The sequence below is a fragment of the Microcoleus sp. T2B6 genome, assembly GCF_036700475.1.
Taxonomy (GTDB): Bacteria; Cyanobacteriota; Cyanobacteriia; order Cyanobacteriales; family Microcoleaceae; genus Microcoleus.
The window spans coordinates 1-57,671 of record NZ_JAUBOZ010000049.1; the positions used below are offsets into that span (position 1 = coordinate 1).

Here is a 57,671-nt window from a genome sequence, read left to right on the forward strand (position 1 = left end):
GAGCGTCCCCGCTCGCGTATTGTACAATACGCGAGCGGGGACGCTCGCACTGTAAATGCAAAACTGAGATGCTCCCTCAACTGCCTCTCACTACGTTGTCTAATTATATGAGTTCGCCATCATCTAGACGATAAACATGAACACAGTTGCGACCTTTGCCTTTGGCTACATAACAAGCTGCATCAGCCGCCCCCATAACCTCCATCAAATCTTGGCTGGTTTGGTTAATTGCAACAACTCCAATACTGACTCCTATGATAAAGGTTTTGCTATCCCAAATAAACCGAAACTGATGCACTATGTCTTTGAGCTTTTCCGCAATCTGAGTTGCTTTAGAGAGGGGACATTTAGTAAGCAAAAGACCAAATTCATCACCTCCCAAGCGAGCCAGTGTGTCATTAGCGCGGACTCCCTTTTGTAAAAGTCTAGTGATTTGGCGCAGTAGCTCATCGCCAGCAATATGACCTGCGGTATCGTTAACGACTTTGAACTTATCTAAATCTAAATAACAGAGAACGTGCTGCTGATTGCTATCTTGAACAGAGGCGATCGCCTCAATTAGTCGCTGCTCAAATCCTCGACGGTTGATTAAACCCGTCAGAGCATCGTGATTGGCTTCCCAAGAGAGTTGACGAGCAATATTGCGCGATTCGGTAACATCATGAAAGACGATGACTGCCCCGATAATTTGACCTTGGCAGTCTCGAATGGGTGCTGCTGAGTGTTCAATGGCATACTCAGTCCCATCGCGCGCAATGAGTATAGTATGGTTAGCTAACCCCACAATTCGCTTCTCCAATAGAGCCTTGTCGATCGGATTCTCTAATGGCTTTCGCGTTACTTCATTGACAATTTCAAAGACTGTAGACAGGGGGAGTCCCTTAGCCTCATGAGCCTTCCAGCCTGTCAGTTGCTCAGCGATAGGATTGAAAAATCGCACATTACCTTGAGCATTGGTAGTAATAACTGCATCACCAATCGATTGGAGAGTCACTTGAGCGAGTTCTTTTTCGGCAAAGAGGGATGCTTCGAGACGTTGGCGTTCTTCCATTTCTCTCAAGAGACGTAAATTCTGCTCTTGGAGGCTTTGTTGCAACCGTCGAATGGTTAGGTGAGTTTCGACACGAGCTAATACTTCTTCGACATGAAACGGCTTAGCAATATAATCTACGCCACCAACAGCCAGCCCCTGAACCTTATTGAAAGTTTCATTGAGAACACTCAAAAAAATTATCGGAATGCCTGCGGTTTGCTCGTCAGATTTTAATTTTTTACAAACTTCATAGCCATCAAAATCGGGCAATTTAATGTCGAGTAAAATTAGTTCCGTCCCTGGCGATTGGGCGGCTCGGATCGCCATTGCGCCTGTTGTGGCACAGCGAACTTTATAACCCTGTGCGATCAAAGTACGGCTCAGAAGACGCAAGTTATCAGGCAGATCGTCAACAATTAAAATATTGCCGCGGTAGTTGGTATGTGGCTCGCTAACTCTATCGCTAGTTCTATCGAGAATCCTACTCCTTTCCATAGTTTGTTGCCAGAGGACTATAAGCCTATGAATAAGAGTATAGTTGAATTATTAGGTTATAAACTCACTTTACGCAGCCAGAAGTCCTGCGATCGCAGAGTTCGAGGAGTGGCACGCTGGCACAGCCCATACAAAATCTGACTTGTGGAGGTAGGGAGAATCCCCCCGTGGTTGCCCTTCTTTGTTTTGGCTAACATTAAAAGGACATTTTTTTAACGCAATCTGCTGTATGAACAAGCACATTTCTGAAAGGGCAAGTCTACTCGTCATTGCGATCGGAGGTCTCGTGCTGCTAGATTGGCAATTTGACATCTCCCTACTCAAAAGTGGTTTTCCCGGTAAGACTTCGATGATGAAGCGGGCAATGGCAGAACTCAATCGCTAAGCACTTCAGCACTCATGAATAATGCAGGTTAGGTATGATTACACAATTTTTTGAAAGTGGAGGATTCATTCCTCATGGTCACTGCTATCTCTGGCAAACAAACTTAGTAGGATTACATATTTTATCCGATGGTTTAATTGCTTTAGCTTACTACTCCATCCCAATCATGCTAATCTACTTTGTTCGACAGCGCCCCGATACTCCTTTTCCGAAAGTATTATTTCTGTTTAGCGCCTTCATAATTGCCTGTGGTACAACTCATATCATGGAAATTTGGACGCTTTGGTTTCCTACTTATTGGGTTTATGGAGGACTTAAAGCTATTACTGCTCTGATTTCTGTATATACTGCATCTGAGCTAGTATTTTTAATTCCATCAGCCTTAGCTTTACCTAGTCCAGCTCAACTTATTGTGGCGATTCAAGCCTTAGAGAAGGAGATCGATGAGCGCAAGTGGGCTGAAAACGAACGCAAACAAATTGAGGTGGCTTTACGAAACAGTGAAGAGCAGTTTCGCAATGCCTTTGAAAATGCGTCCATTGGAAAGGCGATCGTTGCACTTGATGGGTACTGGGTTAAAGTAAATCCTGCCTTATGTCAGATTCTGGGCTACTCCTCAGAAGAGTTGTTAGCGTTAACTTTCCAAGACATTACCCATCCTGACGATTTAGACCTGGATCTTAGCTATGTACATCAGCTATTAGCAGGGATCATTTCAACTTACCAAATGGAAAAACGCTATTTCCATAAACAAGGACATATAATTTGGATTCTTCTTAATGGCTCGCTAGTACAAGATGAACAGGGAAATCCACTGCATTTTATTGCTCAGATCCAAGAAATTACCGCTAAAAAAGAAGCTCAAAAGGCGCTTGAGCTTCAGAGTCTTATTATCCATAACATGGCAGGTGGAGTGTGTTTAGTTAAAGCCTCAGACCTCACGATCGTCTACACCAATCCTAAATTTGACGCTATGTTTGGCTATGCAGAGGGTGAACTCGCCGGTCAACCCGTTGGTGTAATAAATTACGTCGATACAGAGGTTACACCCGACGAAACCGTTGAAGATGTTGTTGTTAAACTCGCTCGGGACGGAGAAGCACAATATGAAGTCCACAATAAGAAAAAAGATGGAACTCTCTTTTGGTGCAGGGTTCATACGTCTAGGTTTGAGCATCCTGAATATGGAACTGTATATGTTGCCGTTCAGGAGGATGTGACAGAGCTAAAACAAGCTGAGCAAGCCTTGCAATCTACCACAAATCGCCTCAACTTTCTCCTGAACTACAGCCCCGTCGTTATTTTTGGCTGTCAACCTTATGGCAATTATGCAGCAACGTTCATGAGCGAAAATATCAAAGATGTATTGGGCTATGAAAGGATTGATTTTTTAGAAGATTCTGACTTTTGGGTGCATAACTTACACCCAGATGATTTAGAACGAGTGGTTAATGGCTTAGACAATCTATTCGTCAATGATTTTTATTTCCATGAATACCGTCTTCGTCGCTCAGATGGGGTTTATCGCTGGATACTCTGTCAACTCAGACTAATTCGAGATCCTGCAGGTAGACCAGTGGAAATGTTGGGATATTTAATTGACATTAACGATCGCAAACAAGCCGAGTTGGAACTTCAGCAAGCTAAGGAAGGAGCAGAAACAGCAAACCGAGCCAAAAGTATGTTCCTGTCCAATATGAGCCACGAACTCCGTACTCCTCTCAATGCTATTTTGGGATTTACGCAATTGATGAGTTACGATCCTGTTCTGACTCCCGAACTCCAAGAAGATCTGGCGATCGTCAATCGTAGCGGCACACATTTATTGGCATTGATTAACGACATTTTAGATTTATCTAAAATAGAGACCGGAAAGATGACACTCTCTCTTTCTGACTTTGACCTAAAATCTTTGCTGATTTCTCTTGAAGAAATGTTGCAAATTAAAGCCAAATCGAAAGGATTGAAACTAATTTTCGATATCGACCCCAATCTTCCCCAATTTGTGCATACCGATGAGCACAAACTGTATCAAGTCTTAGTCAATCTGCTCGGTAATGGGATTAAGTTTACTAATAAAGGAAGCGTCACCTTACGAGTAAGATCGGAACAGAGCGACCAAACGTCCTGTCACCTATATTTTGAAATTGAGGATACTGGAGTGGGAATTGCTCCAACAGAAATTGAGAGTTTATTTAAGGCGTTCGTGCAAGCTGAAGCGGGGAATAAATTGAATCAAGGTACTGGTCTAGGTTTAGCTATCAGCCAAAGATTTGTCCAACTCATGGGTAGTCAGATTCGGGTTCAAAGCACATTGAATCAGGGCAGCATTTTTTACTTTGAACTTGGGGTAAAGTTACCTCAAGCAGTCTGCCTTGCCTCAGAATTGCTTAAACAAAGAGTAATTGGTATAGTTCCAGGACAACCAACTTACCGCATCCTTGTGGTTGAAGATATAGACGAAAATCGCCGCTTATTGGTCAAACTTCTTACCTCAGTCGGTTTTGAGGTGCGCGAAGCAACACAGGGAGTTGAAGCACTATTCCTGTGGGAAAGTTGGTCCCCACACCTGATTTGGATGGATCTACGAATGCCGATCATGGATGGCTACACAGCTACCAAACGCATTAGAGAACACTCTCAGGGACAAGAGACTGTCATTATTGCTTTAACTGCCAGTGCTTTTGAAGAAGATCGAGAGAAAGCTCTTATGGCTGGTTGTGACGACTTTATGAGCAAGCCATTTCAGGAATGCCTCGTCTTTGACAAACTCGCTCAATACTTGGGAGTAGAGTACATCTACACAGTTGTAGGAAAAGATCCCCAAAAACTATCTGTTGATTCTTTATCTCCAGAAGATCTAGCCGTGATGTCCTCTCAGTGGTTAGAAGAAATGTATCAAGCTGCCTACTATGTTGATCCTGAAGCCATGAACGAGCTAATCCAACAAATTCCCGCATCTAAATCAACCCTTTCCAGTTCGCTAATTGATTCTGTCAATAACTTTAACTATGACCAAATTGTGGAGTTAATTCGACCTCTGCTCCCGAATCCAGTTTAGCGATATAGTTTAAGGACAAAGAAGCTATAGCCTTTCTCAGTAACATGAGGTGTACGCTTGATAAGCGGGCATTGGGCATTGGGCATTGGGCATTGGGCATTGGGCATATCTCACTTTATTGAGAACTGTTGTATAGCGATCTAAGAACTGGCTAGGGAGTATCTCAATGAAAGCAGCCAAGCTAGAAATTGGATTTTTGAGGCTCTATTGCTGCGAGGAAAGAGTCAGAAGGAAGGAGCCAGAAGAAGTGTTTTTACAGATATGAGATGCTCCCCTCCCGATCCAAGTCGCTCAGACTTGCATTCCTCACGAAGAAATGGTAACGGTTATTTTATTTATTGAAGATGATATAATAAGTCAAAATTGAATTCTGCTAATTCCAAATTTTTTGCAAATTGAGAACAAATCCCGGTAAAACATTTTCCCCAGAAAGGGTGAGAGGAGATTGTAAAACTTCCACATCTTGACCGGGGCGATAAATTTCAACTTCGCGTTTTTTGCGGTTAATCAGCCAACCCAAACGGCAGCCATTTTCCATATACTCTTGCATTTTTTCCTGAGTCTTTTTTAAGCTGTCCGTTGGGGAGAGAATTTCCACAGCAAAATCGGGACAAAGCGGGATAAATTTTTCTCTTTGTTGAGGTGTCAAAGCTTCCCAGCGAGATTTCTCTACCCAAGACGCATCGGGAGAGCGATCGGCTTTATTGGGAAGGGTAAATCCTGTGGAGGAATCAAAGGCTTCACCGAGTTGGGTTTGTTCGTTCCAAAGTCCAATCTGTAAGTTGAATTTTGAGTTGCTTCTTCCCGTTTCTCCTCCGGTTGGCGGCATGACAATTAATTCTCCGTTGGCGTTGCGTTCGAGTTTCAAGTCTGGGTTTTCTTCGCACAGTTGATAAAACTGTTCTGAAGTTAGTTTAATCAGGGAGTTGAGGTTTAAGGTGATAGCAGTCATTGTTATTTACCTGCTGTTTTTATGAACTTGATTAAGAATTAAAAATGGGATTAGTCATTTTTAATTCTTAATTCTTAACTTCTAATTTTACTGCAATTGCTTGATTCTGTTGAGCGCGTCTTGATAGGCGCTGGTTCTGCCGCCTTGCTTGTAAAGTTCTGCTGCTTTTTGAAAGTCGGCAATTGCCTTCGGTTGGTTTTTTTGATCTAGGTAGGCTAGAGCCCTGTTGTAGTAGGCGTCAGCAAAGCCGGGATTGGCTTCGATCGCCCGCGTGTAAGCCAGAATCGGGTTAGTGCGTGTATCGGGAGTGCTGGCGATGGTGATGGCATTACCAATATTGAAATGCAATTCCGGTGTGTTGTTAGGTTTGAAAGAGAGTGCTTTGTTGAAAGCCTCGATCGCCTCGAAAGTAGATCCCTCATCTAAGTACACCAGTCCTCGAAAATAAAAGGCCTCAGCGTCTTTTGGGTTGAGGGTGGATAGGGGAACTGCGGTGGGGGGAGAATTGTCTACTTTCAAATCGGATTTGTTCATTCCCGCCGCCGCCAGTTTCGCCATAAAAGTATTGATCGGAACTGCTGCATTAAATCCCGTTTTAATCGGGGCGACTTCGCCGGAGCTCGTTTGGGCGAAACCGAATTCGCCTTGTCCGTGCAAGCCGATGACTCGGCCTTCGGAGTCAAAAACTGGGCCGCCACTCATGCCACTCCAGGTTACGGCCTGATACCGCAAAGTGTAACCTTCCGGGCGGTTGCTGGGGCGGCTGGTAACGAGTCCGGGAGAGAGTTCTGGTTCTCGTTGGGCGCCAAAAAGTCCGCCCGTAGCGGGGTAGCCGTAAACGAAGATTTGAGTGCCGATGACGGCTGTGTCGGAATCTGCGATCGTCGCCACTGGATATTCTTCGGGGCTTTCAAATTTGACTACGGCTAAATCCGCCTCTGTTTCGGCTGTTTGCAGCCCGGTGACAGAGGTTGCTTGATAGTTTTTGCCTGTGGAGGTGCGGACTGTGTATTTGAGATCGGGTTTTTCGACGACGTGGTTGACTGTTAAAACTGTGTAAGTTTTGCCGTTTTTGGCAATAATTACGCCAGAACCGTCTCCTAGGGAACTGTTAATTTGTACTGTCAGCGGCCCGGCAATGTTGGCGACTTGTTGGGGAGTTTTGGCGATCGCACTTTGGCTGATGATTATGGTTAGGGCAGCCGTAGTTCCTGCTAGCAAGGTGGTTAAGGTGTCGAAACGGGAAAAATTTACGTTCATGGTAGTTGCTGATTATATTAATTAGCCTAGTTGGAAATTCAAACATCAAAATGAATAGCTTCATTTTGATGTTTGAACTCTTAAAGGCTAAGTTTATTGCAACTGTTTGATTCTGTTAATTGCGTCTTGATAGGCGCTGGTTCTTCCGCCTTGCTTGTAAAGTTCTGCTGCTTTTTGAAAGTCGGCAATTGCTTTCGGTTGGTCTTGGTTGTCCAGGTAAGCTAAAGCTCGGTTGTAGTAAGCGTCGGCAAAACCGGGATTGGCTTCGATCGCCCGCGTGTATGCTTGAATAGCAGTGGAACCGCGTGTGGGACCGAGTTGGGGCACGCTGGCGGTCATGAAAGTGCGGGCATTACCGATATTAAAATACAATTCAGGGGTATATTTGGGCTTGAAAGCGAGTGCTCTGTTGAAATCGGCGATCGCCTCCCAAGCATCTCCTTGATCTAACAGCGAAAGTCCTCGAAAATAATAGGCTTGGGCATCTTGCGGATTGGCGGTGGATACCGGGCCACTGGTTGGGGGAGTATTGTCTACTTTCAACTCGGATTTGTTGATTCCCGCCGCCACTAGCTTGGCGATAAATGTATTGATGGGAACTGCTGCATTAAATCCGGTTTTAATCGGGGCGACTTCGCCGGAACTCGTTTGGGCGAAACCAAATTCGCCTTGTCCGTGTAAACCGATAACTCGGCCTTCGGAGTCAAAAACTGGGCCGCCACTCATGCCGCTCCAGGTTACGGCCTGATACCGCAAAGTGTAACCTTCCGGGCGGTTGCTGGGGCGGCTGGTAACGAGTCCCGGAGAGAGTTCTGGTTCTCGTTCGGCGCCAAAAAGTCCGCCCGTAGCGGGATAGCCGTAAACGAAGATTTGACTGCCGATGACGGCTTGATCGGAATCTGCGATCGTCGCGACTGGATATTCTTCGGGGCTTTCAAATTTGACTACGGCTAAATCCGGGTCAGTTTCGGCGGTTTGCAAACGGGTGACGGAGGTTGCTTGATAGTTTTTGCCTTGAGACGTGCGAACGGTGTATTTCACATCTGCTTTTTCTACGACGTGGTTGACTGTTAAAACTGTGTAAGTTTTGCCGTTTTTGGCAATAATTACGCCAGAACCGTCTCCGAGGGAACTGTTAATTTGTACTGTCAGCGGCCCGGCAATGCTGGCGACTTCTTGGGGGGTTTTGGCGATCGCGGGCTGACTGATGACTATGGTTAAGGCTGCGGTAGTTCCTGCTAGCAGGGTGGTTAAGGTGTCGTAACGAGAAAAATTTATATTCATGGCTATTGCTAATTAGTAGCTGGGTAGCGGGATTTGGTGGAGGAAGGGCGATCGGCGGTTTGTGCTTTTTTTCTGTGTAGTTTTATTACTGATTTGACGCAAAGGATCTCGGCTTTGTTCTTTAGTGATAATTTTACTCGCTTTTTTGTTCCTCGATTCCCTTTTTCACTCTAGGGTGCTTATGGGCGCACCTTACTTAATCTCGATGAAGGCTGCCCAACTTACTTATTAAAACTAAACAATACATGACTCTAACTCGGTGCTTAATTCTTCCTTAGTCATCGTTCCCCGCGCGACTCGCATGACTAAATCATATACTCCATCGTCCGTCAAATTCAGAGTGCAACCATTTAAACGCAAAAAGGTATCTGTCACTGCAAAAGCCGTTCGTTTATTGCCGTCAATAAAGGGATGATTCATCGCTATGTGATAGAGATAGGCGGCCGCTTGTTCGCTAATTGTTGGATGCAAAAAATACCCGCCAAAAGTTGCTGGCGGTTGAGCCAAAGCCGACTCTAACAAACCTTCGTCTCTGACGCCTGGAGTGCCGCCAAATCTCTCTATCTGTCTGGCGTGGATACTTAAAACCATACTTTTGCTGACAAAATTAGGAGTTGGCAAGGCGACGGTAAACCTCCTTTCTTTCGCGTTCTGAATCTAGATATGCCTGCCATGCTTTGGCTTCTAGTTTTTGTTGTTCTTCTTCACTCTTTAAGGAACGGACAAATTCAAGCACTTTCAGCAGCAAGGGTTCTGATACTTGGTCGAGTTCTTGAAGAAGTTGGTCTTTTGCGGTCATGTTTCTTTCCTCCTAATGATCGTACAACTATTTTACAACCTCGCTTGTGTCCATTCAACGATCGCCTCAGTCAATCCATCTAAGGTATATTCTTTGGCTTCAACGTCTAACTTACCCAATAAATTTTGGCAGCTTTTGGAAGTTTCCGGCCCGATGGATGCGATACAAACGCTTTCTAACCAATCGTTAGACAGGGACAATCCTGGGCTTTTTTCTAGGAGGTGACAAAAGTTATGCACAGTTTTGGAACTGGCAAATGTTATGATATTTACGGCTTGATTTTGGAGTGCGGATAGGGCGATCGGATCGATTGTTTCTGGACAGCAAGATTGGTAAGCTGGCACTTCTATTACTTGCGCTCCTTTGGCGGTGAATTCTTTAACTAAAACTTCTCTGCCGCCGCTTTCTACTCTGGGAAATAGGATTTTGCAGTTTGTAGGGGCGGTGCCCCCGTGCCCGCCCTGCCAGGGGAAGTTCTCGACGAGGGAATCGGCGACAAAGTTGGGGGGAATAAAGTCTGGTTGTAGAGAGTGCGATCGCAAACTTTCTGCTGTTTTTTTGCCGACAACTGCGATTTTAATGCCAAACAAGCTGCGGGCGTCTTTGCCTTTTGCTTGTAATCGTTGAAAAAAGCAGTCTACAGCGTTGTGGGAAGTGAGAATTAACCAGTGAAAGCTTGACAATTGTGCGATCGCACTGTCTAATGGTTCCCAAGTGGACGGTGGCCCAATTACCAAGGCGGGCATTTCGATAACGCGGGCTCCTTGTTGCTGGAGTCGATCGCTAAATTCAGCCGACTGAGAAACCGATCGCGTGACTAAAATGGTTTTTCCTGCTAATGGCAATTTGCTGTTATTAATGGTGACTGGTGTATCGATCATATTTGTGCTTTCTGGCTGGATTAAATATTCGCGCAATCTAACTACTTCCCCAATTACGATCACGCAAGGCGATAGAGATTGACCGGCTGTTTGGTGTACAATGTTGGAGAGAGTGCCGAGCCAAATTTGCTGTTCGGGGCGGCCGCAATCTCGGATAATGGCGATCGGAGTTTCGGGCGATCGTCCGTGCTTTTGCAATTGCCAAATTATCTCGCTTAAATTGCGCCCTCCCATCAATATTACCAAAGTTTCTATCTGCACTAATGCTTCCCATTCCAAAGCATCCGGTTCGTGGGCGCTCATCACTGCAAAACAGCGACTCATTACCGGATCTGTGAGGGGAATTCCTGCTAGTAAAGGTGCGGCTAATGCGGAGGATATTCCGGGTATTACTTCAAACTCGCAGCCCGCTGTGATTAATGCTTGAATTTCGGAACTGGAACGACCAAAAATAAACGGATCGCCGCTTTTTAGCCGCACGACTTGTTTTCCTAATTGGCAATGTTCTACCAGCAAACGGTTAATTTCTTGCTGCTGGGTGGAAGGTTTGCCGCCGCGTTTCCCGACTTCGATTTTTCGACAAATTGCTGGGATTAATTCGAGTTGCGGGATGTCGATGAGAGCATCGTAGATTAAGACTTCGGCTTGGGATAGCAGTTTTTGCGATCGCACTGTCATCAAGTTACAATCTCCGGGCCCCGCACCGACTAGATAAACTTTCCCTTTGTGGTTTTTCACAATTCCTCCTCGATCGTCTCGATAGTATAGTTTTATGAATATTGCGGTGCTTCGGCGCACCCTACCCTACCCTATAATTTAATCAGACTTTTCAAGCAGCCTGTAGGGACAGGTTCACCCCTTCCCCTCAACGGTGCAAACAGGTTAAAGAAACCCGCCCCCACCCAACGAGATGCACCCGTTACTATTTATGCAGATTATCATCATCACGGCCGCCGATGCAAATTACTTTGAATTGGTGCGAGGCACTATTTTATCAGTGCGGGAAAAACCAGAGGGTGAAAATGTGGCGATCGGCTTTTTCGATCTCGGCTGCACTCCCGAACAGTTGCAGTGGCTGGAAACACAAGTTAATATCATTCAAAAGCCCGATTGGGACTTTGACTTTCCTGGCAGAAATGAAGCTCCCGAACATTTAAAAGGACTATTAGTTAGACCTTGTTTGCGAAAATACTTTCCCAATTTTGATATATACATTTGGATTGATGCGGATGCTTGGGTTCAAGACTGGAGAGCAATTAATTTGTTGGTTGAAGGAGCATCGCGCCGGGGACTGGCAATTGTTCCCGAAGTTCACAGGGCAAGCTTGCAGCAGTACGGGCAACTGCCTCAGTTTTGGCAGTGGGTTTATCAACAATACGAAGCTAACTTTGGTGGAAAAATCGCTAATCAATTTTACAGTTATCCGATACTAAATGCCGGAGTTTTCGCCCTACGCAAAGACGCTTTGCACTGGGAAATATGGGCTGATAAACTCAATCAAGGATTGCACAAATCCGGCTGTGTCATGACAGATCAATTTGCCCTCAACCTCGCTGTTTACAGTGGCGAATTGTTCAATCTGACTGAAATGCTCCCAGCTTGGTGCAATTGGATATTCAACGGTTTTCCGGTTTGGGACAAGCAGCGAGGCTGTTTTGTGGAGCCTTACTTGCCGCAGGAGGCGATCGGTATTTTGCATTTAGCTGGCCGCCAGCAGTTTGACAGAGTACAATTGATGGCAACTGACGGCGACATACTGGAAATGAGTGTCCGTTATCAACCTAAACAACAGGAAGCAGTACAAATATTTCAAGAACCCAAAATGACTTACCAACAACCTGAACTTAGCAAAAATAATTTATTACATCCAGGGGATTATGTCTCGTCCGGGTTCCAAATAATTATACCTGACTCCTATTTCCCCAATATGATTATTGCCGATCCAACTGCGAGTAACTGGCCTTATTTGCGCCGGGAAGTTCCGCATAATTGGTATGCAGACAAGCGCTATCCATTCATCGGGTTTTTGAATCGCGACGAAGCCCACATCCTTTACAATACAGCCCTGCAATTCAAAGGTAAAAAAGCCTTAGAAATCGGCTGCTGGCTGGGTTGGTCTGCTTGTCACTTAGCCCTGGCAGGAGTTGAGTTAGATGTCGTCGATCCGCTATTAGAAAGAGAGGACATTAGACAAAGCGTAATAGACTCAATTCAAGGTGCTATAAATGCGTCGCGAGTTCAAACATCAGTCGAGCTAATACCGGGCTACAGCCCCCAAAGAGTAGAAGAATTTTCCGCTCAATTTAACCGCAAATGGTCGTTAATTTTTATTGACGGAGAACACGGAGGTGATGGGCCGTTAAATGATGCCATTGCGTGTGAAAAATTGGCCGAGGAAGATGCAATAATTTTATTTCACGATTTAACCGCTCCCGATGTTGCTAAAGGTTTAGATTACTTGAAGCAAAGGGGATGGCAAACAGTAGTATATCAAACAATGCAAATTATGGGGGCTGCTTGGCGCGGCAATGTCGAGCCAGTAAAACATCAACCCGACCCCAATATTTCCTGGCAGTTGCCAGCACATTTGCACGGTTACAATATTAGCAGTTTAGAGGCAATTAATTATCAAACAGGCAGCCAAACCCATCAAAACCAACAGTCATCTTATACAAGAGATTTTTACCAATTAATCGGAGAAGGAACTCGCAGTTCTGCTAGAGAAATTATTCCCCTGCTGTTAGACTTGCTGCAACCGATTTTACCTAAAAGTGTAGTGGATGTGGGCTGCGGTACGGGAAGTTGGTTAGCTGCGTTTCACAAGTTGGGAATTGCTGATTGTTTGGGAATAGATGGCGATTATGTCGATCGCACTCTTTTACAAATTCCTTTAAATCAGTTCCAATCCGCCGATTTAAAGCAACCGCTGCAAATAAAGAGAAAGTTTGACTTAGCAATTTCTCTGGGAGTTGCCGAACATTTGCCGGCTACCTGTGCCGAAAACTTTGTTAATTCTCTCACTCAACTAGCACCAGTGATTCTGTTTTCTGCCGCGATACCATTTCAAGGAGGCGTCGAACACGTTAACGAACAGTGGCCAGAATATTGGGTTTATTACTTTCAGAAAAAGGGCTATGCAGTTATTGACTGCTTGAGAAAAAAAATATGGAACAATGACAAAGTAGAGCCTTGGTACGCTCAGAATATCTTGATTTTTGTTAAACAAGAATACTTGCCGGGATATCCGAGGTTAGTAAATGAATATCAAAATACCGATCTGAATCAATTAGCGATTGTTCATCCCAAAATTTATTTTTACAGCTTGCAAACTGCTAGAAAATCGGCAGAGAATTTACAATCAGAAAGTGTCAAACAAGTTTCAGCATCGCCACAATTGGCATATCGACCTTTGGTATCTGTGATTATTCCCTGCTACAATCAATCTCATTTTTTGCTGCAAGCAGTAACTAGCGTGATTAACCAAACATACAAAAATTGGGAAATTATCATTGTCAACGACGGCAGCTTAGATACTACCAGCACAGTTGCCAAAAATTTAATAGTAGCAAATCCCCAATATCAAATTAGGCTAATAGAACAAGCTAATCAAGGGATATCAATGGCTAGAAATACTGGCATAGCGGCAGCAAACGGCGAATACATAATACCCTTAGATGCCGATGATATTTTAGCTCCAAATGCCTTGATTTGTCTTTTAGAAATATGTCTAAAATCCAAAGAACCTTGCATAGCATTTGGTTCTTATCAACTTTTTGGCGGCAATGAAAATCACGCAATACCCAGTTATGATTTATATTCACCAAAAAAGATAAAACAATCTAATATGATTTGCACATCTTCATTGTATCACAAATCAGTTTGGAATTTGGTCAAAGGTTACAAAGCAGAGATGAAAGAAGGTTATGAGGATTGGGAATTTTGGGTTAATTGTCACAAACATAGCATTCCTTTTTTGGGAACGAGAGAAATAGTTCTTAATTATCGTCAGGTTCATGGTTCTAGGAATGAAAAAGCTCAAAGTTACCATCATAAATTGGTAGCACAAATTGTTTCTTACAATCCCGAACTATACGATATTGAAAGTGTAAACAGTGCTAAAAAACTATTGGAATCAATCGCCACTTAATCTTTTTAATAAGGATTAAATTCTTTACTACGAACAATTTTCCGAAAGTTTGTAGTCAGGACTTTAGTGTTATCTACATATCGGCAATCACATCCAAAAAACGCTTAACCTGTTTTTCCCAAGTCCAATCCAGCATGAAATTCGCCGCAGCTAAACCGCGACTTTTAGCTTGTTCCCGATTAGTATAAACTTGTTCCAAAGCCTCGACAACTTCTGCAACCTCAGACTCTCCCCAACCTTCTACACCGGAAAAAGGAGCAGTCGGTTTAACTCGTCCTTGACTCCATAAAGGATAGCAAATGTGGCTGTAAATCAAGTCTAAATGACCAGTATTTGCTGATAAAATAGTCGGAATTCCGCAGGCCATACTTTCCATTGCGACTAAATTAGTGCCGCCTTCACAGCGGTTAGTGAAAACAGCACAGTCGGCTTCTCGCAAAATTTGTCCGGTGAGGTGATTTGGAATTAAGCCGATATCGATAAAAGAGTCCACCGGCAAACCGTTAGCCACTAACCATTGGGAAATTTCTAAACTTCCGTCGTGGTTGATATTGGGAAGTCCGGCCACGTTTCCGGTTTGCTCGATTCCTAGCATATACTGAGGCCAGAAGTTGTGCCATGTTGTTAGTAACAAAGCCTCTGGATGTTTGGCGCGAAATCGTTTGAAAGCGGCAATTACAATATCTTGACCTTTGCGATATTCCAGTTTGCCGCCGGAGAAAATGACGAAGCGATCGCCAAATAGATTAGATTTGGGTGCAGGATGGAAAATTGTTGGGTCAATTCCTTGATGTACCATCGCCACATTAGTCAAGCTGCAGCTTCTCAAAACATCCGCATTCCAGTTGGAACCGGCGACAATCACGCTATATTTTTTGGCTGTTTCTAGTGCTTCTGCTGTGATTCGTGTGTCTTCAAAAAATATGACTCCTATTTGACAAGCGCTGGTAATTTGATTGTCAACTCCAGAGGATGCTAAATTATTCCCCAAAGCGTAAAGTACGGGAAAATTACAACTGATTTGTTTGTCGGAATTTGCTGCTACTAATTCCTGAAAACTTTTGTGCTTTTCAATTACAGGTAACAACAGCGATTTATGCAGCGGATTCATCGATTCTGAGGTGATTGATGGCGGTGCTAAAAGTGCAACTTCCCAGGCAGGATTTTGCCGCAGTTGTAGTGTTAAATTCATGGCGTAAATTCCCCAGCCGCTGGTGATGCTGAGGGGCCAACTAATGCCGATTCCGGTAATTTGTGGGGGAGTTTCTGGGGGTTGAATTTGAGGCGGAGTTTCTGGGGGTTGAAGCCGAGGCGGAGCCTCTGAATATGCGTTACCAGGCAGAGCCTGGTAACGAGTAGATTGTAGGGGCGGTGCCCCCGTGCCCGCCCTCTCTAGCAAGGCTGCTTTTATACGATCGCAAACTCCATCCCAATCACCCGCTTTTTGCTGCCTAAACAGACGCACAGTGGGATACCAAGGGCTATCTTCGCGTTCCAACATCCAGCGCCAATCGGGAACAAAAGACAGCAAAATCCAGACGGGTTTGCCCAAAGCACCGGCCAAGTGCGCGACAGAAGTATCTACGCAAATTACTAAATCGAGTTGCGAAATAATTGCTGCGGTGTCGGCAAAATCGACGCAATGTTCGCTCAAATCTTCAATTTGGTGTTGCTTTAATAAAGTGCGTGAAGCGCAGCTATCCTGTAGGGAATCGCCCGCTGACAAATCTTTCTGAAGACTGTAAAAACTCACTCCCGGAACATCTACAAATTTTACAAAATCGCTCAATTTACACGAGCGCTGATGATTGTTGCGGTGCAGCGGGCCGCCAGCCCACACAATACCTACTTTTAGTTGATTGTTCGGCTCTAGGCAAAATTTAAAATCCTGTGGCGGGGCTAAATAAGGAATATTCGCCGGTATATTTTCCAAAGTTGTTCCCAGAATTCGCGGCAAACTTAGCAGCGGGGCTTGCACTTGAAAATCTACCATATCGCTCGGTCTGACTCCTACTCGATCGACTCCTGCAATTCCTTCAAATAAACGCTTCAGCAAGACATGACAAGCAACAATAACTTGGCCGCCTTTTTGCTTAACTAAAGGCGCGTAGCGGATAAACTGTATCGTATCGCCAAAACCCTGCTCAGGGTGCAATAAAATTGTTTTTCCCTGCAAATCAGAGCCGTCCCAAAGCGGTTGCTCAAAAGAGCGCCGATCCAATTGTTCAGTTTGCCAGCGCGATTCGTACTCCGCAAAACCACGCTTCAAATCTCCAGTTAAGAGCAAAGCGAAGGCTAGTTTCAAGCGCCAATTTGGCGAATTGGGACGTAGTTGAATTGCTTTATTGTAGAAGTCGATCGCCTCTGCGACTTTTCCTTGTTCTTCGAGGGCGGAACCCAAGTATAAGTTAGTTTCAGCCTGGTTGGGATTGATTCTTAGCGATTTTTGGTAATGAGCAATAGCCTCGGCTATTTGCCCGTTTTCCTGTTTGATATCACCTAAACAACTGTGGGCTTCTGCGTGGCTGGGTGAGGCGGCAATTACTTGTTCGTAGCGATCGGCTGCTTCTGCTTTTTTACCTTGTTTTTGTAAAGCATTTGCTATGTGAAATTGTACCTGTGCGGGCGATAAGGCAAATCGAGGCGAAGCTTCGTCGGTATCTCCGTTACCAGGAACAGCTTGGGAACGAGTATAGATTAGGTGTTTTAAGGCTGTTTTTAGGCGATCGCAAACTCCCACCCAATCGCCCGGTGTTTGCTGCCGAAACAGCCGCGCCGTCGGATACCAAGGGCTATCCTCGCGTTCCAACATCCACCGCCAATCCGGCATAAAACACAGCAAAATCCATACCGGCTTACCCAAAGCACCGGCTAAGTGCGCGATAGCAGTATCCACGCAAATTACTAAATCTAGTTGCGATATCACCGCCGCAGTATCGGCAAAATCGTTCAAATTGTCGCTCAAATCTATCACGGGAATTTGAGTTAACAAAGTACGATCGCCAGCCGACATTTCTTTCTGAAGACTGTAAAAAGTTACACCGGGAATATCTAACAATTGCAGGAAATAGCTTAAATCGCTCGATCGCTGAAAATCCTTCAAATGTTCCGCACTTCCCGCCCACGCAATCCCAACTTTAAACTTGCCATCCAAATTTAGGGAAAATTGCCAATTCGGCGGCGCAGCTAAATAAGGAACATTTGCCGGTATATTTTCTAAATTTGTTCCGAGAATATACGGCAAACTCATCAGCGGTGCTTGCAGTTGGAAATCCGGCAATTCATCCATCCGAATCACCACTTGTTCAATCCCCGGAATCTGCTTAAATAAACGCTTCAGTTCTTGATAGCAAGAAAGGATTACTTTGCCGCCTTTTTGCTGCACAATTGCCGCGTATCGCACAAATTGAATGGCATCGCCCAAACCTTGTTCGGATCGGAGCAAAATAGTTTGCCCGTTCAAATCTGAACCGTCCCAAACTGGTTGGTCAAAATTCAACCGTGGTAATTTTTTTGCCTGTTCTGTTTGCCACCGCCACTCGTATTCTGCTAAACCGCGCGGCAAGTCCCCAGTCAACAGCAAGACTAAGCTTAAATTGAAGTGAGCCTTAACACAATTTGCATCAATTTCAAGAGCTTTAGTGTAACATAAAAGTGCGCGATTCACGTCTCCTAATTGTTCAACAGCACTGCCTAAATTAGTAAGAGCTTCTATATAATTCGGATTCAAAGATATTGCTCGTTCCAAGCTAGAAATTGCCTGTTCTATTTTTCCTGCAGCCAAGCATAACGTTCCCAGGTGATAGTGTCCTTTAGGATTGTGCGGTTCTGCTTCAATTGCACGCTCGTAAAGGCGTTCAGCCTCGGCTAGCTGAGATTGTGTTTGCATCGCCGCACCCAAATTTACGAGCGCTGGCGCATAATTGGAATTGACAGAAAGTGCTTGATGAAAACAGGCGATCGCAGTGGGCAACTCGCCCTGCTGCTGGAGTGTGGCGCCGAGATTGTTGAGAGCTTTGACGTAAATCGGATTCAGGGCGATCGCCTTTTGAAAACAAGATACAGCATCGGGTATATTGCCTCGATCTTGCAGCAAAATACCCAAGTTATTGTGCGCTTGAGCGCAGTTCGGATCGATTTCGATCGCGCGCTGATAATAGGCGGCAGCTTCGGCTAAATCGCCTGTTTGGTGCAGCGTCACTGCCAAATTAGTGGCGGCTTCTATCGAATTTGGCTGCAAAACTAAAGCATTTTTAAAATAAGCGATCGCCTCGGAGAATCTACCTTGCGCTTTCAGAACATTTCCGCAATTGAACTGTTCTTGAGCTAAGTCAACATTGGACTGAGCTTCTATTCGTGGTTGAGCTTCCTGATGCTGAGAAATTATTTCTCTCAGCGCCAAAGCAGCCCGCTCTAAAACTCCTTCCCAATCCCCCGCAGTAGACTGGCGAAACAGCCGCGCCGTCGGATACCAAGGACTATCTTCGCGTTGCAACATCCACCGCCAATCCGGCACAAAACACAGCAAAATCCACACGGGTTTGCCCAAAGCACCAGCCAAGTGCGCCACAGAAGTATCTACAGAAATCACTAAATCCAGAGCCGATATTACAGCCGCAGTATAGGCCATATCTTGCAAATTAGAGCTTAAATCTGTTACGGGCATTTGCTCTAACAAAGCGCGATCGTCTGCTGTCATTTCCTTTTGCAAGCTGTAAAATTCTGCTCCCGGAATATCTAACAGTTGGGACAACAAATTTAGCGGTAACGATCGCACTTTATTTTGGGAATGTTGAGCATTTCCAGACCACACAATCCCTATTTTCAAATTAGCAGTTTGGCGAATAGTACATTCCAAACCGGGCGGCGGAGCTAAATAAGGAACTTTGGCGGGTATACTTTCTAAAGTTGTTCCCAGAAGGTGCGGCAAACTCATTAGATGCGCGCGAACTTGAAAATTTCGCGCATCCTCTGGATTAACTATTAACTCATCGATTCCCGCAACTTGTGCAAACAAGCGGTGCAACTGCGGCAAACACCAAACAATTACCCTACCGCCTTTTTGTTTAACTAAATCTGCGTAGCGGATAAACTGAATTGCATCGCCTAAACCCTGTTCCGGGCAAAGCAAAATAGTTTTTCCTTGCAAATCTTTGCCGTCCCAAACCGGCTGTTGAAAACTGTAGTCCGGGTACTCTTTTTGTGGAACCAGCAGTCGCCATTCGTACTCGGAAAAACCGCGCTGAAAATCTCCCGCCAGCAGCAAAGCTAAACCTAAATTTAGGTGAGATTCGGGGCTAGCGACATTGAATTTAACTGCTTGGCTGTAGTAGGTGACAGCATCCGCAAATTGTCCGCGATTGTGCAAAGCACTTGCCAAACTGTAGAGGGGATTGATATAACCGGGTTTGAGTTCGATCGCCCGACGGTAAAAATCGATCGCCTCTGCCATGTTTCCCGCTTCCTCAAAAGCTTTGCCCAGATTGTTCAAAGCTTCTGGAAAGTCGGGTTTCAGGCTCAAAGCTTGCTGATAGCAGGCGATCGCATCTTCAATTTTGCCCTGTTTCTGCAGGACAATTCCCAGATTGCAGCGAGCCTGTGCACTGGCTGGCAATTTCTGAATCGCTTGCTGGCAAAAAGCTAGAGCCTCATCTAACTTATCTTGGTTAGACAGCCAACTCCCCAAAGCGAGATCGATTTCTGCCAAATGCGGTTGCAGCGCCAGAGCTCGATCGTAGTATGCGATCGCATCTGAAATTTTGCCCTGTCGGATCGAGGCGTATGCTAAATGCTGCAAAGCCTCCACATCATTGGGAGCGATCGCGATCGCCCGTTCGTAATTCGCGATCGCCCGTTCGTAATTTGCGCCCGCTTCCGCTTCCTCCCCTTGCTCCTCCAAAGCAATTCCCAAATTCAAATAAGCCACCGCGCAATTAGGATTGACTTGAATCGCTTGCTCATAGCAGCTTATAGCCTCCGCCACATCCCCTTGCTCTTCCCGCAACAGGCCCAAATTAATCAGCGCTTCCGCGCAATTCGGGTTCAAAGACAGCGCCCGCTCATATTCTGCGATCGCCTCTGCAGTCTCCCCTGCTTCCGCGAGCGCGCTGCCCAAATTGCTTGCAGTTTCCGCCAAATTCCCGTCGATTGCTAGGGCTTGTCGGTAGTGCGCGATCGCCTCTGTTAGCTGGCCGCTGTGCTGTTTGACAACGCCTAAATTGCTGTGCGCCGCTGCGTAATTAGGATCGATCGCGATCGCTCGCTCATAACAAGCGATCGCACCGCCAAAATCGGCTTGCTGCTGCAAATCCACGCCCAACCGAAACTCTGCATCCGCCGAATCCGACGGCACAAATGCAGCAGCAACCGCGCCTAGAGCTTCCGCCACCCGATCAAAAACGTCCTCCCAGTCGCCCCGCTGATGCTGGCGAAACAGCCTTGCGCTTGGATACCAAGGACTATCTTCGCGCTCCAACAGCCACCGCCAATCCGGCGAAAACGCCAGCAAAATCCACACTGGTTTGCCCAAAGCGCCCGCCAAATGGGCGACAGCGGTATCGACACTAATGACTAAATCCAGTTTGGCGATCGCAGCAGCAGTATCGGCAAAATCGCCAAAATGCGGGCTCAAATCTACGATCGACGTTTGATTCAACAGCGCGCGATCGGCCTCGGAAACCTCTTTCTGCAAGCTGTAAAAACTTACCCCCGAAACGTCCAAAAGCGGCAGAAACTGACTTAAACTGCAAGAACGCTGCTTGTTTTTGCGGTGTTTTGGATTTCCCGCCCAGACAATGCCAACTTTCAAAGTGCGATCGGGCCCAAGCGTAAATTCAGCACCCGCAGGCGGAGATAAATAAGCAGTATTTGCTGGTATTGTTTCCAGCTTTGTACCGATAATATAGGGCAAACTCAACATCGGCGCTTGCACGTCAAATTCCGGCAGTGGCTCCCCTTTAACTATTAGCAAATCAATGCCGTCAACCGTTGCAAATAAACGGTGCAATTGTGGGTAACAGCCAACAATGACCCTACCGCCTTTATTTTTGACGATCGCAGCGTAGCGAATAAACTGAAGCGAATCGCCTAAACCTTGTTCGGCGTGCAGCAAAATAGTCTTTCCCACCAAATCAGAACCGTCCCATAGCGGCCGGTATTCTCTCGCCGAAACAGTATTATCCGGCCCCACCAAAAAACAGGAATGACCAGTGTGAAATTCTTTAATTTGCCAGCGCCACTCATATTCAGCGAGACCATTTTCCAAATCTCCCACCAACAGCAAAGCCAAGGATAAATTCAGGTGAGCGCTAGCGTGATTTGGACTTAAATGAATCGCTCGTCTGTAGCAGGCGATCGCATTTTCTACCGCGCCTTTTTCCAGAAATGTCCTGCCTAAATTGTTGATAGCTTCCACAAAATCCGGCAGCAATTCTAGAGCTTTGTGATAATACTCCAGCGCATCTTCTAAATTGCCCTGTTCTTGCAACACTGTTGCCAGATTGTTGTAAGCTTCCCAGCTATGCGGATGAATTTCCAGCGCTCGCCGGTACAGCTCGATCGCCCTGAAAAGTTCGCCTTTTTCTTGCAGCGCGACAGCTAAATTAATCAGTGCGGGTACGAAATTCGGTTCAGCGACAAGAGCTTGTTCGTAATGTGCGATCGCCTCTTCCACTTGAGCTTGTTCCTCAAAAATCTTTGCCAAGTTGTAAGATGTTTGAGGAATATTGGGATTAAGCGCTAAAGCTTCTCGGTAATGCGACATAGCTGCGTCTAATTCGCCATTTTCTTGCTTGAGAAAACCAAAATTAATCCGCGCTTGAACGCAATTTGGGTCAAGAGATATAATCTGTTCGTAAATGGCGATCGCCTCTTCCCGATCTCCTGTTTCCATCAAATGCTCTGCTTGCCGCAATAAATCCTCTAAAACAACCAAATTCTCCCCGCCGTTTTCGATCGCAATCGATGTCTCAATCCCCTGCGATTGATTAACTGTGGAGCGTTCCGCTAACCCTTCGCTCGCAATCACAAATGTTTGTTTACTCTCTTGAACTACGCTTGCACCTGTCATTTTGAGAGCTACATAATCGAGATCCGGCGTAGGATTAGCAGTCATTCCGAGTGAAACTAAGTCAAGCTGATCGTGGGCAGAATCCTCGGAATAACTAGCAGTATTGGCAATCGCAAAAGAACTTAAAGCCACCTGCACTTCCTCAAACAATTCTTGCCAACTTTCCGGCTGACTTTGACGGAAAAGCCTCGCAGTTGGATACCAAGGATTGTCTTCACGATCCAGCAGCCAACGCCAGTCAGGAGCAAAAGAAAGCAGCACCCAAACCGGTTTTCCTAAAGCACCGGCTAAGTGCGCCACAGCCGTATCGACAGTAATGACTAAATCCAGTTGAGATATAGCCGAAGCGGTATCAGCAAAGTCGTTCAAATGCGGAGTTAAATCCGGCACTAAGTGTTGATGCAACAAAGTGCGATCGCTCTCGGACAAGTTTTTTTGTAAACTATAAAAAGCAATTCCCGGAACATCCAAAAATCGAATAAAATCGCTCAAGCTGCAAGAACGCTGATTGTCTTTCCGGCGCTGCGGACTCCCCGCCCAAACAATCCCTACCTTCAATTTTGCATCAGAAGAAAGCGCAAACTTGCACTCAGCAGGCGGAGATAAATAAGGAACATTTGCTGGTATTGTTTCCAGAGTTGTCCCCACAATTCGCGGCAAACTCATCAGAGGTGCGTGAACATCAAATTCTGGCAAACCCTCCAGACTAACTGATAAATATTCAATACCAGCAACTGTCGCAAACAACCGCATCACTTCTGGATAGCAAGCCACCATAACTTTAGCGCCTCGGCTGCGAAGAATCGGGGCGTAGCGAATAAACTGAATCGAATCGCCGAAGCCTTGCTCGACGTGCAGTAAAATAGTTTTTCCCTGCAAATCCGAACCATCCCAAATCGGCTGTCTAAATTGCCTCGGTTGTAGTTGCGGAGTGCGCCACCGCCACTCATATTCAGCAAAACCGCGCTGAAAGTCTCCGAACAATAGCAAAGTTAAGGCGAATTCCAGGTGGGCGGTGGCGTTGTCTGGCTGCAATTCCAAGGCTCGACTGTGACAAGAAAAAGCTTCTTGAAATTCTCCTAAATCGACCAAAGCGTGTCCGAGATTGTTAATAGCCTCCACGAAATCTGGCTTTAAGTTTAATGCTTGTCTGTAGTATGATATTGCGGCTTTTACATTGCCTTGTTCGTGGTAAAATGCTCCTACATTGTTGTGAGCTTCGGGATTGTTTGGTTCTAGTTTTACAGCTTGCTGGTAGCAGTTGAAAGCTTCGTCTAATTTCCCCTGCTGTTGCAAAACTGTTCCCAAGCCCATCAGGGAATATGTCAAATTTGGATTAATTTTTAAAGCGTGCCGATAACAGGCGATTGCCTCGTTTAATTGATTTTTTTGTTTATATAAATGTCCTAAATTGTGGGCTGTTTCCGGCAGGTTGGGGTCGAGTTGCAGCGCGGTTTGGTAATATAAAATTGCCGAGTCTATTTCGCATAATTGCTGTTTTGCCCAGCCCAAATTATTGTAAGCGAGTGCGGAATTGGGCTGGATTTTGATGACTTGTTCGTAACTGGCGATCGCCCTTTGATATTCTCCTACATCCAGCAAAACATTAGCCTTATTTAAATGTGCTTCTACAAAATCGGGGTTTTGGGCGATCGCCTTTTCGTAAAAGTCGATCGCCTCTGCAATTTTTCCCTGCTGTCTCGCCGCTATTCCCAACAAACACAGCACGTTTGCTGATTCCGGCTGTACTTCTATAATTTGCCGGTACAAATTCTCAGCTTCTAACAAACGTCCCGCTTGGTGATGTTCCCAAGCTAATTTCAAACAGTCTTCTGCACCCAATTTGCCAGCAGATTTTAGAGATTTTTTTTGAGAAGCCATAGTTGTCTTGGTTGTTTGGGAGTTCGCTAACTTGTAATTGCCAACTTCTTCTAATTTGTTAACTCTTCCTTCCTTTTTCCTTCCCCCTTCCTTCTTCCTTCTTCCCCCTTCCCCATTCCTTCTTCCTTCTTCCGACTTCCATCGGACTGACATCCGTTACATCCGTTACATCCGTTACAGAATCCGTTGCCGAACTTCCTTCTTCCTTCTACCTGACATCCGTTACATCCGTTACATCCGTTACACAATCCGTTGCCGAACTTCCCCTTCTACCCCAACAAACAAGCTGCGGGAAAAATCAGATATTCTAAGAAAAACAACTTCCAGATAAACTGATAAAATGCAGCAATTTCTATTTTATCGTCCAAATCAACTTTCGTGCTCCAAAACCACATCAAACCCAAAGCCGCCAAATGAGAAACTGCCAGAAACACTAAATTAACATTAGGCAACACCATCGCTCCCGCCAAAGTCGCGCCCAAATAACAAACCGTCAACACCCAGCGAGATAAATTAAAGACGGCCGGCTTGCCCAGCTCAATCGTAAACGTAGTAATATTATATTGCTTGTCCCCTTCCATGTCGGGGATATCTTTAAAAATGGCGATCGCAAACGTAAACACCACAACAAAAACCGTCAGCACCCAAACTTCCGCAGGAATCTCAAAAGACATACTCTCCCAACTCCAGCCAGAAAAAGCGCTTTTCGCCATTCCCAAACCCAACACCCAATTAAAGTGCAAAAATAACCCTAAATTTACGATCGCCCCCCGCACAGTAAAAATGCACAGCGCCGCCCAAAAAGGAAACCGTTTCAGCCGAATTGGCGGCAGAGAATAAGCAGTCCCGATCGCCAAACTAACGCCAACGGTAGCCAGCAAAAACGGGCCTTGTAAAACAGCAGTCAAAATTGCTATAATTCCCGTGGCAATTACAATTAATTCCCCGGTTTTCCGAGAAAACACTCCCGATGCGATCGGCAAATACGGCTTATTAATTTTATCAATTTCAACATCTTCTAACTGGTTCAATCCCACAATATAAATATTGCCGCAAATGCAAGCCAACCAGGCACAAGCTAGGGTTCCAAATACAGGATTCACAAACAGCCTCGCGCTTTGGGCGATCGCGTACAAAGCCAATACACTCAAGCTAGTACCCACAATTGTGTGCGGCCGAGAAAATTCCCAAAATGCCCTCGCCCAGCTTTGCGGAGCCGAGCTATTTTTATCAATCCAAGACTTGCCCATCGAATCATTGCCCATAAATCTCACACCCGCACCAAACAAATAATATTCTGTAGGGTGTGCAATGCACACCTTACTCATCAACTCAAGACTCAAAACTTCTCTGATATATGCCTGTTATTTTACAGCACAAATCAGCCCAAAACGAATCAACCCGCTCTGATATCCACGGCTCATCAATCCGAGAGCAAGTGCAGCTTGAATAGTCGTCCAACCGCTCGTTAGCAAACCCCAAATCGCGCTCGGAGTCAAAGCAGAATCGATCACCACATCCCAAAAAGGAGCAACAGCTTTTGACCAATCAGCGCTGCGAATACTTGTCAAAGGCAAACTGCGGACAATTTCCTCATATTCCGGCAAAGAAATCACATAAGGCAAAGCATAAACCCGGTAAATTTCTGCCAATTCCTTTCTCTCTTCATCAGTTAATTCACCCGCCGTTTCTCCCAGCGGGCGGTGACACCAAGTTGCCAAAATCAAAGTTCCTCCCGGCTTGAGTACGCGGCAGCATTCCTGCAAAAACTTAATTTTGTCTGGCATATGTTCGCCACTTTCGAGCGACCAAACCAAGTCGAAGGACTCATCAGGAAAAGGCATATTCAAAGCATCGGCCACCAAAAAATTCACATTGCTTTGAGCATCGGCAATTTTAGCGCGTTCGGTCGCTCTGTTGGCCTGTACCGGACTCAGAGTAATGCCGGTAGCTGTAACGACGCTAGCGCCCGTTTTATTTTGTTCGGCAGATCTGCTAAAATCACGATCGCTCCTGCCATCCAACTTTAAATTATTTGCCGCGATCGAACTAAACTTTTGAGTCAAATACAGCGTGCTGCCGCCGATGCCGCAACCGACATCGAGAATGCGGTAAGATTCACAGAGTGCCTTCTGTGACGGTACTCCAGCCCAGCCCAGCAGTTCTTCTATCAAATCTATCTGAGCCTGTCGGCGCTCTTTTTTCAAATTGCCATCCGGGCCGTAGTAACCGTGGTGCATATGTTCGCCCCACACCTGCTCCCACAGACCGCTAGAAGCGTCGTAAAGTTGCTGAATTTGCTGGTAAAGTGTTGATGTCATCGCCGGATCGCAAGTTATTAAAGGAATTCTACCGTTATTTTCCCGATGTTGTCATAGAATTTGGCTATTGAGTTCGATCGGTCTCCGGCCTTCACCAGATAGAGATGTCCTGATTTCAAGCCCGACGCTCTATTTGTGGGTTCCCTCTCAAACCTCAAATCTCAAATCGATTTGTGGGTTTCCTCTCAAACCTCAAATCCAAAATCGATTTGTGGGTTCCCTCTCAAATCTAAAATCTCAAATCTAAAACCTAAAATCGAATGACTGTCTCGCGAACCATTGCTTTGGGCTTTCTCGCTGTCATCCTCATAGGTGCTCTATTACTGATGATGCCCTTTTCCACAATTGATGGAACTTGGAGCGATCCAATAACAGCACTGTTTACCTCTACTTCCTCTGTCTGCGTCACGGGCTTGTCGGTTGTAGATGTCGGAAAATATTACTCTTTTTGGGGGCAACTGTGCCTAGTTTTACTGGTGCAAATAGGAGGCTTGGGCTACATGACAGCCACGACTTTCTTGCTGCTGTTATTGGGCCGCCGCTTTGGCTTGAAAGACAAAGTTGCCCTGCAACAATCTCTCGACAAATCCGGGCTAGCCGGCGTCGTACAACTCGTGCAGTCAATTCTAGCAACAACGCTTTTGTTTGAATTAACAGGAGTGTTTTTGCTGATGACGGTTTTCGTCCCCCAATACGGATTTAAACAGGGTGTGTGGTCTGCTATATTTCACAGCGTTAATTCCTTTAACAACGCGGGTTTTAGCATCTATTCAGATAATTTGATCGGCTACATCAGTTCGCCTATGGTTAACTTCACCGTCACTGGTTTAATCATATTTGGGGGAATCGGCTATCAAGTAATTATGGAAATGTACCTGTGGCTGCGCGATCGCTTCAACAAAAGCCCTATCTGCACAGTTTTTTCCCTGAACTTCAAAGTTGTTACCACTACAACGGCTGTCCTTTTAATTTTAGGAACGCTAGCCTTTTTGGTGCTGGAATACGACAACCCAGACACTTTCGGCGCTCTAAATTTTCCTCAAAAGCTGATGGCAGCTTGGTTTCAATCTGTTACTCCCCGCACGGCCGGGTTCAATACAATTAGCATTGGCCAAATGACCGAAGCCTCGCTATTTCTGACTATTGCGCTGATGTTTATCGGCGCCAGTCCTGGCAGCACCGGCGGCGGAATCAAAACCACAACTTTTAGGATATTGTTTTGCTGTACCACAGCAGTTGTCGAAGGCCAGGAAGATGTGGAGTGCTATCAGCGTCAGATCCCGCCACCAATGATTCTGAAAACCATTAGCGTAGTCTTCGGTTCCCTGTTGGTCGCGTTCACATCTGCAATTTTAATCGAGCTGACCAATCCCCAAGTAGAATTTATCGCAGCGCTGTATGAAGCAGTTTCAGCTTTTGCTACGGTCGGTCTTTCCACTGGGATTACACCCACGCTTTCAGCGATCGGTAAGTTGATTTTGATTGCTACAATGTACATAGGTCGCGTTGGGATACTGCTGCTGGTGAGTGCTGCCTTCGGCGACCCAAAACCCAGGTCTTTTAAGTATGCTGAGGAAAGTTTGTTAGTGGGATAAAAAAATCCTGTCTCGTTGCTGATAATCTAAACAATGGGTGACAACCCAAATCAACTTTTACTACTTACCCAAAAATCAAAAGGAGGCGGCGCTGTCTCTGTTCAAATTTAAACAGCAAGACGCTCAGCGCTGGAAATTTAGTGAACCTGTCATCTTTGAATTTTTTTCGCACTTTGCGCGCCGACAACAAGCAGTTTGCCGTTATTGGTTTGGGACGCTTCGGCAAAGCTGTGTGTTCGACTCTGCACGGCTTGGGTTACGAAGTCTTGGGAGTTGACACCGATGAAAAAAAAGTAACTCAAGCTTTGACCGATCGTATTGCTGCTCACGTTGTGCAGTTAGATTCTACTGAGCCTAGCGCTCTTGCTGAAGCCGGCATATTTGAATTTGAAACAGTGATTGTTGCGATCGGCAATTACCTAGCAGAAAGCATTACCACCACCCTTAATCTTAAGGAAGGGGGGGTACGTCACGTAATAGCCAAAGCTTCTTCGGAAACTCACTTAAAACTGTTGAAAAAAGTCGGCGCAGATCATGTAGTTTTTCCAGAACGAGAAATGGGCTGCTCTTTGGCCCGCCTTCTTACAAAACCCAGCATTTTAGAACGCTTTGACCTCGACCCAGATCACAGCATCGTTGAGTTGCTCGTTCCTGAAAAGTTTGACGGTAAAACCATCTCCGAATTGGAGCTCCGGCGCAAGTATGGTTTGAACTTGCTAGCAGTCGGGCGCGCCGACAAGTTCGAGATTAATCCGGAGCCAAGCGAACGCTTGAGAAAGGGCGACGCGATGGTAGTAATTGGTTCTAATAAAGATATCAATCGCTTGCCAATTTAACAGAGCGCCATTTTACGCACATATAGCAACATTCCTGGACTCAGAAACCCGGTTTCTTGTGTTCCGACTGTCTAAGTCCTAAGCAATTCTTGCGGGATGTGTGAAAATTTCAGACTCTTACAAACCCGGTTTATCTTAGATAAACCGGGTTTCTCTGTCAATCTTGATGTTCTAATTTTTAACTGAAATATCTAAATTGAATTTCACCAGTTCTGGGGTTGGTTCCGTCTTTGCGACCCCCTCGGAGAACCTAGCCAGACAAATCGCGAAAAATTTTAACAAAGTAGCAGCACTCGATCGCGCTCCCGCAAATCATAGGAGCGCTAGCCCTGAAAATTCAGCCAACTTTCAAGATTTTTTGCAAATAAGCTTTGCCAAAAACCACCACCGCCAAGACTAGAGCGAGTTCAACAGGCCAAGGACACGCCGCCACAAACCAAATTAACGAACAAACTCCAATAATTGCAGCTATGGGAGCCGGAATTCCGTCTAGCGTTCTATTGTCAGTCCCGGCAGTCACCCACCCAGCAATCAAGCAGACCGTCAACGGAATCAAGCAACTTGTGATCATGATTTTTACCCCATCAATTTTTTTACATATGGCATCTGAACATATTGTAACAATACATCAAAAATTGGGAAATGCACCATGAATTGCGATAAAATTTAAGATTACATACTTAATAAATAGGTAGGCAAAATTAAACTGATCTATGTAACAGTATGTAAACAGGCTTGACGTAGCCACGCTTAGGGAATTAGGATACTTTACAATCATTGACATACTTGCGTTTGACAGCGCCTACCTACTGACGCTGGGATCATAATAGTTGGTAATTTTTAGCTTCGGCTATCTCCGAAGGCAGAATTATAGCGGTTCTCAAAAAAGTGAGGTATGCCCTATGCCCTATGCCCTATGCCCTATGCCCTATGCCCTATGCCCTATGCCCTATGCCCTATGCCCATGAGTACCTCATAGGAGAGATCGAAAGGCTATAGGTTGGCATCAGGTAGAATTTAGGGATTTTTTATTCTAAAGAAGTGCTGAAAGCTTTCTACCTTGAGATGAATTGCGATGCGCCCCTCTCTGCAGGTTATACTCAGGATTGCAGTCAGTTACTGTAGAGCGTGAATCAATGCTGGGCAAATTTTTTCGCAAGCCAGAATCAGAAAACATCGATCGCGTCCCCCCGGGTCAATACCTCGCTAACGGGTTTCCTGTGCTGACCTACGGTGATACACCCTCTGTCAGCATTGAAAGTTGGGAATTTAAAGTCTGGGGATTGGCAAAACCAAAAACCTTCACTTGGTCGGACTTCCAGGCCATGCCCCAAAGTAACTTTACTGCGGATTTTCACTGCGTCACCCGGTGGTCAAAACTCGACGTGCAGTGGACGGGAGTCAAAGTCACAGATTTTATGAACTATATAGAAGTCGATCCGAAAGCTATGCACGTCCTAGAACACTGCTACGGCGGCTACACCACTAACATTGCGATCGCCGACTTCCTCCGAGAAGAAAACTTTTTCGCCCACACCGTCTTCGGCGAAGCTCTATCCGCAGACCACGGCGGCCCAATGCGGCTCGTAGTTCCCCACTTGTACGCTTGGAAAAGCGCTAAATGGATTAACGGCCTGGAGTTTACAGAAACCGAAGAACTCGGTTTTTGGGAACGCAACGGCTACCACCAGCGGGGCGAACCTTGGGCAGAGGAACGCTATAGCGGTCTGTTTTGATGCGGGCGATCGGGAGCAAGGACGGGGCCAGACCTTCTCTATACAATCTTTCTTGAGGGGCAATCCGGTCTTTTACCGCTTCAATCGGCAGAAATTGCATCTGGTCGATCGCATCTTTGGGATATCTGACGCGACGGGCTCTATCTAATTCAACCAAAATACGTAAACGCAACGATCGCATTTTGTACGTAATTTACCCGATAGATAAACTACTTTAACTCCCCTACACAAGTCCCAAAAAACAAATATTCCCAGTTTCGGGTTAATATCAAACTCCTTTAACTGTCAGTGTACACAAATATTACCGTATTTATACTTAAGTATCGGCGGTTGAGGATGGAGACTTGACAATATAATAAAAAATTAGCATAAGCCCGATCCAAATCAGTTTTGCTCACCCGCCCTCCCATGCCCGCGACTGCAAGGTTTCAATCCACAATATTTATAATTATTTAGTGGGTATTATTAGGGAGCGATCGCCCGTCTGCAGATGTGATCGACAGCATTTATGAAGGTTATGTAAAGGCTTGATAAAGAATTGGTCAAACTTTACCTAAAGTACCCCAACTGCAAACAAAGTATCGCATAATGAAAATATTAAGACCATCGCACAAAAGGAACAGGTTTATGAATACCAAACTCTTATCCGCCCTAGCAGCTACCGCCGCCGCCACAGCTCTGTTTGGCGCCGGATCTCCCGCTCAGGCCTTCTCCTTTGGTACCAACGGCATCACATTCAGTCAAGATCAAGATGTCAAGTTTAAATTCAAAGAGTCTCACGGTGGGTATACTTCCTCTTTGGGAATCTACCAGGTGAACGGCTTCACACTCGCTAACGTTGCCAAGTTATTTTCGGAAACTAAATCCTCAGACGACGGCAGCGCTAACGAATGGAAAGGAACTTTGGGCAATACCGTCACGGGTTCTGGCGAGGTAGTATTCAGATTCTTGGCAAATCAAGTTTACACTTTGGGACTCTCCAGCACTTTCGGGGAGGCGTCGAAGGGCATGGTCTACTCGACATCAGGGCTGAACCTGAACGTCGCCTCTACCGGCAGCCAGCAAGCCGTGTTTGGCGCCGCGCCGCTGTGGAGCGCACTCAACACAGCAGCAACCAACAGCTTCGGAGATGCCGGAAAATTCACAAGCGGAGTAGGTTCTCTGTTTAGCGGCGGCACGGTGATCTCCTTCGACGATCGCGGTGGCGGAAACGACGCAGACTTCCAAGATTTCACAGTCAGCGCAGAAGCAGTTCCAGAACCGATGACAATGACTGGTTTGGCTCTCGGTTTGGGTGGTTTGGTTGCAGCCCGCCGTCGCCGCGCTAGCAAGACGACTTCATGATTTTTTCAACCGGAACAATCTCCTCAATGACGCTTGACAAAATAAAATTCAATTAGGAGGCGCGCTAATGAGAAATCGGCTCGCCTTTTGCTTAATTTGAAAAGTCAGAAGGGAGAAATTGCTAGGATGATATTTTCCTAGACTTGTAGGTAATACTCATGACAATTGGTGTAGACTGAAGTAGCCTGCATAAAACCATCAGTAATGATGACTTGGACTTTCTCTCACTTCTCTCAAGCTTTGGCTTGAGAGCATCTCTGTAATCCTTGCGGTTCGAGGTTGTCGGAGATTGTCTGGATTAAAAGTATCAGAAACAGGATTTTTCCCACTATCCCACTATCCCACTATCCCACTCTCTCACTCTCTCCCTCTCCCAACTCAAAATTCAAAACTCACTCACGGTAAATTGTTCGATCGTACAAAGTCACCAGTACCGATTGAGGAATTCTAATGTCCGCCCCGATGCAGGTTACTTTCATCGCCACCACAGCCCTGGTGTTTGTCCGTCGCACCTGTGCTTGTTGGCGCAGCGTCCAATAGCGGACAATAAGATGCAAAGAACCATCGTAAAAGCCTGAAGTATCAACATCATAGGCTAAATTTAAAGGCAAGTTAGTTCGCCGCAATTTAAATGCGGATTAGCTTACCCGCACTGAATTGGTAAATACGATCGCCTTCGGCATGATAACTCTCTCTCCCCGATCGCTAATAATTTGAGTTGAACGCAGCAAAATCTTTTCAACAGTACCTTCAAAGCCTTCTACAATTATTATCCGATCGCCCAATTGAAAAGGTTCGTGCAACAGCAAAAATATTTCCGCTAAAAAGTATTTGAAGATGTCTGGGAACGCGAAACTAATCCCTACTGTCGGCGCAAAGTAAACGATTTCTTGGAAATTCTTTGTAAATCCTTGTAAAACATTATATTTTCTATTGACAAGAAAAATACCACCTAGCGATGACCAGATATGTCACACCGCCAGAAGCTTGCAAAATCCTGCAAGTCTCAGAAAAAACCCTTAGAAACTGGGAACTTGCCGACAAAATATCAGCAATCAGAACTCCCTCCAACCAGCGACGCTACGACATCGACAGCGTTCTCGGAACCGGACACGACCGAATTACAGCCATCTACGCCAGAGTCAGCAGCTACAAACAACGAGAAGACCTTGACAGACAAGTTAGCTACCTCCAAAGTCTCTACCCGCAAGCTAAAGTCTTCAAAGACATCGGAGGCGGACTCAACTTCAAAAGAAAAGCGCTGCTTGCCCTTCTGGGACAAGTCATGTCAGGAGATATCTCAACAGTTGTGGTGGGACACCAAGACAGACTGTGCCGGTGTGGTGGCGATCTCATCAAATGGATCGGCGAGCAAAACAATTGCCAACTCATGGTTCTGGGCAGAAACGAGCTGTCTCCAGAACGATAAATGGTTGAAGATATCCTTGCCATCATCCACGTCTTTAGCTGCCGACTCTACGGCTTGCGAAAATAAAAATCTGCTATCAAAGAAGATTCGAGTTTACCCGGAAACCAAGCTAGCAGCCAAATGGAGGACTTGGATTGCAGCAAGTAGATGGTGTTACAACCAAGCAATTGCTATCCTTAAAGACGAAAGAATTGGTAAGTATGACTTAAGAAAAAAGGTAATGGGCTTGGCTCCCACCTGGGTATCCGAACAACCTTACAATCCACGACAAATGGCAGTGTTTCAAGCTTTTGAGGCGCATAAGGCAGCTAAAAAGACAAAAGGGACGGCAAAATTCAGAAGCCGTTTCGATACATCTGAGACTATCCGGTTTCAAACATCTAATTGGAAATTGGGGACTTTTTATCCAACTTCTACTAAAGGGCTAACCTTTAAAGCCTCGGAACCTATCATCGAGATAATGCAACACGAACCAACACTCAGCTTGATTAACAGGCAATGGTTTATCTGCTATGCAATTGATGTACCAAAAATCAAGCCGATTGATAGCGATTTGGTGATAGCCTTAGATCCTGGCGTTAGAACTTTCCTTACTGGTTTTGACGGCAGTGGCTTTATCGAAATAGGAAAAAACGATATCGGTCGCATCTATCGGCTAGCAAGACATCTAGACAAATTAATGTCCCGCATTGGGGTAAGTAAAGGAAGGCAATTCAAGCGGCTGAGGTATGGCCTGCGAAAATCAGCAGCAAAAATTAGAATCAAAATCAAAAACTTAGTCAATGAATTGCATAAAAAAGCTGCAAAATATTTGACATGCAAGTACAAGTTAATTTTCTTGCCAACCTTCGAGACGCAACAAATGGTCAAGAAAGGTAAGCGCTCTTTAGCAACTAAAACAGCTAGGGCGATGGTCACTTTAAGTCATTATCGTTTCAAGCAAATGTTGAAGCATCAAGCCACTAAAAATGGTGGTGTTGTAGTAGACGTGACAGAAGAGTACACATCAAAAACCTGTTCAAAGTGTGGACACATTCATACTAAATTAGGCGGGTCTAAAGTCTTTAAATGTCCAGAGTGCGGACACACCCTGGACAGAGACAAAAACGGTGCTTTCAATATTTTGTTGAAAGCTTTGAGAGATACCTCCTTGATGGGAGAGCTTGCTGCTTTCTCTATCTTGCCATACACGGTTATTCCAGGCGAGCGTCCGGGATTTACCGGGTTAAATGTATCTGAACCAAGTCCTAACCAACTGATGATATCTGCAGGCTGCCAAGCTGGGAACGCCACGCAGGCGCTCAAACTGCCAGCAGCCCAAGTGAGAGTGTCAATCGATTTTAGATTTTAGATTTTAGATTTTCGATTGAAGCCTTGAGCCCACGGATAAATTCGGGGGCTTGTATCCTGGATGCTTTCGGTCAAATAATTAAAAAATGCCACGCTAACACAAAAGATTGAGATCCATCGGCCGACAGGAATGTTTGACTCTCACTGTGCGGGTGACTCCCTCGACTGGTTCGCTAATCATTAAAACACAATCAAAATTTAAGATTAGCAGCGCCGACCCCGATCGAGTAAAATCACAGCACTTGCCCGCCGATGGGTTAATCTGCTAAAACTAACAAAGTTTGATGATTTCTGAGAAATAACATACATGGTTGCTACATCCGTCAAGATTAAACACGAAGTCAAAGACTTGTCCCTCGCCCCCTTGGGAAAGCAACGCATCGAGTGGGCCGGCCGGGAAATGCCCGTTTTGCGGCAAATTCAAGAACGCTTCGCTAAAGAAAAGCCTTTTGCTGGCATTCGCTTGGCTGCTTGCTGCCACGTAACCACAGAAACCGCTCATTTGGCAATCGCCATCAAACTCGGCGGTGGCGACGCCGTACTGATCGCCAGCAACCCATTGAGCACTCAAGATGACGTAGCGGCTTGCTTAGTTGAAGACTACGGCATTTCCGTCTTCGCCCTCAAAGGAGAAGACGCCGCTACCTACGAACGTCACGTCTACACAGCCCTAGACCACCGCCCCAATATTATCATCGACGACGGCAGCGACGTGGTAGCGGCACTAATCCAGCACCGCCCGAACCAAATTGCCGACTTAATCGGAACTACCGAAGAAACTACCACAGGCATCGTGCGCCTGCGGGCCATGTTGAAAGACGGCGTGCTGACTTTCCCCGCAATGAACGTCAACGACGCCGACACCAAGCACTTCTTTGACAACCGCTACGGCACCGGTCAATCTACCCTAGATGGGATTATCCGCGCTACCAATATTTTGTTAGCCGGTAAAAATATTGTGGTTGCAGGTTACGGTTGGTGCGGCAAAGGCACGGCACTGCGCGCCCGCGGCATGGGTGCTAACGTAATTGTCACAGAAATCGATCCGATTCGGGCGATCGAAGCAGTGATGGACGGTTTCCGCGTCATGCCGATGGACGAAGCAGCAACAGTCGGAGATATATTCATTACCGTTACCGGCAACAAACACGTCATTCGTGCCGAACATTTCGACACAATGAAAGACGGCGCAATTGTTTGCAATTCCGGTCACTTCGACATTGAAATTGACCTCAAATCCCTCGGCGCAAAAAGCACCGACGTGAAAACAGTCCGGTCTTTCACTCAAGAATATCACCTCAATAATGGCAAGTCGATTATTGTGTTGGGCGAAGGCCGTTTGATCAACTTGGCAGCAGCCGAAGGACACCCCAGCGCCGTGATGGATATGAGCTTTGCTAACCAAGCTTTAGCCTGCGAATATCTAGTTACGAACAAAGGCAAACTAGAGCCGGGTATTCACTCAATACCCGTAGAAGTTGACAAAGAAATTGCCCGTCTCAAATTGGAAGCAATGGGTATTCACATTGATACCTTGACTGCCGAACAAATTGAGTACACAAACTCTTGGACTTCGGGCACTTAATCATCGTTTATCGTTCCCACGCTGTGCCGGGGAATGAATACAAGGAGGCTCTGCCTCCCTCATGGGGAGTTGAGGCAGAGCCTCGCTTATATGCGTTCCCCGGCTGTGCCTGGGAACAATCAAAAACGAGCAAAATACAAAGTACCTATTACCAATATTTAAATCAAAATGGTTGAATGGATCACTAACACAATGCAGTCGATGAGCTATCTCGGGATTGGCCTGTTGATGTTTTTAGAAAATCTTTTCCCCCCCATACCCTCAGAATTGATTATGCCGCTGGCAGGATTCACGGCCTCAAAGGGTGATGATATGGAGTTAGCGCCGGCGATCGCAGCAGGAGTAATCGGTACAATTCTGGGGGCGTTTCCCTGGTACTATGCGGGTAAATTATTGAGCGAAGAACGCTTGAGGAATTTAGCCGACAAATACGGCAAGTGGATCACAGTATCGGGTGCCGATATTGACAAAGCAAATAGATGGTTTAACAGACACGGCAACAAAGCCGTGTTTTTGTGTCGCCTCGTACCGGGAGTTCGCACCCTAATTTCCCTGCCCGCTGGCATCAATAATATGCCTTTAATTCCTTTTTTACTATACTCAACCGGCGGCACTCTTTTATGGGTAAGTTTCCTGACTTTTGCCGGATATAAACTAGGGGAAAATTATACACTTGTAGAGGAATATCTGGGCCCGGTTTCCAAAATAGTTGTGGTGATTATTGTCATTTGGTGTATTTTGTGGGTAGTCAAAAAGAATATGCAGAAGGAAAAATATCGCAAATAAAGGCAAAATTTGTGAAAATAATCGGCGTTTATTTGCGTTCATCGGCGGCTACAATCACCCTTTTGACCCCACCCAAAAACGCATACAACTTTCCGACAAAAGTCGCGAGGCGTTCAAAATTTTAGACTAAGGTTCAACATCCCAGATTCATCTGGGGAGTAAATCTAAAATCTAAAATCTAAAATCTAAAATCTAAAATCCACTGACTTGTTTCCAGCATCTTCTCAACCGTAGCGCTGAAAGATAGAGAGGGAGATTTGAGAGAAACTTCTGCTATCTTTGCTACTTTTTTAAATTGAGGTTGAAATTGGCGATCGCCCAAAAGTCACAGTGACCGGCAGCCTATCGCCCAAACATTAAACTTAAATTTATACAAATATTTAGGATTGGTGGAGGTTTAGGCAGATAATCGTGGCAAAATAGGGAACATTCCTATCCGCGCTGTTAAGATATGTACGAAAAGATTGTAGCCCCGACCACAGGTTCTAAAATTACTTTCAAAGACGGTTTGCCGATCGTCCCCAATGACCCCATTATTCCCTTCATTCGCGGCGACGGTACCGGCGTTGACTTGTGGCCTGCATCCCAGAAAGTCATGGATGCTGCGGTAGAAAAGGCTTACGGTGGCGATCGAAAAATCAACTGGTTTAAAATCTATGTAGGCGACGAAGCCTGCGATGTCTACGGTACTTACCAATATCTGCCCCAGGATTCCTTAGACGCCATCAAAGAATACGGAGTCGCCATCAAAGGGCCGCTGACAACCCCAATCGGGGGCGGCATTCGATCGCTAAACGTAGCTTTGCGGCAAATCTTTGACCTTTACGCCTGCGTGCGGCCCTGCAAATATTATGCTGGAACACCATCGCTACACAAAACCCCTGAACTCCTAGATGTAATTATTTACCGGGAAAATACAGAAGATATTTACCTCGGAATTGAATGGGCAAAAGGCAGCGAAATCGGCAAAAAATTGATTGAATTCCTCAATAATGAGTTAATTCCAGCAACACCAGAACATGGCAAAAAACAAATTCGCCTCGATTCGGGAATCGGAATTAAACCCATTAGCAAAACAGGTTCTCAGCGTTTAGTACGGCGCGCCATTACCCACGCTTTACGGTTGCCAAAAGATAAGCAGCAAGTGACTTTGGTGCACAAAGGCAACATCATGAAATATACCGAAGGAGCTTTCCGAGATTGGGGTTATGAATTAGCAACCACCGAATTTCGCGAACAGTGCGTAACTGAAAGAGAGTCTTGGATTCTGGGCAACAAAGAAAAAAATCCCGACATTAGCTTAGAAGATAATGCTCGCCAAATAGACCCAGGATACGATGCTTTGACCCCAGAAAAACAAGCCAAAATTCGTCAAGAAGTAGCCGACGTTCTGTTTGCAATTTGGGACAGTCACGGCAGCGGCCAGTGGAAAGAAAAAATCATGGTCAACGACCGAATTGCTGACAGTATTTTTCAACAAATTCAAACCCGACCGGCCGAGTATTCGATTTTGGCGACAATGAATCTGAACGGGGATTATTTGTCCGATGCGGCCGCCGCCATTGTCGGTGGATTGGGCATGGGCCCCGGTGCGAATATTGGTGATGAATGTGCAGTTTTTGAGGCGACTCACGGCACTGCACCGAAACACGCTGGTTTGGATAAAGTCAATCCCGGTTCCCTGATTTTGTCCGGGGTGATGATGTTAGAATACATGGGATGGCAGGAAGCAGCAGACTTGATTAAGAAGGGTTTGGGAGCGGCAATTTCTAACGGTGAAGTTACTTATGATTTGGCGAGGTTGATGGAGCCGCCGGTGCCTGAGTTGAAGTGTTCGGAGTTTGCTGAGGCGATTATTAAGCATTTCGCCGATTGAGTTCCTCGGTGCGCCAACAATTGAGTGCTGGAAGCAGGTCAGAGAATCATTCCAATCCTGAATCACCAGTATCTTTAAAACAACACCGCGATCTTCTATGTATTGGTACACTTGCCAAGATAGGGATAGCGGTGTTATAAAGTTCTTGAGTCCCAGAGCAATTCTCACTCATGAGCGAATAATTAGTTAGGGTAGGCAAGCAAGGGGGCAAGCGCAGGGAAGTTCTCCTAAACCAATCTCGCGAATAATTATTATGACAAATTGTACAGATACTGGAGTTTTTATGAAAAACAAAGAGCAAACTGATACGATGCGGGTTTTGATTCTGGCGGATGTTTGCAATCCTGAGTGGCCTTCTTTACCGGTGGTTGGATATAAATTTGCGCGTGCAATAAGCCATTATGTTGAGGCTACGGTTGTTACTCAAATTCGGAATAAACCCAATATCGATAAAGTCGGGATGGGTAAGGCTAAAGTCGTTTATCTAGATACAGAAAATGTTGCGGTTCCCATTCAAAATCTAGCTAATTTACTAACCGGTGGCTCAGAAAAATCCTGGACTATTAGGACAGCGCTAGGTTATTTCAGCTATCTCGCCTTTGAGTGGGAAGTATGGCAGCGCTACAAGCAAGAGTTGCAAAGCGGGCATTTCGATGTCGTTCACCGGATTACCCCGATGTCGCCCACGCAGCCAAGTCCTATGGCAGCTTGGAGTCCTATTCCTTTTTTGCTTGGGCCTCTCAACGGCGGGCTGCCTTGGCCGAAAGCTTTCACAACAGAGTTGAAGCGGGAACGTGAGTGGTTGAGCTATGTGCGAAATGCTTACAGGTTAATGCCTTTTTACCGCTCTACTTATGAACGTTCAGCAGGAATTCTGGCGGCATTCGATCACACGATCGTAGATTTGCCAGCCTCAGCGAGAGCGAAGACAATTAATTATGCCGAAGTTGGCATCGATCCCGAATTGTTTAAGCTGCCCCAACGCTCTAGCAGCGAACAAGTGACGGTACTGTTTGCCGGCAGGCTAGTTCCCTATAAATTGCCAGAAGTTGTCATTCGCGCTTTCGCTAACAGTTCGATTTTGCAGCAGCATAAATTAGCGATTGTTGGCGACGGACCCGAACGTCCTAGACTAGAACAATTAATCGCAGAACACAATTTAGGCAACTGCGTTAAACTTTTAGGTCAAAAAACCCAACCTGAAGTGGGAGAATTGATGCGCCAAGCTGAGATTTTTGCTTTTCCCTCGATTCGCGAACTGGGGGCTGGCGTTGTGGTTGAGGCAATGGCCTGCGGTATGGCTTGTGTTGTAGTTGACTACGGCGGACCCGGTGCGCTGGTAGAGCCCGATCGGGGGATTAAAGTTCCTATAAGTAATTTTGACACACTGGTAAAAAATTTTACCGCAGAACTCGAACAGCTTGTCGCCGATCGCCCTCGTGTTGCACGCATGGGCATTGCAGCCCACAATTACGCCATGAATCACTATTCCTGGGATGTTAAAGCTCAGCAGATGCTGCAAGTTTATCAATGGTTAGCAAGTCATGGCAGTGTCAAACCGGATTTTGAGCTACAGTCAAATAGCTTGTGACCGCTCATCAAGTTTAATTCTCAGTTAGGACTTACGCCAACTGCCATTCCGCGCTCAACGGCGGGACGCTTCTGCAAGGTTTCTACCCAACGTTTGAGGTGCGGGTGGTTGTCGAGGGTTAATCCTTGAAATTCGTAAATAGCAACCCAGGGATAGGTAGCAATGTCGGCAATAGAATAGTCGCCGCAAATGTATTCATATTTTGCTAGTTGAGTGTCTAATACTCCGTAGAGGCGCAAGGTTTCTTTTTCGTAGCGCCCAATCGCATAGGGAATTTGTTCGGGTGCAAAGCGTTTGAAGTGGTTTAGCTGACCAAACATCGGGCCGACGCTGGCCATTTGAAACATCAGCCATTCCATAACTTGAAAGTATTTTTGTTTGTCTGTGGGCAGAAATCTGCCGCTTTTTTCGGCAAGATAGATCAGAATAGCGCCGGACTCGAAGACGGTGATGGCGTTATCTCGATCGACTATCGCCGGAATTTTGCTGTTGGGGTTGATGGCGATGAATTCTGGGCTAAATTGGTCGTTTTTTGTGATGTCGATGACGTGCACGTTGTAGGGTAAACCTATTTCTTCGAGCATGATCGAGACTTTGCGACCGTTGGGGGTAGTAAAAGTGTAGAGGTCAATCATAGTTGTGATGTTAAGTTGAAAGTTGGCAAGGTAGTAAATAACCTGATATACTATCACAATTTGGACGAAAATTGCGGATTTTAAATCTATTGTGTTAAAGTTATATTCTAATAATACAAGAATAACGATCGCTCGAAATGGATATTATTGAAATTCTCAAAGACGATTATCAAAGATTTCCCGATAATCAGACTTACAGCATCTATGCAAAAGATGTTTATTTTGAAGATCCGGTGAATCGATTTACAGGAGTCGATCGCTACCGCAAAATGATCGGGTTTATGGGGACTTTTTTTCAGGATATAAATCTCGATTTGCACGAGATTTCGCAGTCGGGAGATACTATAGACACTCGCTGGACTCTGAGCTGGATCGCACCGCTACCTTGGAAACCGAAAATGGCGATCGCCGGTAGGAGCGAACTGAAAGTCAACAGCGACGGTTTAATTGTTTCTCACATCGATTATTGGGACTGTTCGCGGTTGGATGTGCTCAAACAGCTTGTATTTCCTGTGAAAACTAATGTTTGAGAATTTTTATTAGGTTTTTTAGCAATAAAAAATAGTGTTTCCAGAGCGAGATGCCCTTTTTAACTGCAGATGTTAGCAGATAAACGCAGATGAACGCTGATGGATTTTTATTTGTTGCAATTGATAGCTGAGATAAGTAATTTTAACTTATCTTGACATGGCAGCAATTTCGTGAGTTAGCGAAAATGTGCTGTGTCCGGCGGCTGCTTGTCGCCCAAATTAATTTCCCCACAAAATTAATTTTCTTTACATAACGTTACAATATAGGAGTAAACTACTTTCAGGCGAGCTAAACAATCAATGCGCTTAATATTAATGACTGGAAAAGGCGGCGTCGGCAAAACCTCCGTAGCCGCTGCGACAGGGCTGCGCTGTGCCGAATTGGGATACAAAACCCTAGTGCTGAGCACAGATCCCGCTCACTCCTTAGCCGACAGCTTTGACATGGAACTCGGACACGATTCGCGGCTGGTGAAACCGAATTTGTGGGGAGCAGAATTAGACGCTCTCAGGGAATTAGAAGGCAATTGGGGAGCAGTTAAGCGCTACATTACTCAAGTCTTGCGAGCGCAGGGACTCGAAGGGGTGCAAGCTGAAGAATTAGCCATCTTGCCAGGAATGGATGAAATCTTCGGTTTAGTGCGAATGAAGCGGCATTACGACGAAGGCGAATTTGATGTTTTAATTATCGATTCTGCTCCGACTGGCACAGCATTGAGACTGCTAAGTTTGCCGGAAGTTGGTGGCTGGTACATGAGAAAATTTTACAAGCCGCTGCAAGGTATATCTGCTGCCCTTAGACCTTTAGTTGAACCTATTTTTAGACCAATTGCGGGTTTTTCTTTACCAGACAAAGAGGTGATGGATGCACCTTACGAATTTTACGAACAAATCGAAGCTTTGGAAAAGGTTTTAACTGACAATACTGTCACTTCGGTAAGGTTAGTTACCAATCCAGAAAAAATGGTAATTAAAGAATCTCTGCGCGCTCATGCCTATTTGAGTTTGTACAATGTAGCTACCGATTTAGTAGTAGCTAACCGGATTATTCCCGCAGAAGTAACTGACCCATTTTTCAAACGGTGGAAAGAAAGCCAGGAACAGTACCGTCAGGAAATTCACTCAGATTTCATGCCGCTGCCAGTTAAGGAGGTGCCACTTTATTCCGAAGAAATGTGCGGTTTGCCAGCTTTGGAACGGTTGAAAGAAACGCTTTACAAAGACGAAGACCCAAGTCAAGTTTATTACAAAGAAAATACGATTAAGATCGTGCAGGAAAACAATCAATATAGTCTTGAACTGTATTTGCCCGGAATTGCTAAGGATCAGATCCAGTTGACCAAAACGGGAGATGAGTTGAATGTTCGGATTGGGAATCACCGCCGTAATTTGGTGTTGCCGCAAGCTTTAGCGGCACTGCAACCTTCGGGGGCGAAGATGGAGGATGATTATTTGAAGATTAAGTTTGCTTAACAGGACTTACGCACTATCAACCTAAAAAACCCGGTTTCTAGGAAAAATCGTGGATTATCCCTTGAGATATTCACGCAGAAACCGGGTTTTTGGCCCGCGTGCAGGTATTGAGCTATTCAGCAGACTTACGCCATTCTTGTCCGAGGCGAACTGCTTTGTCAAAAGTAGGATGGTTGCGTCTGCGTTTATGAGACAGTGACTTTTGTAATGGTATCAATTCCGATTGTATGGGAATGATTTAACCGCAGAGGGCGCAGAGGGCGCAGAGTCTGCAGAAGAGAGAGATGAATAATTCCGATGTCAACGGGTTGGATATGAGATGCTGCTGGCTAGACACAATTAACAGGACTCAGCACGAACGACTTCCTTTAATGCCTCATCAATCACTGCATCGCTGACACCTCGACGCTTCAAACTTGCTACTAAGGCTGTTACTGTCTCGCTCTCAAATCGTTCTAAATCAACGCGCAAACCTTGACCGATATAAGCACGAATTAATGGCTGATAACCCGAAAAACCCAACAATGGTGCAACTTTTTTTAAATCTTCCACAACATCTTCGGGCATACGAATCGTCACGCTAGTCATTGGACGGTTGCGGTTTAATCGCTGCTTTAATGCTTCAACCTTCATACTCTGCCCTCTCCTGACGAGTTGCTTTACGTGCTGAAATAAGTTGCGGCTCTTGTACCCGGTAAACAATTCCCTATTATAAGCCCCACCGATTATCTTAGAAAATCAGTAATTTTATTCCATTTCATCACTTCCGCCAAGTCAATCGCCGTCAACCCATCAGGATTCTTAATCATTTTATCAGCGCCATACTTTAATAATAATTTAACAGGAGTTAAGTTGCCAGCCAATGCCTCACATTGCAGCATAGTCCAGCCATTTTCATCAATTTGATTTACAATGGTAGGATTTTCACTTAATGCAGAATCAATTTTTGCAGCCATATTCTCACTCATTGGATGCTCGCCGATTTCATATTCATCCTTATTTCTTGATTCTTGATTTAAATAGCTATCGGGAACAATTCGGATTTCTCTCGGATCGCCGAATTCCAAACCCCAAGCATCATCATGCACACGCCTTCGATCGCTATTCATTGTAAGCCGTATTGCATTAACAGTATATGCACCATAAACCATCCCATCAATAGAATATATCCAATCATTGATATCGTTGAAGCCCATCACAATCTGGTCGCCCGATCCAATTCCATCTATCCATCTCGGATCGTTTAATAAATCTCCACTAACTTTCAGACCATCAAAATTAACATTCTCCACCCACATATGTTCAACTGATGGTGCAGAATCCGTCACCTTTCCCGTCGGAAATCCAAGTTTTACTGCACTTATATCCAGCCCAGGAATTATCCGCCGCCTTTCCCATGACAACTCACGCCAAAAATATTTAAATGATTCGCGTGCCTTCTTGCTAGCAAGATTTATATCCGGGTCATCACCCTGAAATCGATAAATATTTTGACTCATTTACCACTCCGCAGTTGATTGTTAGAGGTACTTCTAATATTAATATACATCATAAGCAGGTTAAGTATATCAAGGGAAAGGGATGAAAAGAATTCGACCTTCATATTCATCAGGCTGACTGCAACAAATAAATAGTTCTAAATCATCAATGATCTTACCAATGGGTGCTGTTGCAATAACCTCAATAACTCCAAGCATAGGTAGTCCTTGATTGACTGCTCGTAGGCATACATCGTAATAGTGGCCACATCATGGGTAAGTAAGATGCGTCCTTCATTAGCCGCCCATTCTAAAATATCTGGATCGTCAGTGTGAATCAGCCCTACATCTTGGACACGAACAATATCTAATTCAGGCAAACGTCTCACCAGCCCACGCAATATGGCTCCATTAAAATTTTCATCAGTTAGAAGGCACACTTGGTATCCACTCCCCTTTTGACTGATAACGAGTAAGCAAACGTTGTCTCAGATCAACTAAGTTGTGTTGTCGAGAAAGTTCTTGTCTCAGTTGCTGAGATTGTTGGCTGCGCTGTTCCAAATAACTGTCAATTTCCTGACGATGGTTTAGATAGTAAGCAATGGTACTGTATATGTCTTCTAAGCGAACAACTGAATACTGAATAGCGATTTCTTCGGGAGTGGAGCCATTGTGGTATGAAGCAAGTATGCTATCTAGGGTGACTCGACTCGAACCTATACGGATACCTCCCGCTTCATCCCAACGGAAAGGAGGAGAGGTTGCTTGGAATTTTGCTGGGGCGCTCATTAGGGACATATTCTAGCTGACTTGAACTGTATCGAAACATTGTAGCAAGAAGCCTAATTCTTTGTCGGAAGGTAATGAAAGCCAACCATAATTATAGCTGTCGCTATGCTGGCTTTGCTACGAATGCAGGATAGGTTTTGTGTGCATCTGCATAAATCCTAAGTGCTACAGACATTTGCTGGCAGTTTCTCCTTGTGCCTGAAACCAAGCAAATGTTTCAGGATCGACTTGAACTTGCATAGTAATAGCCGACTGAGGCATTCGTAATTGCGCTCTAGTAAAGAACTCCTCCGATAGTGGTGGACTATCGGAAGTATCGATATCTTCATCGCTCATTGCGTCGATTCTCGCCCAGTCGGTTTGTGAGGTATTGTTCATAGCGTCTGCGTTCATAAGACAGTGACTTTCGCCCTGGAGATAATGCGAACTGTTTCCTCATCAAGCTCCGTGTAGACAACAACTACAATTCGTCCATCAAGTAAACCAATACCGATACTCGACTCCAACGCATTGTTAGGCTTTCTGATTGCTACGGATATGGCAATAAATTTAAGTTTTGAATGAATCGATAATCTCGTTGGTTCTTAGTGATGAAAGGGTACTCCCATACTATTGCTGTAGCTGCGATCAAGCCATCGGCAATTAGTAAGCCGTGACTTAGCCGATACAACCGTAACAAGTCAACCGCCTTATCTGAGATAGACTGGTCAATTCTAATCACGTCAAACTGCTGGATAAATTTTTCTAGAGTCTGTAACTCTACCTTGTTAGCGCAGCCAACAATTAGCTCCATTTGTGTGATTATGGTAATTGCTAATCGAGAACTTTATTTTAGTCCTTGCAAACAATTAACTGCATCAGGAATACCACGACCAACATCAATGATTATGTCGGTATCTATGATAGTTGAACTAGCCATGTGCTTTTTACCACTCGTTTTCTCGGAGATTACGTACCCAGGTAGTGCTACCTAAGTCTTGACGATCTCGCCACATTCCAATAAATGGATCGTTCATTAAATCAACATTTACTGACGAAGAGACAGGTTCATCATATATGTACTTTTGTTTTAAAAAGGCGATCAAACTTACCACTTGACTCTGTGCTTCAGCCGGCAGAGATAAAAATTCACCTAAAAACTCTTGATTTGTCATGGCTATACCTTTTAAACAGAACAAGATATCTTTGATTAAGTCTATCAATATTTTGAGATTTTGGGAACTACTCCCTTCCCGTCATGGGGTCAAAAGCAGAAATTTTCTGTGTAAAATCCAAATTTTGGGTAGTTAGGCAGAAACTTTCTCTGTTTCCATGACTATTCCTCTTCTTTCCCTTCCTCTGTGCTCTCTGTGCCCTCTGCGGTTCCTTCAATCTTTCCCGCATTAACCTCAATCTTTTGCGAGTGGCGTTCCGACGCAGCTTTTTGCAGCATTTTCAACTTTTCTGGGTCAGCATTCGATCGCCAAAACAACTTATGATCCTTAATTTTAACGCAATTTTCCTCCAAACACTTCATCCATTCCCGATGTTTCTTAACTGCGCCACGATCGAGAATCCCTAACTTTTCTTCTTGGCGGGTGAGTTTCGCAAACTTGTCATAATGGGGATAACTAGCAGTAACAAAAGCTTCTTTTCTTACTAAAATTGGTGGATTATACACATCAGAATAGTCTTGATAGCTCACAGAAAGGTCGCGCAAATCTATGTGCATAGAAGTGTGAAGGGCTGGATGCGGGTTAGTGTCAAAATCGGGATAAAATAAATAGGAAATCTGAGGTCTGCGAGCGTAAAATTTGATAATTGTCGCGCCGTCAAGTCTGCCAATTGTGCGGTTGGCGCAGCCTTCGTAGAGCCTGAGCAAAGGATCTAGTTCTTCTAATGCAGAGACGTGAACTGAAAGAGTACCGGGCTGTTTGTAGCCGATCGCACTATCTTCGCAGCAATCCGCAACAATATCAGCTTTGCCCAAACTGTATAGCATTAAATCTGCCAAAGTGCAAGCTTTTTGATAATTGTCAAACAAACCTTTGATGTCGTTGCGGATTTGAGCCGGGAGTCGGCGGATTGAAGGTCGTGAAGCGTAGCTATCCCGTAGGGAATCGCCCAAACCGTTCAGAGCCAGATACACCAGCAAATCTTGGCGGCGCTTGTCGGCGATTTTCTCCCAATCATCCGCATCCGTTGCTTGCAAAATCACCCTCCAAGCGCGATTAAAACTGTGAAATTCCTCCTTAATCGCCGATTCTTCCGCTAGTTCGCCTTTAACAGGAAGGCGGCCCCGATCGCTCACAAAAGCCATCAAAGGAGCCAACATTTCCGCATAATCCTCAAACCGCTTAACTTGCGATCGCACCCTGGGAGTCGATAAGTGCGATCGAAACCGAGAAGCACGAAAACTTTCACCCTCCGCCGCATCCCGAAACACAAAATAAATCCCCAAAGCAACAGGAATTGCATCCACACTCAAAACTTGGTCGATATAAACCTTCAACTCTTCTTGTTCGTAATACTTCTGAAAAGTATTCCGAGAAGTAATCACCCCATCCCCGTAAGCAATTTGACCTTGTTGGCGATCGTCAATCAAAACCTGAGCCGCTACCACTAATAAATTCTTAGTTAATTCCCAAGCATTCAGCAAAGCTTCTCGTCGTTCCGCCAAAGATTCAATCACATTAATCACATAACCAATATTCACAATATCAGCACAAATTCGCGGAGTATCCGGCTGATAGTAGGGGTCCCAACCAGAAATAGCATAACCCTCTTGTGCAATATATTTAACATCCCCGCCGAAACCGCAACCGTAATCAAAAAAAGTCGCCCCGTCGATCGCTAAATCAGCTTCTAAAACCAGACGCAGAGGTTTAGAAAGCGAATTGCGTACCATTGCAGCTTTGTGCCGCTCGATCTTAGGAATTGATAGCTCACTATTCTCCTCTTTCAAACGCTCGACAACAGTATGATCTTGGATTTCTACACCGCAATATCCCAAATATTTTAGCCAACCCTCGCGAGTGCCGATAACGCTAGTATTGTCAAGCAGCCCCCACTTTTCCTCGCTGCGAGTCAGCCTCGCAAACTTTTCGTAATAGGGATAATCCGCAGCTACAAAAGTTTCCTTACGGTGCAAAACCGGGGGGTTTTCGCTGTTGCTGTAATCGAAATATTTAACTTCCCCTGTTGCTAGATTAATTTGGATGCTGGTTTGCAAAGCAGGATGAGCATCTGTATCGAAATCAGGGTAAAAAAGATAAGATATTTTAGGTTGATGAAGCTGAAACTTAACTAAGGTTGCTTCCTCAATATTTTCTATATTTATTCTGGCACAATTTTCATAAATTATGAGGAGAGGATTGAGTGCTGGTAAGGCCGAAACGTGAACGTAAAAAGCCGTTGGCAATTTTTTCCCAACCTTGCTCTCTCGACAGCAGCGAGCCACTTTTTCTACTAGGTTGTCAACACGAAAATTATTAATTTCGTCTGGGGGGTACGGCACTGCGGCTACATAATCTTTCTCCGAAATAGCCTCGTTTTCCTGCAACACTTTCCGAGCAAAAACCATCAAAGGCGTTAGCAGTTCTCCATTATTTTCTAATGGCTCGCTCTCTAAAATAGTGTTTGTACTGGTATCGTAAGTCATAGCTAAATTAATTTATTTTTTAATTAACCGCAGAGAACGCAGAGAACACAGAGTGAAGAAAGAAAGAATTTATTTCTTAGTCCGCGTAGGCGGACTTCGTTTGTGTAGGCGCGATTTCAATCGCCGACTACGATCAACTACGATCGACTACGATCGACTGACATATTAACCAAACATTCGAGTTTCCACAAATTCTTGAACCCGGGCTAAATGACTGGACAAACTCACTAATATGTTCTCAACCCTCTCCATATTTAACAATTCCCTCTCTGGTGGTTCAGATTGAAAGCCTCGCGCTTGATGCTCCAATTGTGCGGCCAAATCCGACATCAGAGCAACTCCCACATTAGCAGAAGTTCCTTTGAGACGGTGGGCTTGATATTCCACAGCTTGCCAATCTTTAGCTTCTAGAGCTAGTTTGGCAGCAGCCATATCAGCTTGGGCGTCTGCCACAAAAGCTTGCAAAAGTCGCTCTGGTAATTTAATATTAACTCGTCCGAGTTGCTCCAATCTGCTCTTGTCGAACAGTCCGTCGTAGTCTCTATGTTCCCAAGTTTGAAGTGCGATCGCCCTTGGTGTCGGCCGAGCCACAACCTGCGCTTTTTCCACAAGTTCTGTATAATTCGTTGCTAAGTGAGATTTATTTTCCGAGTTAATACCTTTTACTCCATACTTATTTTCACCCTCAACATTTAGGGCTTCATACTTTTTCAGGGCCGCCGCCAAAGCATCTAAATCTACAGGTTTGCTGAGATAATCGTCCATCCCCGCCGCCAGACACTTTTCTCGTTCCCCCGGCATAGCATGAGCAGTTAAAGCCATCACAAAAGTATGCCGATCGCTTCCTTCGATTTCCCTCAACTTTTGCGTCGCTTTGTAACCATCAAGTACCGGCATTTGACAGTCCATCAGCACTAAATCATAGCTTTTTTTAGCCAGTAAATCCAGCGCTTCTTGACCGTTGACCACGCAGTCAGCCTGATAGCCTAAAACGGCCAACTGTTCGACAAGAACTTGTTGATTGATCGGGTGGTCTTCCGCCACCAAAATTCTCAGCGATGACAGCGAATTGGGAGTAACATATTGAGAATTAACTGCTGGCAATTTGCAAGTATTAGCAGCCTCCAGCCTCCCAAACTCTCCCGTTCCCTTCACCGACGCAAGCATTGCCTCAAGCAGGCGGCTTGGCCGCACCGGCTCGATCAAATATCCGTTAAAACCCTGACTGCAAAGCGATTCAGCTTTGGGCTGTTCTCGCAAAGCAGTCATGGCGATTAACGAGCCAACTGTCGAGGTCGATCGCACTTTTCTAGCAAATTCCTCCGCATCCAATTCCGGCATTTGCAAGTCCACAAGCACCACATCCCAGCTTTTTCCCCTCTCCCCCGAATTCTGAGAAATCCCGCCCTGGGCCTTGTTCAACCAAGTCAAAGCCTCAGTAGCAGTTTCTGCCTCATCGCAGCGGGCACCCCAACTTTGAGCGAGCGATCGCACCGCTGCCCTCCTCAAAGCGCTTTCCGATACTACTAACAGCTTCTTGCCCGCAAGTTCGGGATCGGGAGGCTCAACTGCCAACTGTTTTTCCAAAGGTACAGTAAACCAAAAAGTAGCACCGCTACCTAGCAAACTGCGAACTCCAATGTCCCCTCCCATCATCTCCACTAACTGCTTACAAATAGCCAAACCCAAACCCGTGCCGCCGTAAGGTCTAGTCGGAGAATCGTCTACCTGAGAAAAAGATTGGAACAGCTTTGTTTGCCCTTCGGCCGAAATTCCAATGCCAGTATCCCGCACGGAAAATAGCAATCTTGCTTCTTGTCTACCGTCTGCCTGTCGGTTGCCCTGTTTCACAGTTACGTGAACTAGAACTTGACCGCGATCGGTAAATTTTATGGCATTACCGGTCAAATTCAGCAAAACTTGCTTCAATCTCCCCGAGTCGCCCACCAACTTCCTCGGCACTGAGCTATCAACTAAAATATTCAATTCAATACCTTTTTCTTCTGCCAAATGCGCTATAATTTCTATCACCGACTCAACGCAACTATCCAAATCAAAATTAGACTTTTCCAGTCGCATTTCTCCCGCTTCAATCTTAGAGAAATCGAGGATATCATTAATAACAGTCAGCAAATGTTCAGCACTGCGGTAAATCGTGTGAGCACAGTCCCGCTGTTTCTGTTCCAGAGGAGCGCGCAGCAGCAATTGAGCCATTGCCAAAACCCCATTCATCGGAGTGCGAATTTCGTGACTCATGTTCGCCAAGAATTGCGACTTCACCCGGCTCGCTTCTAAGGCAGTTTCCCGCGCTTCCACCAACTCATTAATCTTGTCGGCCACCATCACAATTCCCCCGACTTTCTCGTCTGGATCGTACCAAGGGTGAGCAGCCCACCGCAGGTACAGAACAGATCCGTCGGCTCGTTCCCAGGCATCTTCGCTCACAGAAACTACCTTGCCTTTGAGCACTTCTTGGTACATTACTTTCCAGCGATTGGGGGTATCTGGAAACAATTCGTAATGGCTGAGATTATTCAGGGACGGCAACTCCAAATCAAATTGACTAACCCATTTTTTAGAATTAGCCATATAGCGCATTTGTGTATCGAACATCGCCATTGCTACAGGCACGCAATTAATAATTTGTCTCAGTTGCAGCCGTTCCCTTTCCAGAGCATCTTCCGCCTGTTTGCGCTGAGTAATGTCGCTAATCATACCGGCCATCCGCAGCGGTTTTCCTTGGGAATTCCGCTGAGCTTTTCCCTGAGAAGTGCAGTAGCGGTAAACACCGTTCGAGTGTAGCAGCCGGAATTCTACATTATAGTCTATTTCTTGTTCCAAGTGAGCGGCGATCGCCGCGACGATTCCCTCCTTGTCATCGGGGTGCAAGCGGTTGTATAGAGCTTCCATAGTCCTGCCAAATTGCTTTCGCGACAAACCGATAATTTCCAAAAGGCGATCGTTCCAATAAACCTCATTTTTACTTAAATCCCAATCCCAAATTCCGTCGTTCACTCCCTCTAAAACTAACCTGTACCGTTCCTCACTTTCCTTAAGTTTTTGACTGGCATCAAACGCCTTTGATTCGGCGCGGTAAACGCGCATGGCATTGTACACGCTGCGAGACAAACTATCGGGAGAAAGCTTATTTTTAGCAATATAATCAGAAGCTCCAGCCTTCATCAATTCCACAGCAATTTGTTCGTCGCCTTGACCTGTGAGCACAATTAAGGGAACTTTCAGCCCTGCTTCTCGTAGATTTTTTACCAAACTCAGCCCGTCTCCGTCGGGCAATCCGTAGTCGAGCAATACGCAGTCAAATTTGCACTCAAATATTTGATTTAATAGCAGCCCATTTTCTGTCTCCTCAACCTCGCTTAAAGGTTGAGATTTATTTTGTTTGGAGAGTTTCGCGGTAGCCTGAGTAGAATTTTTGCTGACCGAGAGTTGGGCCAGGGCATCCGCGCAGTCTTCTGCTTCAGTAACTTCTGCCGAAACACCAGCGGACTTGAGCGATCTTTTGATCGCCATTCGATCGACTGCATCGTCATCAACTATCAGAATTGTGAGAATTTTGTCCATAAAAACCGAATTGTGGATTACTCCGAAAAAGCTGCTGTCGAGAAAACGGAATTAAAACAACTGCATCGCTGAAAAATCACAAACCCCCCTTGAAAATTTTTTTATTAAATTTTCCCTGGTTTAGGGAATTTCGCTCAGCATCCAGTATCTGTTGAGGGTAGCCATCACTTCCACGAAGTTAGAAAAAGTCACAGGTTTAAGAATATAGCCCGCTACATTCAAATTATAAGCTTTTACTTTATCTCTATCTTCATTAGAAGTTGTGAGGACGATTACCGGAATTGACCTCAAACATTCATCCAGTCGCAATTCTTGCAAAAACTCGATCCCGCTCATTCTCGGCATATTCAAGTCCAGCAAAATCAACCGGCGCGCTTGAGGCATTGGAGGGTCTATTTTTCCTTCTCCACGTAATATTGCCAGAGCTTCTAATCCATTGGCAGCAATGTAGAGGGGGTTGACGATGTTATTTTTTTTGAAAGCTCGCCGGACGTTCATCACATCAACCTCATCATCTTCTACCAAGAGAATATGAATTTTTTTGTCTTGCATAAATCAGCCATTTTATAGATGTTTTTTAAGCGCCAGTCTCGTTGGGGAGGTTTAGCCAGCACGGATCGCGAACCCAGCAGGTTTAATCTCTATTGTCCTTTTTGACAACTCCTCGGCCTGAAGGCACGAGGATTCTTGGTTCATTGGGACTACTCATGTAGCTTCCCCTCCCCAAAATTCACGCTCGTTTTGCCCAACCGCTGTATATCCACGCTGCAACACCACTTGCGCGGCTGCAACATCTCGATTCGTTTCATAGCCACAGGTTTGACATTTATGTACCCGTTCGGATAGTTCTTTTTTGCCTGTATGGGTTTGACATCTTGGACAAGTTTGACTTGTTCCGTTCGGGTTTACAGACGCGAAGTACGCACCTCGCTTAAAGCAAACATGGCTCAAGATATTCAAGAACTGACCAAACCCTGCATCAAGCGTGTGCTTGGCACACATTCCGGCTGACATTGCTTTGAGGTTCAAATCCTCAGCAAATACTGTTTGGGCTGCGTTGCATAAATGATGTGCAGTCTTGAAATGAAAGTATGAGCGACTGTTCGAGATGTATTCGTGGTGCTTCGCTATTTGGTGATGAATTTGACGAAACTTTCTAGAGCCTTTTTTCTTGCGCGATTGTTGACGTTGCAGCAATTTCAGCTTGCGTTGTCCATCCACAAAGAATCTAGGTCTATCAATCAATTCACCATCAGAAGTTGCCAAAAAATGTTTTAACCCTAAATCAATCCCTAATCCATGTCCTGAAGGTGAGGCTTGAGGTACTTTGATATCACATTGCAAACTGAGCATGGCCGAGGAGCCAGAAGCCCTCTTAACAACGCGAATTTGCTTAACCTCAAACCCTTGAGGGATTGGACGATCCAGGTGCATTTTAACTAACCCAATCTTGGGTAGGTTGACCCAATCGGCACCATCAAACTGTTTAACGGATTCTAGATTCAATTGAGGGAACACTACGGAGCGCATCCGCTTTTTGAATCTAGGAAAACCGTGTCCTCGTTCCCACATTGCCACAAACGCTGCTTCTAGTTGGCGCAACGCCTGCTGCAAGACATGGGTGTGAGGCAATTTCAACTCAGGAATTAACTTCTTTGCTTGGGCTAATGATTTGCATTGGCCCGCAAAGGTTGGACGCGGTGCATCAGCAGGGATCATGTATTCCTGCTTCATGCTGCACGAGTTGATATCACACTTACGAGAATTAACCCAATCTTTTCGTTCTCGCAATGCAAAGTTGTAGACCTTGCGGCAAATATTGAGCCACTGGTCGAAAGTCTGGCGTTGCGTATCGGTAGGAATGAGCTTGTACTCGTAGGTTAGATTTAACATACAGCCATTGTAGAGCCGACCTGAATAAATGCAGTGCTGTTTAATGCAAAAACCTCGCTGAGAGATTCCGAGCCGAAAGTCCCCCTAGAAGGGGGAGGCTTGTATCCCATTTTTTTGGTCAAGAATCATTTATTCCGGGGCCGATGACGGTATCTACCGGCAGGTGTACTCGCCCCTCATGCTCTCAGGGGCGCAGCCGAGATCCAAAAACTCGCCAATAACGCCCGATCGAGCTACGGTAAAATCTAAAACTCATCTACCTTATTATTAATCGCCATGTCAGCCGATCGCAAACTCTACGAAGGCAAAGCCAAAATCCTCTACTCCACCGAAGACAGCGAAATTTTGCTGACCCACTTCAAAGACGACGCCACAGCCTTTAACGCCCAGAAACGGGGCAGCATCGTCGGCAAAGGCGAAATCAACTGCGCCGTATCCGCCCACCTGTTTCGGATGCTAGAAGCCAAAGGCATTCCCACCCACTTCATCGACACGCCGGCCCCCAACCAAATGCGAGTCTGTCGCGTCCAAATCTTGCCATTGGAAGTCGTAGTCAGAAACATTGCCGCCGGCAGTCTTTGCAAGCAGACCGGGCTCGCCCTCGGCACAATAGTCAATCCCCCGCTGGTGGAGTTTTATTACAAAAACGACGATTTGGGAGACCCGCTGCTGACCCGCGACCGGCTCCAGTTAATGCAGCTAGCCACCCCCGAACAAGTAGACCAACTAGAAATAGCCGCCCGCGAAATTAACGAAATACTCAAAGAATTTTTCACCGAGTGCGGCATCACCCTAGTAGACTTCAAACTAGAATTCGGTATCGACCAACATCAAAATCTGCTCCTCGCCGACGAAATCAGTCCCGACACCTGCCGCCTCTGGGACAACGCAGAAACCGACCCCGACGCCCGTGTTATGGACAAAGACCGATTCCGCCGGGACTTGGGATCGGTGGAAACCGCTTACCAGCAAGTTCTCCAACGGGTTCTAGCTCAGAAAGTCTAGAGGCTTTAACAATGCGCTACAATTGCACAGTTTGTCACCCTTGTGCCTTTGATGTCAGCTCAGCGGTCAACAGTCATCAATTAGCGGTCAGCGCGAAATTCCACCGACTTATATAACTAATGACTAATGACTAATGAATAATGACTAATGTGGTGTGTGAATTGCCCAAAAAAGTGAACAAAAATGCGTTTATCTGCTGTATTGGTGGCAGTTTTTACTGCCTCAGCAACATTCGGGTTATCAAATTCTGCAAACGGCCAAACATCCTACTCTGAATCTGCAGAGGAAGCTTTGGCTGCCGCCCGGCCCGCCCCGTCGATCGAATTACCCGATCGCCCCATTCCAGAATTAACCCAAAACCCTCCTCAAAACCGCAAAGCCGCTAAAACCGGCAAAGGGGAAGCCCTAACAATAGCTACGGCCCCTGACAGAGGACAAGGCGAGGAGCCCCCAAACCTAGTCACAGACCCGCCCTCCCCGGTTTCACCTCCGCTCCTTCAACTCCAACCCCAGCTAGCATCCAACCCCTCCCCCGCCTCTAGCAGCCAAAACGCCCTGCCAGACGCGCAACTCGGCACCCCGCTCCCCCCCAAGGAAGCGGCTGTAACGCCCGCCTGGATCGCAGCAGAGCTAGGGAAACCAGAGGAATCAGGGGCGATCGCTCAAAACGCCCAAGTTACCCCCAGACCGGCCCCGACCAGACCGGCCCCGACCAGACCGCCCACCGACACCGTTCCCCCATTGCCCCCTGGCCCAGCACCGCAGCCCAGACAAACGCCCGCACCCGCTGGGGCGGCAGAACCGCAAGTGCTAGTTGCAGAAGTTACAGTCACCGGGGCGACGGAAGACCTGGAAAGCGAAATTTACCGAGTCATCAGCACCCAACCGGGACGCACGACCAACCGCAGCCAACTGCAACAAGACATCAACGCCATTTTTGCCACGGGCTTTTTTAGAAACGTGCGGGCAGTACCGGAAGACACCCCGTTGGGCGTCCGGGTGACTTTTATTGTGCAGCCAAATCCGGTATTGCGGGGAGTGACAATCACCGGTCAGCAAGTGCTGCCCCAAAGCGTAATTGACGAAAGCTTCCGCGATCAATACGGCAAAATTCTCAACCTCCGCCGCTTTGAAGAGGGAGTGAAAAAAATTAATGCGTGGTATCAAGAGAACGGCTATGTTTTGGGGCAAATCACTGATGCCCCGCAAGTAGCAGACGACGGCACTGTCACCCTGGTAGTGGCAGAAGGCCAGATCGAATCCGTTGATGTCCGCTTCCTGAACAAGGAGGGAGAGGCAACAGATGCCACGGGTCAGCCGATCGGAGGCAACACCCGTCAGTTTGTCATCACCCGCGAAGTAGAACTCAAGCCCGGAGACATCTTTAACCGCACCAAGGCGGAAAGGGATTTGAGACGGGTGTTTGGTTTGGGAATTTTTGAAGACGTGCGACTTGCCTTGGAACCGGGAACGACTGACCCCCGCAAGGCAAGGGTAATTGTCAACGTCATTGAGAAAAATACCGGTTCTCTAGCCGCGGGTGCGGGTTTGAGTTCCGCGACGGGTTTGTTCGGTACGGTGAGTTACCAGCAGCAAAACTTCAGAGGTAGGAACCAAAAGTTGGGCGCTGAGGTGCAAATCGGGGAACGCCAAAATCTGTTTGACCTGAGTTTTACAGATCCCTGGATTGCGGGCGATCCTTACCGGACTTCTTATACGATTAATGCGTTTAGAAGACGATCGATCAGCGTGATTTTTGACGGCGGCGAACGGGAAGTCAGATTGCCCAACGAGGATCGACCCCGCATCAATCGCACCGGGGCCGGCATCAATTTCACCCGTCCCCTGTCGGCCAATCCTTTTGCCGATTCGGAGTGGACTGCTTCAGTCGGCTTGCAGTACCAGCGAGTCTCAATTACCGATCGCAAAGGCAGGCGCGAATCGAAGGACG

The 57,671-nt window shown here is 45.8% G+C and carries 41 protein-coding genes and 1 pseudogene (1 of these 42 running past the window's edge); 17 read left to right on the forward strand and 25 right to left on the reverse strand.

Annotated features, from left to right (window positions below; genetic code table 11):
* Positions 1–103 precede the first annotated feature (103 nt).
* Entirely contained in the window at positions 104–1,528 is a 1,425-nt protein-coding gene (locus QUA00_RS20600) for a diguanylate cyclase domain-containing protein (RefSeq protein ID WP_333143410.1), read from the reverse strand.
* A gap of 229 nt (positions 1,529–1,757) precedes the next feature.
* Between QUA00_RS20600 and QUA00_RS20605 the strand changes: the two genes are divergently transcribed.
* Both QUA00_RS20605 and QUA00_RS20610 read left to right on the forward strand, forming a co-directional pair.
* Positions 1,758–1,913: a hypothetical protein gene (locus tag QUA00_RS20605; protein ID WP_333143408.1), complete on the forward strand. Its 156-nt coding sequence runs from the start codon at positions 1,758–1,760 to the stop codon at positions 1,911–1,913.
* 34 nt (positions 1,914–1,947) lie between these two features.
* On the forward strand, positions 1,948–4,974 hold the full coding sequence (locus QUA00_RS20610) for a PAS domain S-box protein (RefSeq protein ID WP_333143407.1): 3,027 nt from the start codon (positions 1,948–1,950) through the stop codon (positions 4,972–4,974).
* Between the two features lie 373 nt (positions 4,975–5,347).
* Here QUA00_RS20610 and QUA00_RS20615 read toward each other — a convergent pair whose 3' ends face one another.
* The 6 genes from QUA00_RS20615 to cobA all read right to left on the reverse strand — a co-directional run bounded on the left by QUA00_RS20615 (position 5,348) and on the right by cobA (position 10,888).
* Positions 5,348–5,926, reverse strand: a complete 579-nt coding sequence (locus tag QUA00_RS20615) for a Uma2 family endonuclease (protein ID WP_333106196.1) — start codon at positions 5,924–5,926, stop codon at positions 5,348–5,350.
* Positions 5,927–6,013: 87 nt separating this feature from the next.
* Complete coding sequence (locus QUA00_RS20620) at positions 6,014–7,186, reverse strand: tetratricopeptide repeat-containing serine protease family protein (protein WP_333143406.1); 1,173 nt, start codon at positions 7,184–7,186, stop codon at positions 6,014–6,016.
* Positions 7,187–7,279: 93 nt separating this feature from the next.
* On the reverse strand, positions 7,280–8,470 hold the full coding sequence (locus tag QUA00_RS20625; protein ID WP_333143405.1) for a tetratricopeptide repeat-containing serine protease family protein: 1,191 nt from the start codon (positions 8,468–8,470) through the stop codon (positions 7,280–7,282).
* 234 nt (positions 8,471–8,704) lie between these two features.
* Positions 8,705–9,061: a type II toxin-antitoxin system death-on-curing family toxin gene (locus QUA00_RS20630; protein ID WP_333143404.1), complete on the reverse strand. Its 357-nt coding sequence runs from the start codon at positions 9,059–9,061 to the stop codon at positions 8,705–8,707.
* A 16-nt stretch (positions 9,062–9,077) separates the two neighbouring features.
* Positions 9,078–9,269: a DUF2281 domain-containing protein gene (locus tag QUA00_RS20635; protein ID WP_333143403.1), complete on the reverse strand. Its 192-nt coding sequence runs from the start codon at positions 9,267–9,269 to the stop codon at positions 9,078–9,080.
* Positions 9,270–9,301: 32 nt separating this feature from the next.
* Complete coding sequence (cobA, locus tag QUA00_RS20640; RefSeq protein WP_333410966.1) at positions 9,302–10,888, reverse strand: uroporphyrinogen-III C-methyltransferase; 1,587 nt, start codon at positions 10,886–10,888, stop codon at positions 9,302–9,304.
* Positions 10,889–11,078: 190 nt separating this feature from the next.
* Between cobA and QUA00_RS20645 the strand changes: the two genes are divergently transcribed.
* Positions 11,079–14,297 (forward strand): glycosyltransferase, encoded by a 3,219-nt coding sequence (locus QUA00_RS20645; RefSeq protein ID WP_333410967.1) that lies wholly within the window; start codon positions 11,079–11,081, stop codon positions 14,295–14,297.
* 73 nt (positions 14,298–14,370) lie between these two features.
* Here QUA00_RS20645 and QUA00_RS20650 read toward each other — a convergent pair whose 3' ends face one another.
* The 3 genes from QUA00_RS20650 to QUA00_RS20660 form a co-directional block, all read right to left on the reverse strand.
* On the reverse strand, positions 14,371–24,399 hold the full coding sequence (locus QUA00_RS20650) for a tetratricopeptide repeat protein (protein WP_333410968.1): 10,029 nt from the start codon (positions 24,397–24,399) through the stop codon (positions 14,371–14,373).
* Positions 24,400–24,515: 116 nt separating this feature from the next.
* Positions 24,516–25,574: a homogentisate phytyltransferase gene (locus QUA00_RS20655; RefSeq protein ID WP_333410969.1), complete on the reverse strand. Its 1,059-nt coding sequence runs from the start codon at positions 25,572–25,574 to the stop codon at positions 24,516–24,518.
* 36 nt (positions 25,575–25,610) lie between these two features.
* A complete protein-coding gene (locus QUA00_RS20660; RefSeq protein WP_333410970.1) occupies positions 25,611–26,567 on the reverse strand; it encodes a methyltransferase domain-containing protein in 957 nt (318 codons plus the stop codon).
* 260 nt (positions 26,568–26,827) lie between these two features.
* Between QUA00_RS20660 and QUA00_RS20665 the strand changes: the two genes are divergently transcribed.
* Both QUA00_RS20665 and QUA00_RS20670 read left to right on the forward strand, forming a co-directional pair.
* Positions 26,828–28,162, forward strand: a complete 1,335-nt coding sequence (locus QUA00_RS20665) for a TrkH family potassium uptake protein (RefSeq protein WP_333410971.1) — start codon at positions 26,828–26,830, stop codon at positions 28,160–28,162.
* A 140-nt stretch (positions 28,163–28,302) separates the two neighbouring features.
* Positions 28,303–28,998 (forward strand): TrkA family potassium uptake protein, encoded by a 696-nt coding sequence (locus tag QUA00_RS20670; protein ID WP_333143396.1) that lies wholly within the window; start codon positions 28,303–28,305, stop codon positions 28,996–28,998.
* A 337-nt stretch (positions 28,999–29,335) separates the two neighbouring features.
* Here QUA00_RS20670 and QUA00_RS20675 read toward each other — a convergent pair whose 3' ends face one another.
* Positions 29,336–29,569: a hypothetical protein gene (locus tag QUA00_RS20675; protein WP_333143395.1), complete on the reverse strand. Its 234-nt coding sequence runs from the start codon at positions 29,567–29,569 to the stop codon at positions 29,336–29,338.
* A gap of 565 nt (positions 29,570–30,134) precedes the next feature.
* Between QUA00_RS20675 and QUA00_RS20680 the strand changes: the two genes are divergently transcribed.
* Complete coding sequence (locus QUA00_RS20680; RefSeq protein WP_333410972.1) at positions 30,135–30,734, forward strand: sulfite oxidase-like oxidoreductase; 600 nt, start codon at positions 30,135–30,137, stop codon at positions 30,732–30,734.
* 627 nt (positions 30,735–31,361) lie between these two features.
* Positions 31,362–32,078 carry a PEP-CTERM sorting domain-containing protein gene (locus QUA00_RS20685; RefSeq protein ID WP_333148218.1) on the forward strand — a complete coding sequence of 239 codons (717 nt, stop codon included), beginning with the start codon at positions 31,362–31,364 and terminating at the stop codon, positions 32,076–32,078.
* 392 nt (positions 32,079–32,470) lie between these two features.
* On the opposite strand, the gene QUA00_RS20690 is transcribed toward QUA00_RS20685, so the two are convergent.
* Both QUA00_RS20690 and QUA00_RS20695 read right to left on the reverse strand, forming a co-directional pair.
* Positions 32,471–32,689: a hypothetical protein gene (locus QUA00_RS20690; RefSeq protein ID WP_333410973.1), complete on the reverse strand. Its 219-nt coding sequence runs from the start codon at positions 32,687–32,689 to the stop codon at positions 32,471–32,473.
* Positions 32,690–32,716: 27 nt separating this feature from the next.
* Entirely contained in the window at positions 32,717–33,046 is a 330-nt protein-coding gene (locus tag QUA00_RS20695) for a mechanosensitive ion channel domain-containing protein (protein WP_333410982.1), read from the reverse strand.
* Here QUA00_RS20695 and QUA00_RS20700 point away from each other — a divergent pair.
* From QUA00_RS20700 to QUA00_RS20725, 6 genes and pseudogenes are all read left to right on the forward strand, one after another.
* Positions 33,037–33,573 (forward strand): annotated as a pseudogene (locus QUA00_RS20700) (IS607 family transposase). The gene QUA00_RS20695 and the pseudogene QUA00_RS20700 overlap by 10 nt on opposite strands.
* The gene (locus tag QUA00_RS20705; protein WP_333410974.1) at positions 33,524–34,858 is read left to right on the forward strand and encodes a transposase; all 1,335 of its coding nucleotides are present in this window, start codon (positions 33,524–33,526) and stop codon (positions 34,856–34,858) included. The pseudogene QUA00_RS20700 and the gene QUA00_RS20705 overlap by 50 nt, the downstream one beginning before the upstream one ends.
* A 306-nt stretch (positions 34,859–35,164) precedes the next feature.
* Positions 35,165–36,442, forward strand: a complete 1,278-nt coding sequence (ahcY, locus tag QUA00_RS20710; protein WP_333142032.1) for an adenosylhomocysteinase — start codon at positions 35,165–35,167, stop codon at positions 36,440–36,442.
* 168 nt (positions 36,443–36,610) lie between these two features.
* Entirely contained in the window at positions 36,611–37,228 is a 618-nt protein-coding gene (locus QUA00_RS20715; RefSeq protein ID WP_333142033.1) for a DedA family protein, read from the forward strand.
* A gap of 451 nt (positions 37,229–37,679) precedes the next feature.
* Positions 37,680–39,104 carry an NADP-dependent isocitrate dehydrogenase gene (locus tag QUA00_RS20720; protein WP_333410975.1) on the forward strand — a complete coding sequence of 475 codons (1,425 nt, stop codon included), beginning with the start codon at positions 37,680–37,682 and terminating at the stop codon, positions 39,102–39,104.
* Between the two features lie 253 nt (positions 39,105–39,357).
* Complete coding sequence (locus tag QUA00_RS20725; protein ID WP_333142035.1) at positions 39,358–40,695, forward strand: glycosyltransferase family 4 protein; 1,338 nt, start codon at positions 39,358–39,360, stop codon at positions 40,693–40,695.
* A gap of 20 nt (positions 40,696–40,715) precedes the next feature.
* Here the strand turns inward: QUA00_RS20725 and QUA00_RS20730 are convergent, their stop codons facing one another.
* A complete protein-coding gene (locus QUA00_RS20730) occupies positions 40,716–41,330 on the reverse strand; it encodes a glutathione S-transferase N-terminal domain-containing protein (protein ID WP_333142036.1) in 615 nt (204 codons plus the stop codon).
* 137 nt (positions 41,331–41,467) lie between these two features.
* Between QUA00_RS20730 and QUA00_RS20735 the strand changes: the two genes are divergently transcribed.
* Both QUA00_RS20735 and QUA00_RS20740 read left to right on the forward strand, forming a co-directional pair.
* Positions 41,468–41,860, forward strand: a complete 393-nt coding sequence (locus QUA00_RS20735; RefSeq protein ID WP_333410976.1) for a DUF2358 domain-containing protein — start codon at positions 41,468–41,470, stop codon at positions 41,858–41,860.
* A 300-nt stretch (positions 41,861–42,160) separates the two neighbouring features.
* On the forward strand, positions 42,161–43,333 hold the full coding sequence (locus QUA00_RS20740) for a TRC40/GET3/ArsA family transport-energizing ATPase (RefSeq protein ID WP_333053180.1): 1,173 nt from the start codon (positions 42,161–42,163) through the stop codon (positions 43,331–43,333).
* Between the two features lie 339 nt (positions 43,334–43,672).
* Here QUA00_RS20740 and QUA00_RS20745 read toward each other — a convergent pair whose 3' ends face one another.
* The 11 genes from QUA00_RS20745 to QUA00_RS20795 form a co-directional block, all read right to left on the reverse strand.
* On the reverse strand, positions 43,673–43,966 hold the full coding sequence (locus QUA00_RS20745; protein WP_333142046.1) for a hypothetical protein: 294 nt from the start codon (positions 43,964–43,966) through the stop codon (positions 43,673–43,675).
* Positions 43,967–44,058: 92 nt separating this feature from the next.
* The gene (locus tag QUA00_RS20750) at positions 44,059–44,832 is read right to left on the reverse strand and encodes a DUF2314 domain-containing protein (RefSeq protein WP_190741039.1); all 774 of its coding nucleotides are present in this window, start codon (positions 44,830–44,832) and stop codon (positions 44,059–44,061) included.
* A gap of 137 nt (positions 44,833–44,969) precedes the next feature.
* On the reverse strand, positions 44,970–45,200 hold the full coding sequence (locus tag QUA00_RS20755; protein ID WP_333410977.1) for a DUF5615 family PIN-like protein: 231 nt from the start codon (positions 45,198–45,200) through the stop codon (positions 44,970–44,972).
* Between the two features lie 34 nt (positions 45,201–45,234).
* Positions 45,235–45,600, reverse strand: a complete 366-nt coding sequence (locus QUA00_RS20760; protein WP_333410978.1) for a DUF433 domain-containing protein — start codon at positions 45,598–45,600, stop codon at positions 45,235–45,237.
* 165 nt (positions 45,601–45,765) lie between these two features.
* The gene (locus tag QUA00_RS20765) at positions 45,766–45,993 is read right to left on the reverse strand and encodes a hypothetical protein (RefSeq protein ID WP_333107018.1); all 228 of its coding nucleotides are present in this window, start codon (positions 45,991–45,993) and stop codon (positions 45,766–45,768) included.
* A gap of 136 nt (positions 45,994–46,129) precedes the next feature.
* A complete protein-coding gene (locus QUA00_RS20770; RefSeq protein WP_333410983.1) occupies positions 46,130–46,411 on the reverse strand; it encodes a type II toxin-antitoxin system VapC family toxin in 282 nt (93 codons plus the stop codon).
* Positions 46,412–46,526: 115 nt separating this feature from the next.
* Complete coding sequence (locus QUA00_RS20775) at positions 46,527–46,754, reverse strand: hypothetical protein (protein ID WP_333142049.1); 228 nt, start codon at positions 46,752–46,754, stop codon at positions 46,527–46,529.
* 161 nt (positions 46,755–46,915) lie between these two features.
* The gene (locus tag QUA00_RS20780; RefSeq protein ID WP_333410979.1) at positions 46,916–49,240 is read right to left on the reverse strand and encodes a DNA phosphorothioation-associated putative methyltransferase; all 2,325 of its coding nucleotides are present in this window, start codon (positions 49,238–49,240) and stop codon (positions 46,916–46,918) included.
* Between the two features lie 165 nt (positions 49,241–49,405).
* Entirely contained in the window at positions 49,406–52,822 is a 3,417-nt protein-coding gene (locus QUA00_RS20785; RefSeq protein WP_333410980.1) for a response regulator, read from the reverse strand.
* Positions 52,823–52,942: 120 nt separating this feature from the next.
* Entirely contained in the window at positions 52,943–53,374 is a 432-nt protein-coding gene (locus QUA00_RS20790) for a response regulator (RefSeq protein WP_333076249.1), read from the reverse strand.
* Between the two features lie 153 nt (positions 53,375–53,527).
* Entirely contained in the window at positions 53,528–54,715 is a 1,188-nt protein-coding gene (locus QUA00_RS20795; RefSeq protein WP_333142052.1) for a transposase, read from the reverse strand.
* 276 nt (positions 54,716–54,991) lie between these two features.
* Between QUA00_RS20795 and purC the strand changes: the two genes are divergently transcribed.
* Together purC and QUA00_RS20805 are read left to right on the forward strand one after the other, a co-directional pair.
* Complete coding sequence (purC, locus tag QUA00_RS20800) at positions 54,992–55,720, forward strand: phosphoribosylaminoimidazolesuccinocarboxamide synthase (RefSeq protein ID WP_333142053.1); 729 nt, start codon at positions 54,992–54,994, stop codon at positions 55,718–55,720.
* 183 nt (positions 55,721–55,903) lie between these two features.
* Positions 55,904–57,671, forward strand: partial view of a BamA/TamA family outer membrane protein gene (locus tag QUA00_RS20805; RefSeq protein ID WP_333410981.1) — the 5' portion only. It continues 626 nt past the right edge of the window; the window shows 1,768 of its 2,394 coding nt (coding positions 1–1,768); its start codon is at positions 55,904–55,906; the stop codon falls past the right edge of the window.

What these genes read in the sequence shown, in the direction of transcription:
- QUA00_RS20680 (WP_333410972.1), top strand. Translation starts at nt 30,135, where the DNA reads ATGCTGGGCAAATTTTTTCGCAAGCCAGAATCAGAAAACATCGATCGC.
- QUA00_RS20650 (WP_333410968.1), bottom strand. Translation starts at nt 24,399, where the DNA reads ATGTCAGTCCGATGGAAGTCGGAAGAAGGAAGAAGGAATGGGGAAGGG.
- QUA00_RS20750 (WP_190741039.1), bottom strand. Translation starts at nt 44,832, where the DNA reads ATGAGTCAAAATATTTATCGATTTCAGGGTGATGACCCGGATATAAAT.
- ahcY (WP_333142032.1), top strand. Translation starts at nt 35,165, where the DNA reads ATGGTTGCTACATCCGTCAAGATTAAACACGAAGTCAAAGACTTGTCC.
- QUA00_RS20630 (WP_333143404.1), bottom strand. Translation starts at nt 9,061, where the DNA reads ATGGTTTTAAGTATCCACGCCAGACAGATAGAGAGATTTGGCGGCACT.
- QUA00_RS20735 (WP_333410976.1), top strand. Translation starts at nt 41,468, where the DNA reads ATGGATATTATTGAAATTCTCAAAGACGATTATCAAAGATTTCCCGAT.
- QUA00_RS20655 (WP_333410969.1), bottom strand. Translation starts at nt 25,574, where the DNA reads ATGAGTAAGGTGTGCATTGCACACCCTACAGAATATTATTTGTTTGGT.
- QUA00_RS20760 (WP_333410978.1), bottom strand. Translation starts at nt 45,600, where the DNA reads ATGAGCGCCCCAGCAAAATTCCAAGCAACCTCTCCTCCTTTCCGTTGG.
- QUA00_RS20600 (WP_333143410.1), bottom strand. Translation starts at nt 1,528, where the DNA reads ATGGAAAGGAGTAGGATTCTCGATAGAACTAGCGATAGAGTTAGCGAG.
- QUA00_RS20715 (WP_333142033.1), top strand. Translation starts at nt 36,611, where the DNA reads ATGGTTGAATGGATCACTAACACAATGCAGTCGATGAGCTATCTCGGG.
- QUA00_RS20730 (WP_333142036.1), bottom strand. Translation starts at nt 41,330, where the DNA reads ATGATTGACCTCTACACTTTTACTACCCCCAACGGTCGCAAAGTCTCG.
- QUA00_RS20780 (WP_333410979.1), bottom strand. Translation starts at nt 49,240, where the DNA reads ATGACTTACGATACCAGTACAAACACTATTTTAGAGAGCGAGCCATTA.
- QUA00_RS20625 (WP_333143405.1), bottom strand. Translation starts at nt 8,470, where the DNA reads ATGAATATAAATTTTTCTCGTTACGACACCTTAACCACCCTGCTAGCA.
- QUA00_RS20790 (WP_333076249.1), bottom strand. Translation starts at nt 53,374, where the DNA reads ATGCAAGACAAAAAAATTCATATTCTCTTGGTAGAAGATGATGAGGTT.
- QUA00_RS20775 (WP_333142049.1), bottom strand. Translation starts at nt 46,754, where the DNA reads ATGACAAATCAAGAGTTTTTAGGTGAATTTTTATCTCTGCCGGCTGAA.
- QUA00_RS20605 (WP_333143408.1), top strand. Translation starts at nt 1,758, where the DNA reads ATGAACAAGCACATTTCTGAAAGGGCAAGTCTACTCGTCATTGCGATC.
- QUA00_RS20740 (WP_333053180.1), top strand. Translation starts at nt 42,161, where the DNA reads ATGCGCTTAATATTAATGACTGGAAAAGGCGGCGTCGGCAAAACCTCC.
- QUA00_RS20795 (WP_333142052.1), bottom strand. Translation starts at nt 54,715, where the DNA reads ATGTTAAATCTAACCTACGAGTACAAGCTCATTCCTACCGATACGCAA.
- QUA00_RS20745 (WP_333142046.1), bottom strand. Translation starts at nt 43,966, where the DNA reads ATGAAGGTTGAAGCATTAAAGCAGCGATTAAACCGCAACCGTCCAATG.
- QUA00_RS20765 (WP_333107018.1), bottom strand. Translation starts at nt 45,993, where the DNA reads ATGAACGCAGACGCTATGAACAATACCTCACAAACCGACTGGGCGAGA.
- QUA00_RS20615 (WP_333106196.1), bottom strand. Translation starts at nt 5,926, where the DNA reads ATGACTGCTATCACCTTAAACCTCAACTCCCTGATTAAACTAACTTCA.
- QUA00_RS20610 (WP_333143407.1), top strand. Translation starts at nt 1,948, where the DNA reads ATGATTACACAATTTTTTGAAAGTGGAGGATTCATTCCTCATGGTCAC.
- QUA00_RS20620 (WP_333143406.1), bottom strand. Translation starts at nt 7,186, where the DNA reads ATGAACGTAAATTTTTCCCGTTTCGACACCTTAACCACCTTGCTAGCA.
- QUA00_RS20665 (WP_333410971.1), top strand. Translation starts at nt 26,828, where the DNA reads ATGACTGTCTCGCGAACCATTGCTTTGGGCTTTCTCGCTGTCATCCTC.
- purC (WP_333142053.1), top strand. Translation starts at nt 54,992, where the DNA reads ATGTCAGCCGATCGCAAACTCTACGAAGGCAAAGCCAAAATCCTCTAC.
- QUA00_RS20675 (WP_333143395.1), bottom strand. Translation starts at nt 29,569, where the DNA reads ATGATCACAAGTTGCTTGATTCCGTTGACGGTCTGCTTGATTGCTGGG.
- QUA00_RS20720 (WP_333410975.1), top strand. Translation starts at nt 37,680, where the DNA reads ATGTACGAAAAGATTGTAGCCCCGACCACAGGTTCTAAAATTACTTTC.
- QUA00_RS20645 (WP_333410967.1), top strand. Translation starts at nt 11,079, where the DNA reads ATGCAGATTATCATCATCACGGCCGCCGATGCAAATTACTTTGAATTG.
- QUA00_RS20660 (WP_333410970.1), bottom strand. Translation starts at nt 26,567, where the DNA reads ATGACATCAACACTTTACCAGCAAATTCAGCAACTTTACGACGCTTCT.
- QUA00_RS20685 (WP_333148218.1), top strand. Translation starts at nt 31,362, where the DNA reads ATGAATACCAAACTCTTATCCGCCCTAGCAGCTACCGCCGCCGCCACA.
- QUA00_RS20785 (WP_333410980.1), bottom strand. Translation starts at nt 52,822, where the DNA reads ATGGACAAAATTCTCACAATTCTGATAGTTGATGACGATGCAGTCGAT.
- QUA00_RS20725 (WP_333142035.1), top strand. Translation starts at nt 39,358, where the DNA reads ATGACAAATTGTACAGATACTGGAGTTTTTATGAAAAACAAAGAGCAA.
- QUA00_RS20635 (WP_333143403.1), bottom strand. Translation starts at nt 9,269, where the DNA reads ATGACCGCAAAAGACCAACTTCTTCAAGAACTCGACCAAGTATCAGAA.